44 protein-coding genes and 1 pseudogene (1 of these 45 only partly in view) are annotated in these 57,671 nt (G+C 37.1%); 33 read left to right on the top strand and 12 right to left on the bottom strand.

Features of this window, described 5'->3' with window-relative positions; genetic code table 11:
• Positions 1-76: 76 nt before the first annotated feature.
• The 12 genes from Q4493_RS14605 (at position 77) to Q4493_RS14550 (ending at position 14,468) form a co-directional block, all read left to right on the top strand.
• A complete protein-coding gene (locus tag Q4493_RS14605; protein ID WP_303454082.1) occupies positions 77-2,602 on the top strand; it encodes a DNA translocase FtsK in 2,526 nt (841 codons plus the stop codon).
• A 4-nt stretch (positions 2,603-2,606) separates the two neighbouring features.
• Positions 2,607-3,290, top strand: a complete 684-nt coding sequence (gene lolA, locus Q4493_RS14600; RefSeq protein ID WP_303454079.1) for an outer membrane lipoprotein chaperone LolA — start codon at positions 2,607-2,609, stop codon at positions 3,288-3,290.
• Positions 3,277-4,632, top strand: coding sequence for a replication-associated recombination protein A (locus Q4493_RS14595; protein ID WP_303454076.1), 1,356 nt, complete (start codon positions 3,277-3,279; stop codon positions 4,630-4,632). Before lolA ends, Q4493_RS14595 begins: the two co-directional genes overlap by 14 nt.
• A complete protein-coding gene (crcB, locus tag Q4493_RS14590; protein ID WP_303454073.1) occupies positions 4,625-5,026 on the top strand; it encodes a fluoride efflux transporter CrcB in 402 nt (133 codons plus the stop codon). Before Q4493_RS14595 ends, crcB begins: the two co-directional genes overlap by 8 nt.
• Before the next feature lie 24 nt (positions 5,027-5,050).
• Positions 5,051-6,331, top strand: a complete 1,281-nt coding sequence (serS, locus tag Q4493_RS14585; protein WP_303454070.1) for a serine--tRNA ligase — start codon at positions 5,051-5,053, stop codon at positions 6,329-6,331.
• A gap of 265 nt (positions 6,332-6,596) precedes the next feature.
• Positions 6,597-7,001, top strand: a complete 405-nt coding sequence (locus Q4493_RS14580) for a TlpA disulfide reductase family protein (protein ID WP_303454066.1) — start codon at positions 6,597-6,599, stop codon at positions 6,999-7,001.
• Positions 7,002-7,067: 66 nt separating this feature from the next.
• Positions 7,068-8,195: a M14-type cytosolic carboxypeptidase gene (locus tag Q4493_RS14575; protein WP_303454064.1), complete on the top strand. Its 1,128-nt coding sequence runs from the start codon at positions 7,068-7,070 to the stop codon at positions 8,193-8,195.
• A 55-nt stretch (positions 8,196-8,250) separates the two neighbouring features.
• Positions 8,251-9,747, top strand: a complete 1,497-nt coding sequence (locus Q4493_RS14570; RefSeq protein ID WP_303454063.1) for a sodium:alanine symporter family protein — start codon at positions 8,251-8,253, stop codon at positions 9,745-9,747.
• 91 nt (positions 9,748-9,838) lie between these two features.
• Positions 9,839-10,168 (top strand): hypothetical protein, encoded by a 330-nt coding sequence (locus tag Q4493_RS14565; RefSeq protein WP_303454062.1) that lies wholly within the window; start codon positions 9,839-9,841, stop codon positions 10,166-10,168.
• A 1-nt stretch (position 10,169) separates the two neighbouring features.
• Complete coding sequence (locus tag Q4493_RS14560; protein WP_303454060.1) at positions 10,170-10,496, top strand: YeaC family protein; 327 nt, start codon at positions 10,170-10,172, stop codon at positions 10,494-10,496.
• Positions 10,493-13,297 (top strand): DUF349 domain-containing protein, encoded by a 2,805-nt coding sequence (locus Q4493_RS14555; protein ID WP_303454058.1) that lies wholly within the window; start codon positions 10,493-10,495, stop codon positions 13,295-13,297. Before Q4493_RS14560 ends, Q4493_RS14555 begins: the two co-directional genes overlap by 4 nt.
• 97 nt (positions 13,298-13,394) lie before the next feature.
• Positions 13,395-14,468 carry an ABC transporter substrate-binding protein gene (locus Q4493_RS14550; protein ID WP_303454055.1) on the top strand — a complete coding sequence of 358 codons (1,074 nt, stop codon included), beginning with the start codon at positions 13,395-13,397 and terminating at the stop codon, positions 14,466-14,468.
• A gap of 280 nt (positions 14,469-14,748) precedes the next feature.
• Here Q4493_RS14550 and ansA read toward each other — a convergent pair whose 3' ends face one another.
• Positions 14,749-15,759 (bottom strand): asparaginase, encoded by a 1,011-nt coding sequence (gene ansA / locus Q4493_RS14545; RefSeq protein WP_303454051.1) that lies wholly within the window; start codon positions 15,757-15,759, stop codon positions 14,749-14,751.
• Between the two features lie 82 nt (positions 15,760-15,841).
• Positions 15,842-17,698 carry a signal peptide peptidase SppA gene (sppA, locus tag Q4493_RS14540; RefSeq protein ID WP_303454048.1) on the bottom strand — a complete coding sequence of 619 codons (1,857 nt, stop codon included), beginning with the start codon at positions 17,696-17,698 and terminating at the stop codon, positions 15,842-15,844.
• A 160-nt stretch (positions 17,699-17,858) separates the two neighbouring features.
• On the opposite strand from sppA, the gene Q4493_RS14535 reads away from it, so the two are divergent.
• Together Q4493_RS14535 and Q4493_RS14530 are read left to right on the top strand one after the other, a co-directional pair.
• The gene (locus Q4493_RS14535; RefSeq protein WP_303454045.1) at positions 17,859-18,563 is read left to right on the top strand and encodes a DoxX family protein; all 705 of its coding nucleotides are present in this window, start codon (positions 17,859-17,861) and stop codon (positions 18,561-18,563) included.
• Positions 18,560-19,108 (top strand): NAD(P)H nitroreductase, encoded by a 549-nt coding sequence (locus Q4493_RS14530; protein WP_303454043.1) that lies wholly within the window; start codon positions 18,560-18,562, stop codon positions 19,106-19,108. The genes Q4493_RS14535 and Q4493_RS14530 overlap by 4 nt, the downstream gene beginning before the upstream one ends.
• Positions 19,109-19,264: 156 nt before the next feature.
• Here Q4493_RS14530 and asnS read toward each other — a convergent pair whose 3' ends face one another.
• Positions 19,265-20,665: an asparagine--tRNA ligase gene (asnS, locus tag Q4493_RS14525; RefSeq protein ID WP_303454041.1), complete on the bottom strand. Its 1,401-nt coding sequence runs from the start codon at positions 20,663-20,665 to the stop codon at positions 19,265-19,267.
• Positions 20,666-20,811: 146 nt separating this feature from the next.
• Between asnS and Q4493_RS14520 the strand changes: the two genes are divergently transcribed.
• Complete coding sequence (locus tag Q4493_RS14520) at positions 20,812-21,174, top strand: hypothetical protein (protein WP_303454038.1); 363 nt, start codon at positions 20,812-20,814, stop codon at positions 21,172-21,174.
• Here the strand turns inward: Q4493_RS14520 and bioA are convergent.
• A pseudogene (gene bioA / locus Q4493_RS14515) lies at positions 21,171-22,521 on the bottom strand (adenosylmethionine--8-amino-7-oxononanoate transaminase). The gene Q4493_RS14520 and the pseudogene bioA sit on opposite strands and share 4 nt — an antisense overlap.
• A 55-nt stretch (positions 22,522-22,576) precedes the next feature.
• Between bioA and bioB the strand changes: the two are divergent.
• The 4 genes from bioB to bioD are packed head-to-tail and all read left to right on the top strand — an operon-like array spanning position 22,577 to position 26,287.
• Complete coding sequence (gene bioB / locus Q4493_RS14510) at positions 22,577-23,647, top strand: biotin synthase BioB (protein ID WP_303454036.1); 1,071 nt, start codon at positions 22,577-22,579, stop codon at positions 23,645-23,647.
• A gap of 30 nt (positions 23,648-23,677) precedes the next feature.
• Entirely contained in the window at positions 23,678-24,820 is a 1,143-nt protein-coding gene (locus tag Q4493_RS14505; protein WP_303454034.1) for an 8-amino-7-oxononanoate synthase, read from the top strand.
• On the top strand, positions 24,820-25,605 hold the full coding sequence (bioC, locus tag Q4493_RS14500; RefSeq protein WP_303454032.1) for a malonyl-ACP O-methyltransferase BioC: 786 nt from the start codon (positions 24,820-24,822) through the stop codon (positions 25,603-25,605). Before Q4493_RS14505 ends, bioC begins: the two co-directional genes overlap by 1 nt.
• Positions 25,598-26,287, top strand: coding sequence for a dethiobiotin synthase (gene bioD, locus Q4493_RS14495; RefSeq protein WP_303454030.1), 690 nt, complete (start codon positions 25,598-25,600; stop codon positions 26,285-26,287). The genes bioC and bioD overlap by 8 nt, the downstream gene beginning before the upstream one ends.
• 96 nt (positions 26,288-26,383) lie before the next feature.
• Here the strand turns inward: bioD and Q4493_RS14490 are convergent, their stop codons facing one another.
• Together Q4493_RS14490 and Q4493_RS14485 are read right to left on the bottom strand one after the other, a co-directional pair.
• Entirely contained in the window at positions 26,384-26,782 is a 399-nt protein-coding gene (locus tag Q4493_RS14490; RefSeq protein WP_303454028.1) for a type II toxin-antitoxin system HicB family antitoxin, read from the bottom strand.
• Positions 26,783-27,460: 678 nt separating this feature from the next.
• Positions 27,461-28,366, bottom strand: a complete 906-nt coding sequence (locus Q4493_RS14485) for a helix-turn-helix transcriptional regulator (RefSeq protein ID WP_303454025.1) — start codon at positions 28,364-28,366, stop codon at positions 27,461-27,463.
• A 129-nt stretch (positions 28,367-28,495) separates the two neighbouring features.
• Between Q4493_RS14485 and Q4493_RS14480 the strand changes: the two genes are divergently transcribed.
• Genes Q4493_RS14480 through Q4493_RS14465 form a run of 4 tightly spaced genes read left to right on the top strand, consistent with a single transcriptional unit; the run spans position 28,496 to position 32,863 of the window.
• On the top strand, positions 28,496-29,893 hold the full coding sequence (locus tag Q4493_RS14480; protein ID WP_303454023.1) for a sugar porter family MFS transporter: 1,398 nt from the start codon (positions 28,496-28,498) through the stop codon (positions 29,891-29,893).
• Positions 29,894-29,896: 3 nt separating this feature from the next.
• Positions 29,897-30,775 carry a carbohydrate kinase gene (locus tag Q4493_RS14475; RefSeq protein ID WP_303454020.1) on the top strand — a complete coding sequence of 293 codons (879 nt, stop codon included), beginning with the start codon at positions 29,897-29,899 and terminating at the stop codon, positions 30,773-30,775.
• A 30-nt stretch (positions 30,776-30,805) separates the two neighbouring features.
• The gene (locus Q4493_RS14470) at positions 30,806-31,987 is read left to right on the top strand and encodes an AGE family epimerase/isomerase (protein ID WP_303454018.1); all 1,182 of its coding nucleotides are present in this window, start codon (positions 30,806-30,808) and stop codon (positions 31,985-31,987) included.
• 9 nt (positions 31,988-31,996) lie between these two features.
• Complete coding sequence (locus Q4493_RS14465; RefSeq protein WP_303454016.1) at positions 31,997-32,863, top strand: aldose 1-epimerase family protein; 867 nt, start codon at positions 31,997-31,999, stop codon at positions 32,861-32,863.
• Positions 32,864-32,925: 62 nt separating this feature from the next.
• Here Q4493_RS14465 and Q4493_RS14460 read toward each other — a convergent pair whose 3' ends face one another.
• Together Q4493_RS14460 and Q4493_RS14455 are read right to left on the bottom strand one after the other, a co-directional pair.
• Entirely contained in the window at positions 32,926-33,792 is an 867-nt protein-coding gene (locus Q4493_RS14460) for a hypothetical protein (protein WP_303454014.1), read from the bottom strand.
• A gap of 127 nt (positions 33,793-33,919) precedes the next feature.
• A complete protein-coding gene (locus tag Q4493_RS14455; RefSeq protein ID WP_303454012.1) occupies positions 33,920-35,404 on the bottom strand; it encodes a mannitol dehydrogenase family protein in 1,485 nt (494 codons plus the stop codon).
• Between the two features lie 390 nt (positions 35,405-35,794).
• Here Q4493_RS14455 and uxaC point away from each other — a divergent pair, with 390 nt between their 5' ends.
• The 9 genes from uxaC (at position 35,795) to Q4493_RS14410 (ending at position 51,318) form a co-directional block, all read left to right on the top strand.
• The gene (gene uxaC / locus Q4493_RS14450) at positions 35,795-37,210 is read left to right on the top strand and encodes a glucuronate isomerase (RefSeq protein ID WP_303454010.1); all 1,416 of its coding nucleotides are present in this window, start codon (positions 35,795-35,797) and stop codon (positions 37,208-37,210) included.
• A 77-nt stretch (positions 37,211-37,287) separates the two neighbouring features.
• Positions 37,288-38,475 carry a mannonate dehydratase gene (gene uxuA / locus Q4493_RS14445; RefSeq protein WP_303454009.1) on the top strand — a complete coding sequence of 396 codons (1,188 nt, stop codon included), beginning with the start codon at positions 37,288-37,290 and terminating at the stop codon, positions 38,473-38,475.
• An 86-nt stretch (positions 38,476-38,561) separates the two neighbouring features.
• Complete coding sequence (locus tag Q4493_RS14440; protein WP_303454007.1) at positions 38,562-39,155, top strand: RNA polymerase sigma factor; 594 nt, start codon at positions 38,562-38,564, stop codon at positions 39,153-39,155.
• Positions 39,156-39,194: 39 nt separating this feature from the next.
• Complete coding sequence (locus Q4493_RS14435; RefSeq protein WP_303454005.1) at positions 39,195-40,283, top strand: FecR domain-containing protein; 1,089 nt, start codon at positions 39,195-39,197, stop codon at positions 40,281-40,283.
• 112 nt (positions 40,284-40,395) lie between these two features.
• On the top strand, positions 40,396-43,524 hold the full coding sequence (locus Q4493_RS14430; protein WP_303454002.1) for a TonB-dependent receptor: 3,129 nt from the start codon (positions 40,396-40,398) through the stop codon (positions 43,522-43,524).
• Between the two features lie 112 nt (positions 43,525-43,636).
• Complete coding sequence (locus Q4493_RS14425) at positions 43,637-45,946, top strand: GH92 family glycosyl hydrolase (RefSeq protein ID WP_303453999.1); 2,310 nt, start codon at positions 43,637-43,639, stop codon at positions 45,944-45,946.
• A gap of 338 nt (positions 45,947-46,284) precedes the next feature.
• A complete protein-coding gene (locus Q4493_RS14420; protein WP_303453996.1) occupies positions 46,285-47,700 on the top strand; it encodes a DUF1080 domain-containing protein in 1,416 nt (471 codons plus the stop codon).
• Between the two features lies 1 nt (position 47,701).
• Positions 47,702-49,039: a Gfo/Idh/MocA family protein gene (locus tag Q4493_RS14415; RefSeq protein WP_303453993.1), complete on the top strand. Its 1,338-nt coding sequence runs from the start codon at positions 47,702-47,704 to the stop codon at positions 49,037-49,039.
• A 95-nt stretch (positions 49,040-49,134) separates the two neighbouring features.
• Complete coding sequence (locus Q4493_RS14410; RefSeq protein WP_303453990.1) at positions 49,135-51,318, top strand: alpha-L-rhamnosidase C-terminal domain-containing protein; 2,184 nt, start codon at positions 49,135-49,137, stop codon at positions 51,316-51,318.
• Between the two features lie 135 nt (positions 51,319-51,453).
• Here Q4493_RS14410 and Q4493_RS14405 read toward each other — a convergent pair whose 3' ends face one another.
• The 3 genes from Q4493_RS14405 to Q4493_RS14395 are packed head-to-tail and all read right to left on the bottom strand — an operon-like array spanning position 51,454 to position 54,295.
• Positions 51,454-52,749 (bottom strand): TRAP transporter large permease, encoded by a 1,296-nt coding sequence (locus Q4493_RS14405; protein WP_303453988.1) that lies wholly within the window; start codon positions 52,747-52,749, stop codon positions 51,454-51,456.
• 4 nt (positions 52,750-52,753) lie between these two features.
• A complete protein-coding gene (locus tag Q4493_RS14400; RefSeq protein WP_303453986.1) occupies positions 52,754-53,284 on the bottom strand; it encodes a TRAP transporter small permease in 531 nt (176 codons plus the stop codon).
• 21 nt (positions 53,285-53,305) lie between these two features.
• On the bottom strand, positions 53,306-54,295 hold the full coding sequence (locus Q4493_RS14395; RefSeq protein WP_303453985.1) for a TRAP transporter substrate-binding protein: 990 nt from the start codon (positions 54,293-54,295) through the stop codon (positions 53,306-53,308).
• A 355-nt stretch (positions 54,296-54,650) separates the two neighbouring features.
• Here Q4493_RS14395 and Q4493_RS14390 point away from each other — a divergent pair, with 355 nt between their 5' ends.
• Positions 54,651-55,418: a FadR/GntR family transcriptional regulator gene (locus Q4493_RS14390; protein WP_303453982.1), complete on the top strand. Its 768-nt coding sequence runs from the start codon at positions 54,651-54,653 to the stop codon at positions 55,416-55,418.
• Positions 55,419-55,729: 311 nt separating this feature from the next.
• Here Q4493_RS14390 and Q4493_RS14385 read toward each other — a convergent pair whose 3' ends face one another.
• Positions 55,730-57,671 carry the 3' portion of a TonB-dependent siderophore receptor gene (locus Q4493_RS14385; protein ID WP_303453980.1) on the bottom strand. It continues 5 nt past the right edge of the window, so only the last 1,942 of its 1,947 coding nucleotides appear in the window; the start codon falls outside the window, past its right edge; the stop codon is at positions 55,730-55,732.

Below are 57,671 nucleotides of genomic sequence, written 5' to 3'. Positions count from 1 at the left end.
GATTAAAGCGTTTAACTCATTACAATATTTTGGTACTTTACTGTATATAACAACAATAGAATTTTTGGCGTGTAATTTGTCTGTAGAATCTTCAAAATTAAACGGTGTACAACGGTTATTAGAAGCAGGGCTTTTAGTTTCTTGTGTTTTGGCCATGTATATTATGATGGCTTTATTTAGTTTTGACCCAGCCGATCCCGGTTGGTCTCAAACTGGCTATCAAACCCCTATTCGTAATTTAGGCGGGGCAGTTGGCGCATATCTGTCTGATTTACTCCTCAACTTATTTGGTCTTATCGCTTATAGCCTACCTTTTGTGATTGCCTTAACCGGTTGGGTTTTGTTCCAAAAATATCATCGCTTGATTCAGCTCGATTATTTAACGCTAGGCCTAAAATTTATTGGCTTTATTATGTTCTATATAGGCATCACCGCAATTGCTAGCATGAATTTTGATGACGTGTTTTATTTTTCAGCCGGAGGGATATTAGGCGATATTTTGAGTAATGGTCTTATTCCATACTTTTCCTTTGTCGGAAGCACATTACTATTTTTAATGTTTATAGGGACTGGTTTTGTCTTATTAACCGGTTTGTCGCTATTAAAAATGATCGACTATATTGGCGCTCAAACAATCAAAGCCGCTTTTGTCTTAACAAAGTTACCAACGTTATTAAAAGACAAATTTGGCACTCAGCTAACCACTGAAGATGAAAGCCAATTAAAACAATCTGCGAAAAAAGCTCAGCAAATTTCATCGAAAGAACCTGAAAAAGAAATCCAGCAAGATTCGATAAACCATGACACTTTTCATACTGAACAAGATAATCAACATCAATCCGCCTCTTATCAAACGGACTTAAACACGATAACCGCCGATAATTCAAGTGAAGCCTTTGCCGAAAGTAAAAATGATTTACCGTTTAAACTTGATGATGAGATTGAACACTTTGTTGATATTGATGATTTAATGGGAGAGCCATTAGCTATTAATGTACAAGAACATGTAAGTGAAGATGAAATTAATGCGGCATTTGAAGCTGAAGAGCCAATTATTGTTGACGAACCTGCTGCTAAAGTAAGCAAAGCAAAAAGCGAAATACCTCAAGGATTGCCGTCATTAGAGCTATTAGATCGCCCTAATCGTTCTGATAATCCGATAGATCCGGTTGAACTAGAGCAAATAAGCCGATTAGTCGAAGAAAAACTATTAGAATTTGGCGTGAAAGCTGAAGTCGTCGGTGTTTTCCCAGGCCCTGTAATTACCCGTTTTGAATTAGATTTAGCGCCTGGTATTAAAGCCAGCAAAGTCAGTGGTTTGTCACAAGATATTGCCCGTTCATTATCGGCTAAAAGTGTTCGTGTCGTGGAGGTCATTGAAGGGAAATCGGTTATTGGCATTGAATTACCCAACAAATTCAGGGAAACGGTATTTTTTGCCGATGTTATTTCCGATAAAAAGTTTTCTGATTCTTCTTCAAACCTTGCAATGGCAATAGGTAGTGATATCTCTGGTAAACCTGTCGTTGCCGATTTAGCGAAAATGCCACATTTATTGGTCGCAGGTACTACCGGCTCAGGTAAATCTGTTGCGGTAAATACTATGATAGTGAGTATTTTATATAAGTCGTCGCCAGAAGAAGTGCGCATGATCATGATCGACCCTAAGCAAGTTGAATTGTCTGTTTATAACGGTATTCCGCACTTACTTTCTGAAGTGGTAACAGACATGAAAGAAGCCGCGAATGCACTTCGGTGGTGTGTTGGGGAAATGGAACGTCGTTATAAACTAATGTCTGCATTAGGTGTGAGAAATTTAAAAGGTTTTAATGAGAAAGTAGTAAAAGCTCAAGAAGCCGGTGAGCCGTTAATTGACCCCTTGTGGCAACCAAGTGATGCCTTTAGTCAAACGCCTCCGTTATTAGAAAAACTGCCAGCTATCGTTATTTTAGTGGACGAATTTGCCGATATGATGATGGTAGCAGGAAAAAAAGTTGAAGAGCTCATTGCTCGAATTGCTCAAAAAGCGCGTGCGGCTGGTATGCATCTAATTTTAGCCACTCAACGCCCTTCAGCTGATGTTATTACCGGATTGATAAAAGCTAATATTCCTACGCGTATGGCGTTACGTGTGCAATCAAGAATGGAGTCTCGTATTATTCTTGATCAACAAGGCGCTGAACAATTACTAGGCATGGGGGATATGTTTTATCTACCGCCTGGCGAGGCCGTCTCTGTTCGTGTTCACGGTGCTTTTGTTAATGATGATGAAGTACATGCTGTTGTCAATGACTGGAAGTCTCGTGGTGAACCGGCTTATGTGGAAGACATTCTAACTGGCGATACTGATAACGAGATACTTTTACCTGGTGAGCAGGCGGAAGCAGATGAAAATGCTGAACTTGATGCGCTTTATGATGAAGCGGTAGAGTTTGTGACCACTAGTCGACGTGTCTCTATTTCAAGTGTCCAACGAAAATTTCGTATAGGGTACAACCGCGCCGCTCGAATCGTAGAAGATATGGAATCGCAAGGAGTCGTTAGTACTCCTGGTCATAATGGTGCTCGCGAAGTGTTAGCTCCACCACCAGTGAGAGACTAAATTTATGAAAAACACTATTAAACAACACTTATCGTCTTATTTATTTTGCGCCTCGATAATGCTATTGACTGTAACAAGTTATGCCGATGAACCTACTCAAGAAATGGCAAGCAAAGACACGCAACAATTCTCAGTGACAAAACAAGCGTTAATGGACCGCCTATCAGGATTTAATCATTTTTCCGCAGATTTTTCACAACAAGTGATTGATGAAGAAAATAATATTTTACAAGAAGGCCAAGGCAAACTTGCGGTTAAAAAACCAAATTTACTTTATTGGCAAACCCAACAACCTGAAGAATCAGTGATAGTTTCTGATGGCGACACTTTATGGTTTTTCGACCCTTTTATTGAACAAGCAACGGCCTACCGAGTTGATACATCCGTGGTAAATACCCCGATTTTATTATTAACATCTACGGATGAATCGTTGTGGCAACAATATAGTGTTAGCCAAACTGATAGTGATGATTTTTTAATTCATGCTAATGACCTTAATAGTCGCGTTAAAACACTAGAGCTTAACTTTTTTCCAGATAGTACCATGTTAAAAAGCTTTAGTATTGTTGATTCAACCGGACAACTTAGTATTATTAAGCTCTCTGAGGTGGCGATAAATCAAACCATTGAGCCAAATTTATTTCAATTTAACTTACCTGATGGCGTTTATCTCGATGACCAACGCTAACGGTGAATTATCATTAACTTTTGCTGACAATATCGACTTTCAACCACTTGCTGCAAAGTTAAGACCTAAAACCCTACAAGATTATGTTGGCCAGCAACATATATTAGCTGCGGGTATGCCTTTACAAAAAGCAATTGAGCAAGGAAAGTGTCATTCGGTGATCTTCTGGGGACCACCAGGAACTGGTAAAACAACCCTCGCTGAAATTATTGCTAGCCATGCTGATGCTGAAATTGCTCGGGTTTCTGCGGTAACTTCTGGCATAAAAGACATTAGAGAAGCAATCAGCAGCGCTAAGGAAAGGGCTATTCATCAACAAAAGCGTACTGTTCTTTTTGTTGATGAGGTTCACCGATTTAACAAAAGTCAACAAGATGCATTTTTACCTCATATTGAAGACGGTACGATAATATTTATCGGAGCAACAACTGAAAATCCTGCGTTTGAACTTAACCAAGCGATTCTTTCTAGAACTCGTGTTTATACGCTAAAAAAATTAACTGAATCTGATTTAGAAACTGTGTTAGCTAATGGTCTACATTATTTAACGCAAACGCAACAACTGACTATTACCTTTAAAGATAATGCTGATAAACAACTCATTAAATTAGCAGATGGTGATGCAAGAAGGTTACTTAATTTATTGGAAAATTGTCTTGATTTAGTTGATGTTGTTAATCATGAAATTGTGATAGCTCGAGAACAAATCAAACAAGTCGCGGGTAATAAAATTGCTCTATACGATAAAGGTGGTGATGCTTTTTATGATATGATCAGCGCTTTTCATAAATCAGTGAGAGGCTCAGATCCTGATGCTGCACTTTATTGGTATGCACGAATTTTAACAGGCGGTGGTGATGCGCTATATGTAGCAAGGCGCTTATTGGCGATAGCGAGTGAAGATATTGGTAATGCCGATCCTCGAGCAATGCAATTAGCCATTAATGCATGGGATACTTTTCAACGAGTAGGGCCAAGCGAAGGGGAAAGAGCCATTGCACAAGCTACGGTCTATATGGCATTAGCGCCCAAAAGTAACGCGGTTTATCAAGCATTTAAACAATCGATGGTCTTAGCTAAAGAAACGGCAAATCTTGATGTGCCTTTACATTTAAAAAATGCCACCAGCTCAATTACAGAAGCTTTAGGTCATGGCGCTGAATATCGTTATGCGCATAACGAAGCCAATGCCTATGCAGCAGGTGAAAATTATTTTCCTGAATCACTGGCTCATACAAGTTTTTATCAACCGAGTGATCGAGGTCTTGAAAAACAATTAAAAGAAAAACTGGCCTTTTTAAAACAATTAGATCAACAATCACAAGATAAACGTTATGACTAATTCGGTAAGTAACTTCACTTTATATGCTTTTGTTGCCCTCGGTGGAGCAGGTGGTGCAAGTTTACGTTTCTATATTTCACAATTATTATTAAATTGGCTCGGAAAAGGATTCCCTTTTGCGACGCTGGCGGTTAATATTTCCGGCTCATTAATAATGGGGACGTTATACGGACTCATTGAACAAGGTGTTATTGAAGTTAGCATCTACCGAACATTAATAGGCATTGGTTTTTTAGGGGCATTTACCACCTTTTCAACCTTCTCCCTTGATACATTATTATTAATGCAGCAAGGTGAACTATTTAAAGCCATGATAAATGTGCTACTCAATGTAAGCTTATGTATATTTGCAGCGGGTATTGGCATTTATTTGGTAACTTTTTTTAATAAATAAACTTACATTCAGACGTGACCAATAATGCTAGATCCAAAATTATTTAGAACAGACATCGAAACTACCGCAGCTCAGCTGGCTAAACGTGGTTATACCTTAGATACTGCTTCATTAACGCAATTAGAAGAGCAACGAAAAGCGATTCAAGTAAAGACGCAAGAACTGCAAAGTCAACGAAATACCCGCTCTAAGTCTATCGGTCAAGCAAAAGCACGTGGCGAAGATATTCAGCCGTTACTCGCCGAAGTAAATCAATTAGGTGCAGATTTAGAAGCCGCTAAAGAAGAAGAAAAAGCGGTATTAGGGCAAATTTCTACGATTGTTTCCGCTGTACCAAATTTAATTCATGATTCTGTACCGCAAGGTGAAAGTGAAGATGATAATGTTGAAGTAAGACGTTGGGGCACGCCAAAATCATTTGATTTTGAAGTTAAAGATCATGTTGATCTTGCTGTTGCGTTAGATAAAGGTTTAGATTTTGAAAGTGGTGCAAAATTAGCGGGTACTCGATTTGCTGTAATGCGCGGTAATATTGCAAAACTACATCGTGCGCTTGCCCAATTTATGCTTGATGTGCATAGTGAAGAAAATGGTTATCAAGAAATGTACGTTCCTTATCTTGTTAATCACGATTCACTTTATGGCACGGGTCAATTACCTAAATTTGGTGAAGATTTGTTTCATACCGATTTAGCAAATCGTCAATTTTCATTGATCCCTACGGCTGAAGTACCATTAACTAACTTAGTAAGAGATGAAATTGTTGAAGAAGCAACATTACCCATAAAAATGTGTGCTCATACGCCTTGTTTTAGAAGTGAAGCAGGCTCGTCAGGTCGTGATATTCGTGGCCTCATTCGTCAACATCAATTTGACAAAGTTGAAATGGTGCAAATTGTTAAACCAGAAGATTCTTTTGCTGCTTTAGATGAATTAACGGGCCATGCGGAGAAAATTCTTGAAAAGCTTGAATTACCATATCGTACTGTAGTGTTATGTACGGGCGATATAGGCTTTAGTGCGACGAAAACGTTTGATATTGAAGTCTGGTTACCAGCGCAAAATACATATCGTGAAATTTCTTCTTGTTCTAATATGGGTGATTTCCAAGCAAGACGTATGCAAGCACGTTTTAGAAATTCAGAAACCAATAAACCAGAATTAGTACATACCTTAAATGGTTCAGGTTTAGCGGTAGGTAGAACCTTAGTTGCAGTTTTAGAAAATTATCAACAAGCAGATGGCAGCATTAATATTCCCACTGTTTTACAACCGTACATGAAAGGGTTAACCAATATTAGTTAAGTAAACTGATGGTTCGTTACACTAAAAAATCCGACGTTATGTCGGATTTTTATTTTTTATGTATTTCATTTTCGAAGTTATTTTGTCATTTAAATTCGTTGAGTTAAAAAATTTATCCTATCCACGAATTATTTATCGTCAAGTTAGGTCTTAATGAAGACTAGCTTGTATTTTGAAGAGTTTAATTTTGGTGAAAAATTTAGTTATTCAAATAACAATATTTTTTGTTATTTTTCAATTGCTCACATGGTTCAAAGAATCAAGCATGCTTGATACCCAACAAAACCTTAATGCGTTAAATTTTAATGTCCCAACGATTACGGGAGAGGTTATTTCATTAACGCCTAATAGCAAAACTGTTATCTATTTTTTCGCTCCTTGGTGTAGTATTTGCCATGCCAGTATCGATAACTTGCAAGCACTTTATGAAAAAAATGAAACCATTAATGTCATTGCTGTCGCTTTAGATTATGTTGATGTTAAAGAAATTGAAGCATTTGTCAGCCAACATCAGTTAACCTTTCCAATTGCCATTGGTAATGAAAGTATCAAACAAGCATATAAAGTGCCTGGTTATCCAAGTTATTATGTGATTGATGAAGATAATACAGTTATTTCAAAATCTATCGGATATTCAACGGAGATAGGTCTTTATTTTAGATCATTTTAGTACTTCTGATCTTTTACCTGATTGTGTACACTAGGACTTTCAAATTATAAAAATAGAACTTATCCTATGCAAATTTCTGCTCAATTTGATAGCGGCAACATTAACGTTATAGCAGCTGACACTCCCAATAATATTATTTTAGAAATAAATAAAGACAATCAATCTGACTTTTTCCAATGGTTTCACTTTAAGTTAAATAATAATGTTCGTGCAGAACATATTATGACGATAAGAAATGCCGGTAAATCTGCTTTTGTTGATGGTTGGGAAAATTACCAAGCGCTTGCTTCATACGATAGGGAACACTGGTTTAGAGTTCCAACTGAATTTGATGGTCAAAACCTCACGATTACTTTCACACCTGATCACGACAGTGTCTATTTTGCTTACTTCACCCCTTACAGTTATGAGCGTCATCAAGATTTATTACATCAGGCTCAATTAGATATTGATTGTCAATTACAAGTGTTAGGCCAAACAATTGATGGCCGAGATATCTCTGTCTTAAAAGTGGGTGAAGAAGGCGACAATAAAAAAGTTATTTGGCTAACTGCGCGTCAACATCCTGGTGAGACCATGGCCGAATGGTTTATGGAAGGCTTTATCGACAGGCTACTTGATGAAGATGATGGCGTTGCCCGTGCATTACTAAATAAAGCGGTATTTTATTTAGTACCTAATATGAATCCCGATGGTTCAGTGAGAGGAAACTTAAGAACCAATGCGGCGGGGGCTAATTTAAATCGTGAATGGGCAACCCCTAGTATGGAAAAAAGTCCTGAAGTTTATCTTGTGCGGAATAAAATGCTAGAAACTGGCGTTGATATGTTTCTTGATATCCATGGTGATGAAGCGCTGCCGTATAACTTTGTAGCCGGTTGTGAAGGTATTCCCTCTTATGATGAACGTCATCAATCATTGGAAGAGTCATTTAAAGATATTTTATTAGCGATAACGCCAGAATTTCAAGACGACTTTGGTTATGATAAAGATGAAGCTGGTCAAGCGAATCTAACGCTAGGCGCAACCTGGGTAGGAGAACAGTTTAAATGTTTATCATATACTATCGAAATGCCATTTAAAGACAATGACTTACTGCCTGATCATAGTGTAGGTTGGTCTGATAATCGCAGTAGTTTATTTGGTCGTGATGTTTTAACGGCTATTTATCATATCGTGGATGAGTTACGATAATCCGATAATAAATTAAATAGATATAAAATAATTATAATAATTTCAGGAGTTAATAGTGCAAGATTTAGTTAATACGCTCAATGGTTACATTTGGAGTTCGTATCTTATATACCTTTGTTTAGGTGCAGGGATATTTTTCTCCATTGCGACACGCTTTACGCAAATCCGTCATTTTAGAGAGATGTGGCGCCTGTTAATGTCAGGTAAAAGTTCTGAGAAAGGCATTTCATCTTTCCAAGCACTTGCCGTTTCTCTTTCAGGACGGGTTGGTACAGGTAATATTGCTGGAGTAGCTGCAGCTATTGGTTTTGGTGGTCCAGGTGCGGTATTTTGGATGTGGGTTGTGGCCTTTTTAGGTGCAGCAACGGCTTATATTGAATCTACAAACGCTCAAATTTATAAAGAAGAAGAAGACGGCGTATACCGAGGTGGTCCAGCTTACTATATTGAAAAAGCTATGGGGCAAAAATGGTACGCATGGACGTTCGCTTTGGCCACTATTTTAGCTTGTGGTTTATTACTTCCCGTTGTGCAATCTAATGGGATTGGTGATGCATTAGTGAATGTATTTGGCCAAGGTGGTACGGTCAACTCAGTAATCGGTGAACTGCCATTAACTAAAGTTTATGCGGCTGTTTTTATTGTATTAATGCTTGGTTTTATTATCTTTGGTGGGGTTAAGCGAATTGCTAGCTTTACTCAAGTTGTTGTGCCGTTTATGGCACTTGCCTATATCATTATTGCTTGTGCAATTATTGCGTTAAATATTGATAAGTTACCAGGTATTGTTTCATTGATTTTTACTGATGCATTCACGCCAATGGCTGGCTTTGGTGCTGCTATTGGTTGGGGTGTAAAACGTGGTGTTTATTCTAATGAAGCAGGTCAAGGAACAGGACCACATGCGGCGGCGGCGGCAGAAGTTGAACATCCTGCTCAACAAGGCTTAGTTCAATCCTTTTCTGTTTACATTGATACGTTATTTGTTTGTTCGGCCACTGCATTTATGATTTTAATTACGCAGTCATACAATGTCATGCCTGAAGGCGCAACTGCATTTGTTGTACAAAATGTGGCTGAAAATGTTGTTATCAATGGCCCAGGATTTACACAAATTGCTGTAGATAGTGTGTTAACCGGTGTCGGTAAACCATTTATCGCATTAGCGTTATTCTTTTTCGCATTCACTACGGTTTTAGCTTATTACTTTATCGCTGAAAATAATGTCTCTTATATTAACCGTACGATAAAATTTCCAGTGTTAAGATTTTTATTAAAACTATTAATCATGGGCGCTGTATTTTACGGAACGGTTGCAGAGCCAAGTGCTGCTTGGGGCATGGGTGATGTAGGTGTTGGTATAATGGCGTGGTTAAATATCATTGGTATTATTATCATTTTCTTTATGTCAAAACCTGCGATAAAAGCATTAAAAGATTATGAGCGACAACAAAAAGAAGGTGTGAGTAAGTTCACTTTTGATCCTAAATCGTTAGGGATCAAGAATGCTGATTTTTGGGAAAAAAGATTTGAAAAGCACAGCAAAAAATAATTGCTAATTATTTAATAAAAAACGCCCGATAGGGCGTTTTTTTTTATTTTAATTAGGTAGAATATTGCCACAGAATTTCAGAGAGAAAATTATGGCCGTTATAAATTGTCCAAGTTGTCGAAAAAAAATTTCCGATAAAGCCAAATCATGTTCACATTGTCAAATTGATTTAGTGAACTTAGATGAAGAAAAACTTGCCGCAAAAAGACAAGTTGAACGTATCAATAAATCTCAACGTATCATGACGTGGTCATTTATTGCCATGTTAATGTTTTGTGGTGGCTTCTTATTTTACTACTGGAAAAATGTTCAGCCAGGTACTTGGCAATATTATCTTTCTGTAGGCTCGACGGTTATTGGATTCTTCATCTATATCGCTACGCGAGTACAATTGATCTTATTAAAACGAGAGAATAAATAACATGGATTTACATCACGTCGTAGATAATATGTCGCAAGAAATGTATCAACGATTAAAACATGCTGCAGAAACAGGCAAATGGCCTGAAGGTACTCCCGTTGAACAAGCACAACGAGATTCTGCATTACAACTTTCTATGGCATATCAAGCAAGACATTTAAATTCAGATCAAATGCTAACTATCGGCCCTGACGGGGAATTAGTGACTAAAACAAAGCGTGAATTAAAAAGTCAATTTAGTGCTGAGAATAGAGAGAGTGAAATAACGCCTTGTAACAAAGAAACCACTCAAGCCCACAACGATATAGCTAGGTTTACTGATTTATGATTTTTTCCCGTTTTCGCAATAAAAGCAGCTGGCAAAGTAAAGATAGTAATACCCGTATCAGTGCTGTTAATAATGACTTAGATATAAATAATGCTGAGCAAAAAGCTATTTTACTTTCGTTATTAACCAATGATCCCAGTGAACTTGTACGTCGTGCTATCTTAATAAAATTAAATGATTTTTCACTTTGGCAGGATACGAGCGAAAATAACGATCAGATTAACGTGCGTGATTATGCGAAAAAAGAAGTTGCAGCGATCATGTTAAATCAACGTAGCTTGAAATTAACACTCGATGAAAAGTTAGCTTATATTAACGGCCAGCCAACATTCGCATTTCTAGAAGCATGGTTGAAAGAAGAAACTGAGTCACCACTTGTTATCGCCCTTTATCAAAAATTAGCCAAACCACAACTAGCGTTAAGCGTATTCAAAAGCCATCAAAACATTGATATCCAACGTTTTTTGGTTGAACAAGCATCGACGATTGAGCAGTTAGATAAATTATTGAAAAAAAGCTCGTTTGATGAAATTACCTTATTAATTAACGAGAAAATCACGGCAATAAAAACTGAATTAGAAAAGCCAAGTAAAATAACGAAACAAGCACAATTAACATTGGCCAAGTTGCTCGCATTAAAAGATGTTAGTGATTATCAAACGGTGGTAGATAAGCAAGCAAGCTTAACAAATGAATGGCGTGATATAACAGCTGAATTTGCGTGTTTAGAAGATTCACAACAGTTAACCTTTAATACTAAATACCAAGATATTAGTCAGCAACTTGAAAAGATATTTGCCGTTAAAGCAGAACTTTTTGAACAACAGAAAATTGCTGATGCTTTAGCAAAACAAAAACAACAGCTGGCACAACAGTTTACCGAAGATATTCAACAATATGAGCAGTCTTTAAGCGATGCTATTTTTAATAGTAATCCAATTAACGAAGTCGATTTTATTCAACAACTTTCTTTATGCAAAGCAACGATAGAAACTTCGGTATTAGCGGAAAAAGAACAGCGTACTTTTATCAAAAAAGTGGCAGAGATAAAAAATAAGCTTTCAAAGTTACCTGAAATTGCAGAATCATTAACACAAGCGACGCATTTAATCTCTAAGATGTCGCAAAATTCTGTGCCTGAAAACCTTACACAGTTAATGGAACAAGAAGCTAGCTACCAAGCTTGGTTAGAGCAATGGCACCTTGTTAGTAAAAAATCAAACGGCAGCTTACCTGATTCAATTGTTCAATCTTATCAAGCGATTGTTAAACAATGGGAATTAGCATTAAAACCGCTACATCAACAACAAAAACAACACTTTCATCAGGTACAGCGTAAACTTAGTGACTTTAATCGATTAGTGTCCCAAGGGAAATTTAATTCGTGCTTTGGCATATTTAAAACGATCAAAGCCAATTATGAGTTATTAAGTAATCAACAACAGCAAAGAGTTGAACGTGAGTTTACCGCTGCGCAAGAAAAAATAAAGGAATTGAGTGATTGGGAACATTATGTTTCAACGCCGAAAAAGCAAGCATTGCTTGAGCAAATAAATCAACTGGTGAATGTACCGTTAGATAACCCCAGTGAACAAGCGAGCAAAGTGAAAGCATTTCGAAATCAATGGAATGCTTTAGGACATGCTGAAGATGACGTTGAGCAAGAATTAAACGAAAAATTTAATCAAGCCTGTGAAAAAGCGTTTGCTCCTTGTCGATTATTTTATGCAGAGCAAGATAAAATTCGCGCAAACCATCTTACTAATCGTTTAACAATTATCGAAGAAACAGAAAAGTTTACTGCTGAATTTGATAACGAAAACGCCAATTGGAAATCAATTGATGGCAAATTGAATCAATTAAAACAACAATGGCGTGATGCCGGTGAAGTTGACCGAGAAAAATATAAATCACTCAATGAGCAATTTAATACTTTGCTTAAGCCCATTAAATTAGCGATTCATCAGCATCATCTTAATAATAAGGATGAAAAACTGTCTTTAATTAAACTTGCCGAAAAAGCATTGGCCGATGAAAACATTCAGGCGGCGGTTAATCAGGTGAAAAACCTGCAAGCTAAATGGCGTGATATTGGTTACAGCGGACCAAAAGATGAAAATAAATTATGGCAGCAATTTAGAACGATAAATGATCAAGTGTTTGCTCGTAGAAATGAAGAACAAACCAAACAAAAAGCACAATCAATACAACTGGCTAATGACTATTTACAATCGTTAAGTGAAATTGAACAGAAAATTTCAGTAGATAAAACTAGTCACGCGTTAATTGCTGGACTTGATGAATTAAAACAATTGCAGAAAACAGTATCGCAACAGGCGGTACCATTAAAATCGGTGTTGAGTAAAATTGAGCGTTTGCATCTCAGCTTTCAACAAACACTCACTGAATTAAAACAACAAGAACGTGATCTTGTTTGGCAACAAGTATTTTCAATACTCAATGCTTCTATCGAAGGTACTAAGCTAACAGATAGTAGTGAATTTAAAGCGTTACCGATGAGTTGGCAGAAAAAATTAACCAACTTACCGGATCAAACTTGTGACATTAATGAACGTCTCAATAAAACCATCGCGCTAGAAGTAATGGCGAAAGTTGATTCACCTGATGAAGACAAACAACAACGCCTAGCTATTCAAATAGAATTAATGCAAAGTCATATGTCATCTGGAGAGTCATTTAATTTAGAAGAGCAGTTTATTGCTTGGCTTAATTTAGGCCAACTCAGCGTACAGGATAAACCCTTGTTAGCACGTGTAAAAAGGATCTTTATTCAATATTGATCGACAATTGAGCACTTGATCATTATTAATTGAACAATCATCCTAAAATAATAATGAAACATGGCTATACTAAATAACATACTTTAGGAGAAATTATATGAAGTATGTTTATTTTCTTGTTCTGATCCTTTGTCAAACATACGCTTGTGCTATTGAAGTTACTTTTATTAATCCATCAGTGCCTGGAACTCCGTTTTGGGATAGGGTAACAGCAATAGCTAAAGCCGCTGCAGAAGATCTTGATATCAACTTAACGGTTGTCTATGGCAAAGATAATCGGGTATTTAATTTAGAAGCTATTCAAACGGTAGCTTCAAAAAGTACAAAACCTGATTATCTTATTTTTATGCCTTACGATGGTAATTCTGCACAGTCATTTCTCACTTTAGAACAAGCAAAAATTCACTTTCTTACTCTCGAGCGTACCCTTTTACCAGAAGAACAGAAGCTTATTGAGTTACCGCAAGAAAAGTATCGTTATTGGTTAGGCGAAATATTTCATGATAATACCGCCGCGGGTGAATTATTGGCAGATACGTTAATTGCATCCGCAAGTAAAGATACCAATGGCGTTGTAAGGGTTGCAGGTCTTGCAGGTAGTTTTAGCGGGGAGTCTACCCAAAGAACCTTAGGATTAGAAAATAGTATAAATAAACATGAGAATATCCAATTATTGCAAGTCGCCCCTGCTATTTGGAGTCGTGAAAGAAGTCGATATATTATTCATCAAATGGCCGCCCGATTTGGTAACATTGACATCGCTTGGGCAGCATCGGATGGTATGGCATTAGGGGTGCTTGACTCGGTTAAAAGTGGCTTTGAAGACTTAAATCCTAATATGAAAATTGGTGGCATAGATTGGACGGTGGAAGCAATCGAAAAAGTGAAGTCTAAAGAATTAGTCGCTACTGTAGGTGGACATATCTTTCAAGCAGCTTGGGGATTAATTAAAATTTATGATCACCATCATGGCAAAAGTGTTTTTATTAAAGGTATCGATCAAAAAACCTATGATTTACAAGTCATTGATCAAAGCAATATCAATACCTTTTATCTACTTGCTGAAAAGGTAAATTGGCACAAGGTTGATTTTAACTTATTCACCTTAACTACTACTAAAAATAACCAGTATAATTTTGATATTGCTTTAATCATGGCCATACTCAATTAGGGCGTGTTGATCTTTCGTGGTTAAATTTTGTTGAAAATAAAAGTCATTTATTCATGGCGTGAGTTAAGTAGCATGGCTGTTACCGGTAAATAGCGAACAACGAATAAAAAATGGCTTATAATTGAACCCTTCGGGCAATGTTTGTTTGTCATTTCTACTGCATTTTTGCTCATTGAGGTGGAATAACCACATGTCATTCGCAATGCTTTGTATAAATACCAAACAAACTGTTGTAATAATCATCGCGAAAGATCAACACGCCCTAGTATATATTTAATGCCTAATTTAGCGTTAATTCACCTCGTAAGTTTTCTTGTAATTTCGTGCGGATCTCATCTGCCGTAAAATTTTGACTCAATAAATAATGTAATTTGGTTAACGTAGCTTCTAAGGTCATATCAACACCGCTGATGACACCACATTGACTTAATGAAACGCCAGTTGCATAACCATCCATATTTACTGTGCCTTTTATGCATTGACTACAGTTTACTATAATGATCCCTTGTTGATGTGCTTGTGCTAAACAAGCAAGTAAAGCTTCATCTTGTGGAGCGTTACCTACACCATAACTCCTGATGATAAGTGCTTTAACTGGTTGCTTAATGATGTTTTTAATAAGCTCAGCACTGATACCTGGGTATAAATGTACGACCCCAATAGGTTGAGGAGTAATACTGGAAAGGCTCATTTTTTCATTTGTGCTTTCGTTTATTTTCCCCGCGAGTACTTTTATATTAATACCTGCTTCTAATAGCGGTGACATATTCGGTGAGTCAAAAGCATTAAAGCCGTCAGCGTATGCCTTAATAGAACGATTACCTCGAAATAATCGATTATTAAAAAATAATCCGACTTCATTAATTGGATAATTTGCCGCAATAAATAACGAATTGAGTAAATTAACTTGCCCATCGGAACGTAATTGACTAAAAGGAATTTGCGAACCTGTCACTATGATGGGTTTAGATAAATTTTCAAACATAAACGATAGAGCAGAGCTGGTATAAGCCATTGTATCTGTTCCATGCAGCACGACAAATCCGTCATATGCGTGATAATTTTTGTCAATATCATCAGCAATTCGTTGCCAATCAGCAGGTGTCATATTTGATGAATCAATCAACGGCTGATATTCATGAATAGTAAAGTCAGGCATTTCTTCACGATGAAAATCAGGCATAGCATTAATTGATTCGGTTAAGTGTCCTTTTACCGGTATGTAGCCATTTTTGCTAGCCTTCATACCAATAGTGCCACCAGTGTATGCAATGTATATTCGTTTTTTCATTATTATAATCTGTTAGTGTAGGGCATAAAAAAGCCCCGAAAAGTCGAGGCTATAATAACAAAAAATTGTCCGAGGTAATCAGTTAATTTATTTGACAGGCTAAACAAAATGAATAGATCCCTTGAGGATCATTAAGCTTGCTAAATGCTTGGTATTCATTCTGTAAAGTTAGCAGTAATTTATCAAGAGCACTTGGTGTGCGAATTTGCTGCTCAGGTAAAAACTTTACGGCTTGGCCAAAGAAACTTTCAAAAAAGAGATCTTGTGGTGAACGCTCTTTTTCAATGAGTAACGTTTCAAAGGAATCAAGATGAGCTAGGTTTGCTGCTTCGTTAATTGCATCATTTAAATTACCTAATTCATCTACCAAACCTAATTCTTTAGCGCGCAAACCAGACCATACACGTCCTTGAGCTATCGCATCTACTTCTTTAAGTGACATATTTCGATTGTTCGCTACTAGTTCAATGAAGTCTTGATAACCACGTTCAATGCCTAATTGAAAGATACGCGCCATGCCATCACTAAGAGGGCGCGTTACGCCAAATCCTGCTATATCGGTTGTTCCAACGCCATCCGTATGAATACCTAATTTACTTAGTGAGTTTTCAAAGGTCATGAAAAAACCAAAAATACCTATAGAACCTGTGATGGTTGTTGGTGAAGCAATAATTTTATCTGCTGGGGCAGAAATCCAATAACCACCTGACGCAGCATAAGTCCCCATAGAAGCAATTACCGGTTTACCTGCCGCTTTAATTAATTCGATTTCTTGACGAATGATATCTGAGGCATAGGCACTACCACCGGGACTATCAACACGAAGTACAACCGCTTTCACTTGGTCATTTAAACGAGCTTTTCTTAAATAACGTGCGGTACTATCACCGCCAATGCTGCCAGGGCTTTGTGTTCCATCTAAAATGGTGCCTTTGGCAACAATCACTGCAACTTTATCACCAATATTTTGATAAGGTGGGAAAGGCTGAGAGGTTGCTTTTAAATATTCTTTAAATGAGATTTGATTAAAGTTATTGGATTTATTTTTACCCACAAGCGAAATCATGGTTTGTGTGATTTCTTGTCGTGTTTTTAACGCATCAACCCAATGATTGGTTAAAGCGTATTGTGATATTTTTCCGTCAACACGTTGTAATTTTTCAAATAATACCTCAGTAGTTTCATCAAAATTATCAATGCTAAATTCGCGTTGCGTTGAAACGTCTTGTTTATATTGTTGCCATAAATCTGCTAGCCACTGTTTATTCGCTTCTTTGGCAGCAGGTGACATATCATCACGCATATAGGGTTCAACAGCTGATTTATACGTGCCGACTCTAAAGATATGTTGGCTGATTGATAGTTTTTCTAATGCGGATTTAAAATATAACTGGTAGCGACCATAACCATCTAACATCATCCAGCCATTTGGGTTTAACCAGATTTCATCGGCATAACTCGCTAAATAATATTGGTCTTGTTGAAACTGATCACCGTAGGCGATAACTTTTTTACCTGTTGCTTTAAATGCTTCAATGCTTTGAGCAATATCTTTTAATTTGGTTAAACTAGCGCTTTTTATGCCTTGTAATTGTAAGGCTAATACTTGAATTCTATCATCATTTTTTGCGGTATTTATTACCTTGATGATATCAGCTAATAATACTTCTGGCGTTTCAGTCGGTTGATCAAAAGCTTCACTGATAAAAGCATCCATCGGATTTACTTCACGTTTTTGTTCAACGATGTCGCCTTTTAAATCTAAAACAAGGGCAGCTTGCGTAGGTACTATAATTTCGTCTTCGCCTGCGGTCAAAATAACAAATAACAGTAATAACACTGTAAAAAACACTAAGTTAATGATGATTTTTCGTGAGATATTGAGGAGTTCAAAAATACTTTTTGAGATGCGTTTTATTGCACTTGGATGTTCATTCATAAATAACCATGTTACATACTTAAATTGATACCCTATGCTAATGAAATATCACCTCTTTATGTAGTAATAATTGTAAATAAATACATATTTTGTTGCTTCAATGAAATTATTGTTAGCGAAAAGTGTTCTTATAAGTAACTTTATTTTTAGAAAATCAATTATGTTACTTCTTTCTTCATATCATCAATTTTTGAATAAACTCCATTATGCTAATGGCTTACCGGCATTGTTAATACGCTTATATTTAGCACCCATTTTTATTATGGCAGGTTATAGCAAGTTACAGTTTTCCGATAGTTCCGTGTCAGGAGTCGCGCAATTATTTGCCTCTCCAGAAATTGTTGAATGGTTTGGCAATACTGACTGGGGTCTTGGTTTACCGTTTCCAGAAGTGTTAGCAAATTTAGCCGCTTGGAGTGAGTTTTTAGGGGGCTGGCTAATATTAATAGGCTTATTTACCCGTTTAATTTCAATTCCTTTGATGTTCACTATGATAATCGCTGCTACTTCTGTGCATGGCGAGAATGGCTGGTTTGCTATCACGCCGACAAATCCCGACATTAGTCCCGCAAAAGTTTTTGTTTGGTTAGGCTTTGAACAGGCAGAGCAGAGCTTAGAAAATAGTATTGAAGCGGATAAGCGTTTAGAGGCGATGCGTAGTTTATTAGCAGAAAATGGTCATACCGAATGGTTGTATGAAACAGGCTCTATCGTTGTACTTAATAATGGTATTGAGTTTGCCGCGACTTACTTCTTATTATTATTGGCATTATTTTTTATTGGCGCAGGGAGGTTTACCAGCATGGATTATTACCTATATAATCACTGGCTAAAACCTCGCATAAAGAATAATTACCAAATATGAATGCAATAGACTTGCTAGTTACTCGACAATCTGATCCTCAATTAATCGCGCCGGCACCTGATAAGTCGTGCTTAGAAACTATTTTAACCGCAGGTATGCGTGTGCCTGATCATGCAGGTTTATTGCCTTTTCATTTTACCGTGGTTGAAAATGAAGGCTTAAAAAAACTCAGTGACATTTTCGTCCAAGCGATTACAACGCCAACCACTGAGCAAGCAAAGTTAGATAAAACGGCTAAGATGCCTTTTCGAGCACCGCTGATTGTGGTTGTTTCTACTAAATACCAACATCATGAGAAAGTGCCAAAACATGAACAGCTGATTACGGCAGGCTGTTGCGTACATGCGATGCAAATGGCAAGCGTAGCACTAGGTTTTGGTGCAATGTGGCGAACTGGCGATTTAAGCTTAAACGATAATGTTAAGCAAGGATTATCGATTAACCCTCAAGAAGATATCGTTGGCTTTTTATATATAGGGACTAAAGCTAAGTCTTTACCGTTAAAACCAACAAAGTTATATGATGATCGGGTCAGTTATTTATAATTTTCGCTGTTTTTGTTGAAATATTTCTGGTTCATCAGGCAGCTGTTCATCGAGTATAGTGAGTAAAATTCAAAAAATAGGCATTAAAAAGCCCTAATTAAAGGGCTTTAAATGGTTAAGTATTTTTAATGTGTTTAGTGATAAGTATTAAACAAATTAAAATGCTGCATTATTTGGTGTTCTTGGGAATGGGATCACGTCACGAACATTTTGCATACCCGTTGCATAAGCCACTAAACGTTCAAACCCTAAACCAAAACCAGAATGAGGTACAGTGCCGTATCTACGTAAATCACGATACCAGCTGTAATCTTCTTGATTAAGGTTCATTTCTTCTAAGCGAGCATCTAGTACGTCAAGACGTTCTTCACGTTGGCTACCACCAATAATTTCACCAATACCTGGTGCTAAAATATCCATTGCCGCTACTGTTTTGCCATCGTCATTTAAACGCATATAAAATGATTTAATATCTTTTGGATAGTTCTGTAAAACGACTGGTCCATTAAAGTGTTCTTCAGCTAAATAACGTTCGTGCTCAGAGTTTAAATCAACGCCCCAAGAAACTGGGTTTTCAAATTTCTTATCACAGTTCTCTAAAATGGTAATTGCGTCAGTATAATCAAGACGAACAAAGTCGTTATTGATCACAGAATTTAAACGTTCGATAACTGTTTTATCAACACGTTGTTGGAAAAAAGCCATGTCGTCGGCGCGCTCTTCTAACACCGCGGTGAAAACATATTTCAACATTTCTTCAGCAAGATCAGCGGCATCGGCTAAATCAGCAAAAGCAATTTCAGGTTCGATCATCCAAAACTCTGCTAAGTGACGCGTTGTGTTTGAATTTTCAGCACGGAACGTTGGGCCAAAAGTGTACACTTTAGACAGGGCACAAGCATAAGTTTCAACGTTTAATTGACCTGAAACGGTTAAAAAGGTTTCTTTACCAAAAAAGTCTTTGTTGTAATCAACATCACCTTTGTCGGTTCTTGGTAAGTTTTCCATATCTAACGTACTAACACGGAACATTTCTCCAGCACCTTCACAGTCACTTCCAGTGATTAATGGTGTACTGATCCAAAAATAACCTTTGCTATGTAAAAAGCGGTGAACCGCTTGTGCTAAACTATTGCGAACTCGAGTGACGGCACCGCCAATATTAGTACGAGCGCGTAAGTGTGCTTGTTCACGTAAAAATTCAATACTATGACGTTTAGCTGCCATTGGGTAAGTATCAGGATCATCAACTAAACCATGAACAACAACCTTGGTTGCCTGAATCTCAAATGATTGACCTTTACCTGGCGATTCAACCAAAATACCAGTTACTTTAACAGCAGCACCGGTAGTTAGTTTTAAAACTTCTGATTGATAATTGTCTAGTTCACTAGGCGTAATTGCTTGAATGGCATCAAAACATGAACCGTCATGTATCGCTAAAAATGAAATACCTGCTTTAGAATCACGGCGAGTTCTGATCCAACCGTTGATGGTTATTTCTTCGTTTACAGGGTATTGTCCTGCTAAGACATCAGTAATTGCTATAACTGACATTTATCAACCTCTTTTGCTAGTAAATTTTTGTTCTCGAAATAAGGAGGGATATGTTACCGTGCTTGTACTGTTTAACAAGTAAAAGTTGAGTTTTACGGTCTAATTATTGCTGAATTTTTATAAATTTTTACTTCAAAGGCGTTTTTATGGGCTCAAATAAACCAGAACGAAGACAATCGGAAGATTTTTGGTTAAAAGCCATTCGTATTTCCACGTTGTTAGCGTGGGGATTATTTACTATTGCTTTGATTATTTCTTATTATGCCGCCCCTGAAAATGATTATGGTGTTTTACGTTATCACAACATTTCTATCAGAAAGTTTTGGTTAACGCCTTTAACTGGTTATTTATATATTATGTTGTGGTTAAGTGCTTTATTTAGCTATATCTCAATTTTTGTCCATAAATATCGCAGTAGAAGAAAAACCGACAATAAACAATTTAATGTCTTTTTATTGTTTATTGTCTCAATAGCTTGGGTTGCTTATATAGTAACAAGACTGATTTAATCGATAAAACACGCATCTTCTGAAAGTACGGCTTTAATAGCGCAAACGAGTTGGCTAATTTGTGAGTTGTTTATCACTAACGGCGGCATAATATATATTAACTTACCAAAAGGACGGATCCACACTCCTAACTCAACAAATCGCTTTTGAATGATCGCCACATTAACTGCATGAGTAGTTTCAACTACACCAATACTGCCAAGCACACGCGTATTGGCTACTTTATCAAATTGCTTTAACGGTATTAACTCTTGTTGAAACTGTTGCTCAATCTTTTTAATTTTACCTTGCCAGTCTTGTTTTATTAATAAGTCGATACTGGCATTTGCTACCGCACATGCAAGGGGGTTTGCCATATATGTTGGGCCATGCATAAAACAACTAGCTTCGCCTTCACTAATGGTTTGTGCTATTTCTGCCGTACAAAGAGTGGCTGCCAACGTTAAGTAGCCACCGGTTAATGTTTTTCCTAAACACATGATATCGGGTGAAATATCAGCCCATTCACAGGCAAATAGTTTTCCTGTACGGCCTAAACCTGTGGCAATTTCATCCGCAATAAACAAAACCCGATATTGATCACATAACTGCCTTACGGCTTTTAAGTAATTAGGATGATAAAAACGCATACCGCCGGTGCCTTGAACAATTGGCTCAATAATAAAAGCGGCGGTTTCATGGTGGTGCTTTTTAAATAAGGCTTCAAGTTCGATTAGTTCATCATCATGCCAAGTTTCATTAATGAAAATGCGTGGTGCCGGGGCAAAAATACTTTTCATTAGTACTTTTTCAAAAATTTGATGCATACCAGTAACTGGATCGCACACCGACATCGCTGCAAATGTGTCGCCGTGATAACCATTTTTCACTGTCATAATGCGGTGTTTATCAGCTTGGCCTTTACTTTGCCAGTATTGCAAGGCCATTTTCAGTGCGACTTCTACGGCAACAGAGCCACTATCTGAGAAAAATACTTTATCTAATGTATTAGGAGTTAAATCTATGAGCTTTTTGCCTAAATCGATCGCCGGTTGATGAGTAAGGCCACCAAACATGATATGCGAAAACTCTTGTGCTTGAGTTAATAAAGCTTGGTTTAACACCGGATGATTATAACCATGTAAAACCGACCACCAAGAAGACATACCATCAATTAATGTTTCACCCGAAGCAAGCTTAATTTCTACTCCTTGAGCTGATTCTACAAGATATGAAGGTAGTGGTTTTGCCATTGAAGTATAAGGGTGCCAAAGGTGCTCGCGATCAAAATCAAGTAATTCTGTGTATTTATTGTTCATATGTAAACTTTTTGTGATGGTTTTTGTTGACAACTCGGTAATGCGCCATAGACTACCCGTTAAAATTATATGATGCAATTTCAATTAGAATAGGCTGTAGCGCAATGGTTCAAGATAATCAATTTGGTAGTAATCAACAAAGTCAGATCCGTCATGACTGGAAACATGCTGAAGTAAAAGCATTATTTGATCTTCCTTTTAATGATTTAATGTTTAAAGCACAAACTGTTCATCGTGAAAACTTCAACCCAAATGAAGTGCAGGTAAGTACATTATTATCTATTAAAACAGGTGCTTGTCCTGAAGATTGTAAATACTGTTCGCAAAGTGCGCGCTATAACACTGACATTGAAAAAGAACGGTTAATGGAAGTGGAAAAAGTGCTTGAAGCAGCAAAAATAGCCAAAGAACAAGGTTCAACGCGTTTTTGTATGGGAGCTGGTTGGAGAAACCCTAAAGCGCGTGATATGCCATTTGTTTTAGAAATGGTGAAAGGCGTAAAAGCAATGGGTTTAGAAACTTGTATGACATTAGGCATGATCGATGGCGAACAAGCAGACGAACTACAAGAAGCTGGTTTAGATTATTATAATCATAACCTCGATACTTCTCCTGAGCATTATAATTCAATTATTACCACTCGTAGTTATCAAGACCGATTAGATACCCTGCAAAATGTCAGAGATGCCGGCATGAAAGTGTGCAGTGGTGGTATTATGGGCTTAGGTGAGAAAGCGCAAGATCGTGTGTCGTTTTTAGCTCAACTTGCTAACTTACCTAAGCACCCAGACAGTGTGCCAATTAACATGCTAGTTAAAATTGAGGGTACTCCGTTAGCGGATGTCGACGATTTAGATCCTTTTGATTTTATTCGTTGTATTGCGGTTGCTCGTATTATGATGCCAAAAAGCCACGTTCGTTTATCTGCAGGGCGCGATGCTATGAATGAACAAATGCAATCAATGTGCTTTTTAGCTGGTGCTAATTCTATATTTTATGGTTGTAAGTTATTGACTACAGGTAATCCTGAAGCAAATAAAGATATGCAACTTTTCGCTAAATTAGGCATTAATACTGAAACGGTTGATAGTGCTGATCAAACGGATGAAAAAGCTATTCAAACTGCGGTTATCAATCAGCAGAACAGTGATTTGTTTTATGATGCAACTACGTAAGTACTGCTCGTTGTTAACTGATTAAACATTATGGCTTTTGAATATCTTGCTGAGCAACTCGCTCAGCAAAAACTTACTCATCGTTTTAGGCAACGTAACTGTATTGCAGAGCAACAAGGGGCAAAATTATTCTTTAATGATAAAGAATATCTTAATTTTTCTTCTAACGATTATTTAGGGTTAAATCAACATCCCGACATTAATCATGCATTTCAAACAGGTGTCTCAAAATTTGGTGCATCGTCATGCTCTTCCAGTTTAGTAACGGGCTATAGCTATGCACATGAGGTGTTAGAAAATACTTTATGTGAATGGCTAAACAAACCCAGATGTTTACTGTTTAACAGTGGTTTTTCAGCCAACCATGGTGTTTTGAGTGCATTAGCTTCAGAGCAAACACAGTTTTGGTTAGATAAACTTTCACATGCATCATTAATTGATGGGGCATTTTCTGGCAAAGCAACAGTTAAACGTTTTTTACATAATAATTATCAGCAGCTTGAACAGTTGTTAACAAAGAAAACCTTAGCAAATAACCTGATTGTTTCAGAAGGGGTTTTCAGCATGGACGGTGATCAAGCCGATATCAATGAACTGCAAAAGATTGCGCAAAAAAATAATGCTTGGCTATATTTAGACGATGCTCATAGCCTTGGGGTTGTTGGTGAAAAGGGGCAAGGCAGTGCCAGTATAAATGCTGATGTTGATATTATTATGGGAACTTTTGGTAAAGCGCTTGCTACATCAGGAGCGTTTATTGCCTGTGACGAAACATTACATGACTATTTAATTAACTTTTCGCGTCATTATATTTACTCAACCGCTATGTCACCAGCTTTAGCTTGGGCAACAAATAAAAGTATTGAAATTGTTCAAAACGAACATTGGCGACGTGAAAAAATTGCTGAGTTGAGTGCACTTTTTGCGAAAAGTTTAGATGATAAAATCGACATTATTCCTACGTCTTCTTCCATTCATGCCATTGTCGTGGGAGATGAAAAAAAGGCGTTAGATATTGCCGAAAAATTAAAAGCTAAAGGTATTTGGTTAACGGCAATTAGGCCTCCGACTGTTCCAAAGGGTACGTCAAGGTTACGTGTTACTGTTTGTGCTAGCCATAACCAACAAGATATCAAATACTTAGCTGAAAATATTAATAAGGCCATCAATTGATGCCACAAAGTAAAAATTTATTTAAAATTGCACGATCGTTTGGCTCTGCCAGTGAATCGTATGATATTTCTGCTCGCTTACAGCGTTATAGTGGAAAAAATTTGATGCCATGGTTACCAAATCGTAATGATTTAACCGTGGTAGATTTAGGTAGTGGAACGGGTTTTTTTACCGATATTTTAGCATCACGATATCATCACGTCATTGGCTTAGATATTTCGACACAGATGTTGAAATTTGCCAAACAAAATCGCGATGAGTCAATTAGCTGGATAGGAGCTGATGCTTATAAGTTACCTTTTGCAAGCGGCAGTATTGATCTAATTTATTCCAACTTAATGATCCAATGGTGTGAAGCTTTACCCGTTTTAAAAGCCGAGATCATTCGTGTCTTAAAACCTGGCGGTTTATTTATTTTTTCTACGTTAGTTAATGGTACGTTATTCGAGCTAAAATCGTCATGGGCGCAAGTTGATGATGATAAACATGTTATCGATTTTAAAACGGAACAAGAGCTTACGGCAATTTTCAATGCAGAAGATGCAAAATTGATTGAATATTCAAACAAAGATATTGTTTTAGAATATGAGAACGTCCTTCATCTAGCGAAAGAGCTTAAAGGCTTAGGAGCTAATCATGTACCAACAAAACAAGCGAAAGGACTGGCAGGTAAAGATAAATGGCAAAAAATGATGCTTTCCTATCAAGATTTCTTAGAGCCGAGTGGTATTTACCCTGCTACTTATAAAGTTTTTTCTGGCTTAATGGTAAAACTCAATGATTAAACTTTTTATTACAGCAACAGACACGGATGCAGGTAAAACTTATGTCGCACAGTCGCTTATTACCGCACTTGTTGAAAAACAATTAAGGGTAGCCGTTTATAAGCCGATATCGGCAGGGTGTGAGAAAGTAGTCACGAGTCAAGGCACACAACTTGTTAATGAAGATGCGTTGTTATTGGCTAACGCTGCAAATTGCCAACAAACATTGGCTAATGTAAACCCAATTGCGTTTGAAGAGCCAATTGCCCCCCATATTGCTGCGAAGAAACATAACAAGCCGATAGATTTAACTTTTTTAGAAAAGCACTATCAGAGTATTACTACAAACCCATGTGATGTATTGATCACCGAGGGAGCAGGTGGTTGGCGATTGCCGTTAGGTAATGGACAGTTTTTATCTGAATTAGTACAAAGCACCGAACAAGATGTTATTTTAGTGGTTAATATGAAACTTGGCTGCTTAAATCATGCGATTTTAACTTATCAATCAATTATTTCTGACGGCTTAACCTGTGTAGGCTGGGTGGCAAATTGTCTCGATAACATGCCATATCTTGAAGAAAATATTGCCGAACTTGAACAATTCTTCCCAATGCCGTTAATAGCAAAACTTGCTAAACAAACAGATATAAAACAAGCGGCGGCCAAATTTAATTTACAACCACTACTTGCTCAGTGCTAACAACCTTGTTATTTAATTGTCGTTAAGAATTAAGTTAACGTTAACGTTAACCTTAATCTTAATCTTAACCTTAACCTTAGTGCAAAGGTGGATAGATTAACTTTTCAATGCTTTTAAACACGCACTGGCAATAAAACCAGAGCGTGTTTTATGCGTCTCAGATTTACTCACATACTCATCCATTTGCTTAATCAATAATTCTGGCAGCGTCACATTTATCTTATGGCTTTTACCTAAATAAGGGGTAATGTCGATATCTACTAAGCACCAAATTACCTGACTAATATTTTCTTGATGCTTTTCAATAGTAGAGGCATGAGGAATAGTTTCACCGTATTCTGCCAAGATGGAAAAGTGTGATGCCATGCTTTTTTCTATTTCTATTAAGGCTTCATCAATTGTTGTGGCATTACACTCACACCCCGGTAAATCTGGAACGCTAACTTTATAGTGCTCACTGCCAATTATCTTTTTTAATGCAATAGGGTATTTCATAAATAGTTACCTTTTGATTGATTATTTTTATAGTAACCCTGATAACTCCTCGCTGTCAATGATTGATAACTCTAATAACTCTGTAGTTTTATTTGGTATAACCCCGCTAACCCTGATTTTAGCTACTCCAATAACTCTGCTAACTCTAAAATGTACTGGTGTGAATGTTCACTTTCGTTTGAAGTTATATTAAAAGGCGTTGATATTTTAATCATGAGAACAATGATGTACTTGAATTGAAAGTAACTCATAAAGAGTTGTTAGGGTTATAATCTATGATGTGTGCACGACGTTTGTACGATATATATAGGCGGTAAAACCTTTGTCTTATAGGAATACACTTGGTTAAATAATTGATTTAATTCACCATGGGATTGGTCAAATAACTATTGAATTTTCAAAAAAGAATTATTGAAAAAAAATTAAAGAATAAAGATTGAAACTGTTAACTCGTTTTAGAAAATTTGATGAGGCGACTGGATATGGTAATACTGAGAGTTAGCGATATTTAACGCTAACGTTAAATCTAAAGCACAATAGGACGAAGGTTATTTTTTGAGTGTGAATTTTCACTAGCGAAAAAAATTTAAAGACAAGTAGTAACGAGTTTTATGTGCCATTTATTTGTTTGATCTTTGCCACAATTTTAAGGGTTTAAGGATTTACAAGTTAACTGATTTATTCAAACGATTGGGAATGTACTAATTGTTTTTTACGATACTGGCTAGGTGAAACGGCAAACGTTTTTTTAAATTGTTTAGAAAACTGATATATATCAGCATAACCTACTTGATTGGCGATTGTACTCAGCTTTATATCGACATCAAATAATAGTCTCTGTGCGGTTGCCATACGTTTACGAATAACATAGTGACTAATACTCGTATCAAAATGCTGTCGAAATTGATGACAAAGATGACTGCGGGAAACACGCGCTAAACTCGCTAAATCATCCAATACAATTGCTTGATTGAAATGTTTATCAAGGTAGCGTTTTACGATAAGTACATAGCTTGGCATATTATTATTTGAACTTTTTACGCCAATTTGCCGTGCAATGGCGCGAGCCCAATTTTGAAAGAGGTTTTGAATAATAATTGGATCAAATGAAATAGGATGTAGCATTTCAGCCATTATACTTTGTAAATGATCTGTCATTACAGACTCATCCGTTAAGGTAATTGGTGTTGCTATGGGTAATAAATTGTTTTCAATTTGTGTTTTTACCCAAGAGCCTTCAACATGCATCCAAGAATGCAATTCAACTCCTGCTTTAGTTGCCCAACTAAAAAATTGTTTTTCACCTGGCGGCCAAATAAGTAAAGTCTTAGCTGGAGTGGAAGGTGTTTTTTGTTTTTTAATTAATCTTGCCGGTTGATGAAATAACATGATTAACCAATCACCTGTGCCAATAGGCCTATCAACATTGGCATTCACCATAGGTTCTTTAATGCCAATACCGCGAACGGTCATTAATGATTCAGGTTGTAATTCATCACCAAACCAATGTCGAATAACCTTATCTTGATCGTCAGATAAGGCGTTATCCCAGCGTAAATAATCAGGAGGATTTCTATTCGACACACGATATTCCGTTCATTGATAAATCATCATCAAATCACAATCTATCACAAGAAAATAGCAATAAGAACCATTTTAAATAATATTTTAATGGATAGAATCGTAATACAAAACAAATGAAAGGGTGTTTTAATGATCCTCAATAATAAAACAAATAATAAAAATAAATTATTTTTATGGGCGCTCACATCATCTTTAGCGGGCTTTCTATTTGGTTTTGACACTGTGGTTATTTCAGGTGCCGAGAAAACCATCCAATCTTTATGGGGCTTATCGTCAACCCTTCATGGTTTAGCGTTAAGTGCGGCGTTATGGGGAACAGTATTAGGAGCACTATTTGGTGGTTGGCCTACTGATCGTTTTGGTCGCGTTAAAACATTGGTCGGTATTGGAATACTTTATTTAGTTTCGGCGATGTGGTCAGCATTAGCGACAGATCCTTATTCTTTTATGGTCGCTCGCTTTATTGGTGGATTAGGGGTGGGGGTTTCAACTATTGTCGCACCTTTATATATTTCTGAAATTTCACCTGCGGATAAACGAGGGCGTTTAACGGGCTTGTTCCAGTTTAATATTGTCTTTGGTATTCTTGTGGCATTTATTTCTAATGCGATGTTGGGCGGTATTGGTGAAAATGCGTGGCGTTGGATGCTTGGCGTTGAAGCTATTCCTGCTGTTATTTATTGTGTCTTTTGTTTTTTCTTGCCGGAAAGTCCACGATGGTTAATTGGAAAATGTAAAAATATTGCTTCGGGTAAGCAAGTGTTAGCTCAAGTGAATCCAAACATGTCTGCCACGGAAATTGATGACTTAACTCAATCAATTGTCAATTCAGCTAACACGGTTGGTGTTAAAACACCGTTTTGGAGTCAGCGATTAAAGTATCCTATTATTTTGGCGTTTTTAATTGCTTTTTTTAATCAGTTATCTGGTATTAACGCTATCCTTTATTTTGCTCCTCGAATTTTTGAAATGACCGGGTTAGGGCAAGAAGCTGCACTATTGCAATCTGCGGGTATAGGTATTACTAATCTTATCGCGACATTAGTTGGATTATGGCTAATAGACCGTATTGGCCGAAGAACGTTACTCTATATTGGCTCTGTCGGTTATATATTAGCGTTAGGAACATGTGCGTGGGCGTTTTCTAATGAAGTATATGCCATTGTTCCCTTTTGTATTTTCTTCTTTATTGCAGCACACGCGGTTGGACAAGGAGCCGTAATTTGGGTGTTTATTGCAGAAATTTTTCCAACTGAGCATCGAACTACAGGGCAATCTCTTGGCTGTTCAACCCATTGGGTTTTTGCTGCTATGATGACCTTGTTTTTTCCAACGGTTGTGGCGGCATTCTCGGCACAATATGTTTTTGGTTTTTTCTGTTTGATGATGATAGGCCAACTTATTTGGGTATTTATTATGGTGCCAGAAACGAAAGGTGTGCCTCTAGAAGAGTTACAGAAAAAACTCGGTATCTCTTCGCATAATGAAAATGATATTGAACCAAATACAAAAATAGTAGGACACTAGTTCATGAATAACGCTTTTAATATTGTTGGTATTGGCGAAGTTTTGTGGGATGTATTTCCTGATGGCGCTCGCTTTGGAGGTGCACCTGCTAATATGATTTGTGCCATCAATGATTTATCGGGTGCAAAGGCCAAAGTTAGTATGGTAAGTGCGGTGGGTGATGATAAGTTAGGTCAAGAGGCGATTACTTACCTAGCCAAACGACAAATAAACGTAGAATTACTCGAGAAAGTAACCTACCCAACAGGCACAGTAACGGTCATGTTAGATGCCTCTAATCAAGCCAGTTACCATTTTGCTGATAATTGTGCTTGGGATAACTTGGTTTGGTCAGAACAGCTCGCACAAACCGCATGTTCGGTTGATGCCGTTTGTTTTGGCAGTTTGGCGCAACGCAATGCCTGCTCTCGCGATACTATTCAACGCTTTATTAGCTCAGTACCACATGAGGCGTTAAAAGTGTTTGATGTAAATTTAAGAGCCCCATTTTATTCTAACGAAGTGATCCTTGAATCACTTCAATTAGCCAACGTTTTAAAACTTAATGAAGAAGAATTACCTTTTATAGCCAACCTCGTTGGGATTTCAGGTGATAATCGAGATGTACTCAAACAGCTAAAACAACTTTTTGATTTAACTACTATTGCCTTTACTCAAGGAGCACAAGGCGCGGTGTTATTGCACCTTGATGAAACGATAGAAGTACCAATTGTACCGACAACTGTCGTTGATACAGTAGGGGCAGGCGATTCATTTACCGCTGCGTTAACCTTAGGTTTACTGCAAAACAAACCGCTTAGTGAAATCGCTGATTTTGCCAGTCTTGTTTCATCTTATGTATGTTCACAGCGCGGAGCAACTCCTTCATTAACGCATTTATAGATAATATTTGATTGTAAATAGGATTAGAAAATGAATTATTTAAGTGATCAATTTTTGTTACAGCATTGCCAAGAAATATTAGATTTTTACACGCCTCGCGTTGTGGATGAACAAGGGGGATATTTTCAAAATTATTATGATGATGGGGAAACTTTCAACGAACAACATAAACAGTTGGTCAGTAGCACTCGCATTATTGTAAATTACGCTTTAGCGTCACAAGTTTTTGACAAGCACGAATATGTTGAGATCTCGAAACACGGGTTAGCCTTTTTAGAGACAGTGCATTGGCAAACCAGCTCTCAAAGTTATGCTTGGACATTAACTGATAATAAACCTAACGATATGACGCAACAAGCCTATGGCTATGCCTTTGTCTTGTTAGCTTATGCAGCAGTAAGAAAGGTAGGTATTATTGAAAGTGATGAAAAGCTGTTAGCTACTTATGACTTGTTAGAACAACGGTTTTGGCAAAATGATTATGGATTATATGCCGATGAAATTAGCCCTGAAGGCGTGTTGAGTGATTACCGTGGTCAAAATGCTAACATGCATTTATGTGAGGCAATGTTAGCGGCTTATGAAGCAACCAATAATCAAAAATTCTTAACTCGCGCTAAGTTATTAGCTGAAAACATTGCGGTAAAACAAGCCGCTCTCACAGAGGGCCTCGTATGGGAGCATTTTACCCCCAGTTTTGCACCTGATTGGGATTACAATAAAAATGATCCTAAAAACTTATATCGACCTTGGGGTTTTCAACCCGGTCATCAAACAGAATGGGCTAAATTATTACTGATCTTAAATCGTCACGCACCCGACACTTGGTTAGTAGAACGTGCTATTGATCTCTATGAACGAGCCTTTAGTTTAGCATGGGATAATCAATATGGCGGCTTGATTTATGGTTTTGATCGTCAAGGAAATTGGTGTGATGATGATAAATACTTTTGGGTACAAGCTGAAAGTTTTGCAACAGCAGCGCTATTGTATAAAGAAACCAATGAAGAAAAATACGTAGAGCAATATACAAAGCTTTGGCAATACTGTGATGAACATTTTGTCGATCATCAACACGGAGCGTGGTTTAGGCTGTTAAATCGTGATAATAGTATAGTTTCAAATGAAAAAAGTAGTGCTGGCGCTAAATGTGATTACCATACGTTAGGGGCTTGTTTTGAAGTGCTAAGAGCGTTTGGTCAAAGTAGCTAAGTAATGACTATGGCTGTTCACACCATTTCAAATCAATTGCTAAGATGTAAAGTTAGTGAACAAGGTGCCGAGCTTAAAAGTTTGGCATCTACCATCAATCATGAAGAATACATTTGGCAAGCAGATCCCGCTATTTGGGCTGGCTCTGCTCCTATTTTATTTCCAGTTGTTGGTCGATTAAACGGTGGGAAATATCGTTATCAAGGAAAAGACTATTCACTACCGATACATGGATTTGCTCGCGAACAATGCTTTAATTTACACCGAAAAACAGCTTCATCGCTTACCTTGAGGTTACGAGATAATCAGCAAACCTTGTTATTATATCCATTTAAGTTTCAGCTTGATGTTACTTTTACTCTGAACAAAAATAGTTTATCTGTTACGTATCTAGTGAAAAATCTAGGTAAAACTGATATGTACTTTAGTTTAGGATCGCATCCTGCTTTTACACTACCGCTTTCGGCATTTAAAGAGGAAAAGTGCAGTGTACTATTTTCTGAAACTGAAGATTGTTTTTGTCATTTAATTAAGCAAAATTTGTTATCAAATACCGTTTACCCTGTTGATATTAAAGCGCGAAAGTTAATAATAAAATCAAACTTATTTGCTCAAGACGCGTTAATTTTTAGCGATGTTAACTCGTCACATGTCACTTTATTAGTCGATGAAAAGCCCAGATTGTCATTAGATATCGGCTCCAATAAACACCTAGGGTTATGGGCAAAACCTAATTCACCTTATGTGTGTATTGAGCCTTGGCTGACAACTGATGAACAGCAAAATTCGCCAAAAGCGCTTGAAGAAAAGCCTGATTTTATTTGCCTTGCCCCAGAAAAAGATTTTTCGAATAACTATCAAATTAATATTCATTAATTTGGACGAGGGGTTAGGTTTACTTGTGTTTCGGTATACTCATATATTGGCTTGCTCGTGTATTAAGGTTTTTCAATGGGCAAAAGCGGAGAGGTTAACAATGTTCCTTTTGCCATGTATAAATCATCATAATAAAGCCCGCCGTTTCCATAGGGTTGCTTTGCGGGCCCTGTATTACAGTTCATCATAAAGTAAATTAATGGCATTTCTCGTTTCATACGAAAGGCAGCATTTTTATACACCAATGTTTGTTGGGTGAATTCGCCTCCTTTTAAATATACATCATAATGTTGCCCACCTTGCTTTTTCAAAGCATTGTTAACAACAAACCAAATTTCATACCAGGTATTTTCTTGTGCTGGTTTAGCTGAGCGCTTATTTTCATAATTTTGAATATTACTATAGCCATTATCAGTTTTTACCATAATGGTGCCGTCATTCTTAAAGCCATTCGATTCATATTTATCGGTGATACGAATACTTGACTCAAGGGCATTGTAATCGTGTTGAGCGATCCCTTGCGCATCTAAATTACTCAAACCAAACACATGATTATTAGGAAAGTATTCTACTTTTATACGTAGGTAAAATGTAGATATCTCGCCCACAGAAACTGCGTTTGGTAACGGTCGAAAGGTTAATGCTTTACGATTCCCTAACACGCCTTCAGCCGCTGGCTTTTTTAATAGCACAGTGTTACTAATTTCTTTTTGTAGCTCTGTTACTTGAGGATTTTCAATAAAAGGAGACGTGTCATTGCGCGTGTCTTTTTTGTACCAATGTTCATGCTTTTTTTCATTTAACCGATTATTTAATTGTTCGCGTTCGAAATTATCAATGAGGATCCAAGCAGATTTATCAGAATTTTGGGGTGATACAGCTTTACTGACAAATGAGATCACAACAAAAATACTTATGGCTATGATCATTAATATACATTTATACATGGATTAATCCCGAATATTTACTATAAGCAATGACGGTTAATTGAAATATTACATTATTCTTTATTAGTCATAAGTCAAAGGATAATGGTTCAAGGTCAAATAATAAAAATTAAAGTTTTGCTATTACAGCGCCTAGTTGAGTTGATGGTGTTTGTCGTATCAAGGTTAAACTTGCTTCAATTTGCTCGCTTATTTGGCTGTTTAGCAGTAAATCATGGGCATTTATCGCATCAATTGATAAAAAGCTTTTAACGACTGTAGCAATATCTTCACTGAGGAGGCCTGTGGTTTGATAAAATGTGCTAGCCATTGGATCTGATAATTCCTCTTTGTTTTTAACGGTTTTACAAATAAATTCAAACCAACAAGCTAAAGCAAAACAAAGCATTTTAGTCGAACGGCCTTGCTCAAGGTTATCGCGAATAATTGGCAATAAACGTATTTGAATTTTTTGTGAGCCATCACAGGCAATTTGTGCTAATAAATGTCGAATGGCAGGGTTTAAAAATCGTTGAATGATATCATTGCTATATTTTTCAATATTTAATTCAGTTGGAGGGGTAAATGAACCGATAATTTCTTGTTGCGCTAGCTTAGTTATAAATTGTTTAAAATTTACATCACTCGTAACATCAAAAACCGTTTCGTAACCTGCCAACGATCCTAAATAAGCTAAAGTAGAATGCAAACAATTGAGTAGCTTGAGCTTTGCTTTTTCAAAACCTTCCACATCTTGGGTAAAAATAACGCCAACTTTCTCCCATTCAGGTCGTTCGCCCTGCCAATCGTTGGAAATAACCCATTGGGTAAATGCTTCTCGTTGAATTGGCCAGTTATCTTGGCAGCCGATTGCTTTTGAAACAGACTCAACCGTATAAGCTTCTGTTTTAGGTGTAATGCTATCAACCATGGAGTTTGGAAAGGCAACGTGCTTTTCTATCCACAGTTGTAATTGTGGATCTAATTTACCGGCGTAATCTAATACCGCACGACGAAGTTTGTCACCGTTACCCGAAACGTTATCACAACTTAATACATTGAAAGCAGGGATGTTATCTTGTTTTCTTATTTTAAGTGATTCAACAATAAAGCCAATGGCACTAACGGGAGATGAAGCGTTAGCAATATCATGTTTGATATCATCATGGTTGAAATCTAATGAGCCATCGGCAGCTAAACAGTAGCCTTTTTCTGTGATCGTTAAGGTAATTAATTTTGTCGTTTCAGCTGACATACGTTGTAGTACTAGGTCACGCTGCTCGCTAGCAATTAAAATTTCTTTAATAGCGCCTACTATTTGATAACGAATGTCTTTATCTAAAATAGAGACAGTATAAAGGTTGTCTTGTTTACTTAAAATATCTTGCGCGGTTGCACTGCGTAAAGAAACGCCACAGATCGCCCAATTGCCACCAAATTGGTTCATTAAATTTTCGGTATAAACGGCTTGATGCGCTCGATGAAATGCGCCAGGACCTATATGAACTATACCAATCTGAGTATTTTCACGATTATATCGTGGTAGCTCTATTGGGTAAGGAGACGTGTTAGCGGTTTTCATTATGTCGGTTAAATTCATCAGTGGAAATTCCATTAATCGATTACTTTTATCGCAGCAATAGCTAGTCTTTAAAAGCGAAACAAACTCTATTTACTGTACAAGTGTGATATCCATAATAAACAAACAATAGTGGCCTTACCATTTATTTTTTAGGTTTTTATTTTTTATATATAAGGTAAATGAATGAGGCTTTATTGTATCTATCTGTATTTTCTTGGTATTTAAACGTTTTTCTTATTTTTCAGTTTGATTTTATTCATGCCTACTAAAAAAATAGCGAATAATTATTGGACTTACCAATAATTGGTTTGCTATATTTGTTCCAGCTAACAAAACGCAATAAAAAATAGCATCTAACGAAACTAATTGGTAAGGCCTGATCTATTTATCTGCATAGTACGTTAAAACAGAGACCCATTAAAAATGGCAAAAAAGTTACAATTACACGCTGATAGGTTATTTTCTTCAAATGAAGAAATACGCAATATTGCACGTACTTTATATCGAAGCGTAAAAGATTTACCTATTATAAGTCCTCATGGTCATACCGATCCTGCATGGTTTGCTCACGATCAAAACTTTGACAATGCTACTGATTTATTAATCAAACCAGATCACTATGTCTTTCGTATGCTATATAGCCAAGGGATCACCTTAGCGGAACTTGGTATAGAAACCATTGCAGGCGAATCGACTGAAACCGACAACCGTAAGATATGGCAGTTGTTTGCTAAGCATTACTATTTGTTTCGTGGTACCCCTTCAAAAGTATGGTTAGATACTGTTTTTGCTGAAATTTTTAATATTGATGTCGTGTTATGTGAAGAAACGGCTGATTATTATTACGATACAATTAACGCGTTATTAAAAACAGATGCTTTCAAACCAAGAGCTTTATTTGAACGCTTTAATATTGAAATAATTTCTACTACAGAATCACCGTTAAATGATTTAGCACATCATAAAACAATCAATGCGAGCGACTGGCAAGGTAAAGTGATTTCTGCTTATCGACCAGATCCTGTTATTGATCCTGAGTTTGAAGGCTTTGTTTCAGCAATTAAATACTTTGGTGAAATCACCGGTGAAGATACCTCAACGTTTTCAGGCTATTTATTAGCACATAAAAAACGACGCGCTTATTTTAAAGCAACAGGGGTTACCTCAACGGATCATGGTCATCCAACCGCAAAAACAGCTTATCTGGAACGAAGTGATATCGAAGCTTTGTATCAAGTTGTCATTTCTGGTCAAGCAAATGCTGAGCAAGCGGAATTATTTCGGGCACATATGTTAACTGAAATGGCCGGCATGAGTGTTGAAGATGGTTTAGTGATGCAGTTACATCCTGGAGTTTCACGAAATCATAACCAAGATGTTTTTACTCGTTTTGGTCGTGATAAAGGAGCTGATATACCTGTGCAATGTAGTTACACCGAGCAATTAAAACCATTGTTAGATAAGTATGGCACTCAGCCAAACTTTACCTTTATTTTATTCACTTTAGATGAAACAGCCTATTCACGTGAGCTTGCTCCTTTAGCAGGGCATTATCCTTGTTTACGTTTAGGACCACCTTGGTGGTTTCATGATAGTCCTGAAGGAATGAGACGTTTTCGCCAGCAAATGACAGAAACAGCAGGATTTTATAATACGGTTGGCTTTAATGACGATACTCGCGCATTTCTCTCTATTCCTGCTCGCCATGATGTTGCAAGAAGAATGGACTGTAATTGGCTGGCAGAATTAGTTTCTGATCATCGACTAACACTTGATGAAGCTCAAGAATTAGCGGTGGATTTAGCTTATAACTTAGCGAAGAAAGCGTACAAATTATGATCACAGCTAATCGTGTTTAATTACAAATATTTAATAAAAAACATAGACAAAAAATAATAAAGGATAGGAATTTTATCATGCGTGAAGCTTGGAGATGGTTTGGGTCAAATGATCCTGTTTCAATTAATGATATTCGTCAAACCGGTGCTACCGATATTGTTAGTGCTTTACACGCCATTCCAACCGGAGAAGTTTGGCCGTTAGCCGATATACAAGCGCATAAAGCATTAGTTGAAAAAGATAATACTGAAAACTCTTCCTTAGTGTGGTCAGTAGTAGAAAGTATTCCTGTTCATGAAGACATTAAATTAGGCCGAGATAATTGTCAGCCTTATATCGATGCTTGGATAGGGTCGATGGAAAACTTAGCAAAGTGCGGCATTAAAACCATTTGTTATAACTTCATGCCTGTTATCGACTGGACACGTACTGATTTAAAGTATCAATTACCAAATGGTGGTTACGCGTTACGATTTGACCAAGATAAATTTGCAGCTTTCGATTTGTTTATCTTACAACGAGAACATGCTGAAGCGGACTATAGTGCCGATGAGCTTGCTAAAGCAAAGGCTGTCTTTTCAACAATGACTGAAGATGACAAAGCCTTGCTGACTAAAAATATTATTGCAGGCTTACCGGGTAAAATGACCGACGCTTATAATATTAGCGATTTTCGTGCGGCATTATCGCAATACCAAAATATCAGCAAAGATATTTTAAGAAAAAATCTTTTCAACTTTTTATCACAAATATTACCAAAAGCCGAACAATTAGGCATGAAGCTAGCTATTCATCCTGATGATCCACCAAGAGATATGTTTGGTTTACCACGAATTATTTGTACGGCTGAAGATTTAGAGATTCTATTTGCTGCCCAACCCAATCCAGCTAACGGTATTACTTTATGTGCGGGGACTTACGGCAGTCGTCCGGATAACGATTTACCTCAAATGGCGAAAGATTTTGGTGCTCGCATTCATTTTGCTCATCTTCGTGGTGTTACCCGAGATAAAGATGAACAACGCTCTTTCTATGAAGCTGAGCATCTAGAAAGTGATGTAGATATGGTTGGTGTGATTGCCGCTTTGTTAAAAGAAGAAAAATCTCGAAAAGGCGCAGGTGAAATTTTTATTCGTCCTGATCATGGCCACCAAATTCTGGATGATATTAATAAAAAAGGTAATCCAGGGTATTCATGTATCGGTCGCTTAAAAGGGTTAGCAGAAATTAGAGGCGTAATAAAAGCGTTGAAAGCAGTGGGTTAAAAGATTCAAAAATTGATGTGATCATTTTATTGAAATCGCAATAAATGGTGATGGATTCTTTACTAATAAAAATTGGAATGTGTACTATGTTCAGTGCTAAAGTTCAAAATAAAATAAATAAAGATCAACCGAGTCTAGTAAAAACTTTTTTAAAAAATGAATCAATATTAAAAAAATTTTTACGCCGTTTTACCTCATGTAGCCATGAAATTAACGATATTACTCAAGAAACAATATTACGTGCACTTCAAGTAGAGAAAAATCGCACGATAGAAGAGCCTAAAGCGTTCTTATTTGGTATTGCTAAAAACGTGGTGCGTAAAAACTTAGATAAAAAATCAAGATCTTTGATAGATTTTATAGAGGGTTTCTCTTTAGAGAAGTACGTATATAATGAACCCACTATCGATGATTGTATTGATAGCAAAAAACGAATGTATATTTTTTGGGAAGCTGTTTCTACATTACCTTTACAATGCCAACGTGTTTTTGTACTTAAAAAAGTTCATGGTTATTCTCATCAAGCCATCGCTAATGAGCTAGATATTTCAATAAGTACAACAGAAAAACATGTGGCTGCAGGCTTATTACGCTGTAATGATTATATGGAAGCATACCTTAATAATGACGCTCAAAATGAGCTTAAATTTATGAAGGTTAGCAGCAACTCTAGCTATTAGCTCTAAAAATATCACCCTTTATATTTGAGCATTGATGTTATGGCGATTAAACCGCATAAATTTAGAACACAAAATATCACCACCGAAGCTTGTGAATGGATTGCCAAACTTGAAACGGGCGATTTATCACCACAAGATCGCGCAGCCTATAAAGAATGGATGAGTAGAAGCCCAGCGCATTGTCAAGCAATCAAAAAAATGGCTCAACTTTCTAGCGACATCAATATTATTGCCAATATGGCTGATTCATTAGAAGAATCAGTTTTATCGATTAAACCACAGAAGATGCTGGTTAAAAGCACACCATTCTTTACTTATCCTTCTTTTGCCGTAGTAGCTTTTGCGATGATAGTTTCGTTTAGCTATTTATATGATTTCTATAAAGACGTCACTAAATATCCTTATCTGATCACAACCAATGTCGGTGGCTTTAAAGAAACCATGTTGTCAGATGGCTCGAAAATTAAACTTAACACTAACAGCCAAGTAGAAGTTGATTATAATGCTGATAAAAGAAAGATCCGCCTGATTAAAGGCGAAGCATTTTTTGATGTTAGCCATAACCCAAAGCGGCCTTTTATAGTCATGGCAAAAAATAAAATTGTTCGTGCGGTTGGCACTGCATTTGGTGTACGTCTTAAAGAAAAAAGTCTAGAAGTTTTAGTTTCTGATGGTCGAGTAGAATTAAAAGAGGTTGCTCGTTTAGCACAAGAGTTAACTTCATCGCAGATCAAAGATGCAGACAATACAAAACTACCAGATTTAACACCCATTGATGCATCTTCATTGGTATTTCTTGATGCGGGCCAAAGTATTTCTCTATCTGAAGAAAACAATAAGGCAAATATCAATTTAAAAACAGAACGAGAAATTGTCAGAGAGCTTTCTTGGCATGAAGGTTTGCTAGATTTTTCTAATACTCCTTTACCAGAAGTAATTGCTGAAGTTACTCGATACACTCCTTTAAAAATTGAGATAGTTGATGCTGAATTAAATGAACTTGCTTTTGGCGGCATCATACCTACAGGCAGAACTGAAGCACTTTTTGAAGCATTGTCATTTTCATTTAATATTGAAATTGAGTATGTAAACAATACCCTAGTGCGACTACATAATAAAAAAAGTTAATTAAATTCAATTAATTAAAATTTTTTTAAAAAACTTATCAATTCAACTAGCGGTTTTTTAAGGTTCATGGAACTTACCTTATAAGACCGTAAAATAGTATTACGGAATTGCAATGATAAAAACAATAAAGGTTATTTGGGGAGTGATAGGCTTTACGTTTTGTATGGTTTTATCGGTAAGCGTTAATCAGGCGCTCGCAGAAGATAAGTTTGACCTGCAAATCGACGCTTTGCCTGTGGCAGATGCGTTAAAAAGTTTATCTTATCAAACAAAGTATCCGGTTTTATTTCAAACCAATGATGTTAATGCAATTACCACTAATGCTATTTCAGGAAGTTTTACCTTACAGCAAGCATTAGCAGCTCAGTTAAAAGGCACATCTCTTTCAGGCGGTCTGACGAAAAGCGGCGTTATTACTATTTCGCAACATTCGTCAATTAAAACAACAAATAATGAAGGAATAAATGTGAAAACTATAACTAAAAATAAACGTTTCAAAAATTCTACTATTGCAACCGCCATCGCGAGTAGTCTTATGTTGTCAGCTGGGGGACATGCAGAGGAAACAACCACTCAAGATCAAATAGAAGTCATTGAAGTTATTGGTTCGTTTAGAGGAAGTCTAAATGATGCTTTAATGTCTAAACGAGAATCAACAACAACCAAAGATGAAATCTTTTCAGAAGACATGGGGAAATTCCCAGATTTGAACTTAGCTGAAGCCATTCAACGAGTGTCAGGGGTAGCTATTCGACGTGATAATGGTGAAGGGGTCTCTATAGAATTACGGGGATTAGGTTCAAACTTTACTAATACGCTTTTACATGGAATGCCGATAGCAACGGCCGCTAATGAAGACCGTGGCGCTTCTTTAGATATATTCCCATCTGAGTTGTTTACTCGAATCAGTATTGAAAAATCAGCGTTAGCTAGCCAATCTGAAGGTGGGATCGCAGGAGTCATCGATATGCGCAATGCCAGACCTTTTGATTTTGATGGCGAGTTTAATATTTCTACCTCATTACAAGGTGGTTATAACGATTTATCAAAAGAATTGGATCCGCGTGGTCATTTAATGGCTAGCAAAACGTGGGAAGTTGATGGTAACCGTTTCGGTTTTCTTGCTGGGGCTGCGTATTCTAAACGTTATGTTCGCGTTGATGGCTGGGAATCACAAGATTATGGCTCTCGTGCATCAGGCACAGTTAGAGGTTTTCAATTTGCTAATGGCAACCGTTCAGGCATGCAAAGTAGTACTTGGGATACGGTTACCAACGATCCAAATGATCTGATAGAAGATGATTTTACTAGCGGTGAATTGGAACAAGTAATGTTTCCTCGTTTACAACGAACCGATCTGATTTATGGTGATCGTAAACGATTAGGAACTGTTGTCGCCTTTCAATGGGAGCCTGCTGATAGCGGCTTTAACTTAAGCCTAGATTGGCTACATTCAGAATTAGATGATTTGACTTACCGTGAAAATTTTGACGTTGAATTAAGAAACTCAACACAAACTGATCCTGTTAATATTACGGCTGATGCGAATGGTTATTTGTTAACCGGTACCATGGAAAATGTTAACCGTCGTTCAGAAAGTCGCCAATTTTTTGATTATCAAGAGTTTGATCAGTTCGTGCTAGAAGCATCATGGCAAGCTACTGATCTTTTTACCATAAGTGCTAAAGCTGGTTATAACGAATCGGCTTATGATGAACGAGGTATAACGTATCTTCATGCGATTCAAGGGACAACTGCGACCATTGATTACACGCAAAACACTGATATCCCGAGTGTTATCTCAAATGTAGATATCTCAAACCCAGATAATTATGTGTTAAATAGTATTCGAGTTGAACCGGAAGACCGTGATACCGCCAATACTAATTTCAACTTAGATTTCGAATACGGACATTCCATGAATAACATCAAATTTGGTATCGCATATACCAAATATGAATACACGAATTACCGTAATCGAGCGAATCATAGTGCAGAATGGTTTGCCGACCAGTTTGCTTCTGGCTCAGTTCCTATAGCTGGAGAAGCTAGTAAAAATCAACCCTTTGACGATTTTTCTGCCAATTTAGGCCGACCTAACGGCGCCGTTTTAAATTGGCAAGTCACTGATTGGGATAAAATGAATGATTTATTAGTAGGTGGTAGCCAAGGGTTAATGGAATTGGCGATGGCTCAAGAAATTTACATCCCTTCATTAGAAGAAGTAAATATTGCATACTATCTTGAAGTCAATAATGCCTTTGATTTTCTTGATAGAGAAATGCGTACCAATGCAGGGGTACGTTATATAGAAACCTCTCAAGAAACACGTAATTTCTCTAATGGATCTGAAATATTTATCGATAGAGAATATGAAGATATTTTACCTTCTTTCAACTTGGCTTGGGATGCTACGGATGAAGTTGTATTACGTTTTTCAGCTGGTAGAACGTTGACACGTCCACCTCTAAGTGAATTAGAAGGTTCGCTTAATTTTTATAGTGATTATACGGTTTCTGGTAATAACCCTTATCTAAAACCTTATTATTCTAATCAGTTTGATACCGGTGTTGAGTGGTATTTTGCTGATGAATCTATTTTAGCATTTAATTTCTTTTATAAGAATATTACCGGCTTCTTAGAAACAAGAATTACTGAAGGTGTATTCTCAGAAGTAGGTGTTGATTTAGATTCATTAGATCCGGATATCTTTGCTGGAACAACACCTGACACAGCGGTAACCTTTGAAGTAGATGAAAACTCTACTGAGCCGAGAATCCTTAAAGGGTATGAAATCGCGTTTCAAATGCCGTTCGATGATTATTTACCTATCGATGGCGTAGGTATGATGGCCAACTACACTTTTGTTGATTCATCAGATGTTACATACAACACATCTGTTGGGCCACTTATCGATTCTGTGGTTGGACAGTCAGAGAACACGTTCAATTTAGTCGCGTATTATGAAACCAATGATTATTCAGTTCGCGCTTCTTATAATTATCGTTCAGATTTCACTGAAAATGGATGTTGCCGAAATGGCCAACCATTATTAAGAGTGAGAGATGCTCGAGGTCAATTAGATTTCTCAGGCTCATATGCTGTATCAGATAATGTAGATTTGAACATTGAAGTTATTAATGCGACTAATGAAGAACAATATACTTCGTTTGGTCAAAGATTAAATCGTGTTATTGATACTGGACGTCAGCTATTAGTAGGGGTTCGTGCAAATTTCTAGACGTTGAATTTAGCGTAGACTCATTATCATGACTATTTATGATAATGAGTCTATATTGCTTCTAAATATATTTAGATAATGTAAACATTCACAATGACTTAGCTTATTAAATATGAAAAATATTCTTATTATTCTTTCGATAACAACCTTACTTGGTTGTTCTACAGAACAAGCAACGAAAGAAACGAAAGTAACTTATCAACCTGAACTTATTGCCAATGCACAATCGCCAGTCGATTATGTTTGGCCATGGCTTGATAGTGCAAATTCACGTTGGTTTTATTTTAACAGCGCTTCACGACCTTTTGGTATGGTGAATTTAAGTCCTGATACAGAAGTAGAAGGTGCATGGGGCAGTGGTTATCGGTATAACACCTTAGAAATTAAAGGGTTTAATCATGTACATGCTTGGCAACTATCAGCATTATCAGTGATGCCCGTGAGTTCAGATAAATCACTATCTACGATTGAAAATGACTATTTCTCTGCTTTTTCTCATGACAATGAAATAGTTAAACCCGGTTATCATAAAGTAACACTAGACCGATATGGGATTGATGTTGAATTAACCTCGACAAAACGCGTAGGTTTTCATCGATATCAATTTGAGCAATCAACAAATCGAAAAGTTATATTAGATCTTGCCGGTAAATTTGGCCCTACAGACGTCAGTTTTGGCGATTTTAAACAAATTAATAACCGTACTTTTTCTGGTTTTATTATCAATGAACCAACCATGAGAAGACCAAGATCAACTCCCGTTTACTTTTACATTGAACTTGACCAAGCAATCGCGAGTATCGAGCAATCTGAAGGTGCGGTGTTATTGAACTTACCTGACAACGAAAAATCAGTACAAATGAAAGTGGCAATTTCATATGTTGATGAACAAGGGGCAAAAAATAATCTAACCCATGAACTAGCTCATTGGAATTTCGACCAGGTTGTTAGTGACTCAAAAAATGAGTGGAACGACTGGCTAAGTAAAATTCAAGTTACGACTAATAATCAACAAGATAAAGTTCGTTTTTATACTGACTTATTTCATGCCTTGCAAGGTCGTCGTACGATTTCAGATGTTGATGGTCGCTATTCAGATCAAACTTCAGATAAGCGTGTAGTAAAAACAATTCCGTTAGATCAACATGATCAACCTAAATTTAATCATCATAATTCAGACTCTTTTTGGGGAGCACAGTGGACAATACAGACACTTTGGCCACTAGCTTACCCGAAAGTGGCTTCTGATTTTGGCCATTCGATGTTAATGATGTATCAGGACGGTGGTTTTATTCCTCGAGGACCTTCTGGCGGCAATTATACCCATGTAATGACAGGAGCTTCATCAACACCATTTTTCGTCAGTAACTATATGAAAGGCTTAAGAGATGTTGATATTGAACTTGCCTACCAAGGATTGAAGAAAAACCATATGCCAGGTGGAACCATGGGACGAGCAGGGTATGAACATAACTCAGTTTATTCTGGTGGTTTAGCGTATTACCTTGAGAATGGTTACGTTCCTTACCCCTTACCTAAAAAGAATAAAGCCCTTCATCAAGATGGTGCCGGACAAACGTTAGAATATGCATATCAAGACTGGACTTTAGCGCAATTAGCCGCGGCTTTAGGCAAAGACGAAGATCGCGATTATTTTACATTACGAAGTCAAAATTATCGTCATGTTTTCGACACTGAAACTGGATATATGCGACCTAAAGACCGTAACGGAAATTGGTTAAAAAACTTTGATCCATTTGAATATCGTCATGGTTTTGTTGAATCAAATGCCTCACAGATGACTTGGTTTGTACCACACGATATAGCAGGGTTAGCTGAGCTTATGGGGGGTAAGGAAAAGGCCATCACAAAATTAAACCAAGCGTTCGAAATCGCCAGTTTGCAGGGATTTACCTCGAGCAAGTCACATGACAAAGAAACTGATGAAATAGGTAAACGTGTGCCTATTAATTATGGCAATCAACCATCTATTCAAACCGCATTTATTTTTAATGAATTAGGGGCGCCTCATCTAACACAAAAATGGTCAAGAGAAGTAATTAAAGCCGTTTATAGTGAAGTATCAGAAAAGTCGGGTTTTAATGGTGATGAAGATCAAGGGTTGATGGGCTCGTTATCGGTGTTGATGAAAATTGGTTTATTTCAAGTAGACGGTGGTACAAGTGAACGACCTAAGTATCAAATAGGCAGTCCAATCTTTGACAAAGTAACCATTAGCTTAGATGAAAACTATTACTCGGGCAAAACGTTTACCATTGAAACACGTAACAACAGTAAAGATAACGTTTATATTCAAACGATTACCCTCAATGATAAACCACTGAATCGTCACTTTTTATACCATGATGAGATCGTTAAAGGTGGTCACCTGGTATTAGATATGTCTGCTACTCCACAGTGATAGCTCAGAAAAAGTTGAGGTAAAAACAGCCTGTAATTATCAGGCTGTTTTTTTAGTTAACCAACTTTTGTGATGTAAGCGATCACAGGTTAATTTCAAAGATATTGACAATAAAACAGCTAATCATTCACTCATTAAGTCATTAAAGTTCATGACTAGCGTGATGTTTTAATAAGCTTATCAATCAACTGCAGGTAATTTATGTATCAATTCAAAATTAATTCACCTGTTTTGCCAATATTTGCTTTCGGTATGACCAATTTTTTGGTATAAAATTGGTAGGGTCAATTTTCTTTAAAACACAAAATTTATTTTGTATAAAAATTAGGATAAAAATAATGAAGAAACTCATTGGGGTATTGACGTTGTGTTTAACAACGGTAATAAGTGGTTGTTCGCACAGTGAAATAAAAGAGTCTAGTGATTGGCAAAGCCTGTTTGATGGTAAAACACTTAATGGCTGGAAACAAATTAATGGCAGTGCGACTTATGAAGTGATTGACGGCGCCATTGTTGGGACATCGGTTAAAAATTCTAGAAATAGCTTTTTGGTGACAGAAGCCACTTATAGTGACTTTATTATGGAATTTGAAGCCAAAGTTGATAGTCCGTTAAATTCTGGTGTGCAATTTCGCAGTTTAAGTAAAGCAGACCACATGAATGGTCGTGTTCATGGTTACCAACTAGAAATTGACCCAAGTAAACGTGCCTGGACAGGTGGTATTTATGATGAAGCGCGTTTAGGTTGGATTTATCCGTTATCTACAAATCCTAAGGGCCGTGCTGCTTATCAAGCAGATCAATGGAATAAATTTCGTATAGAAGCAATCGGCGATAGTATTCGAACTTATGTGAATGGTGTTCCTACCGCTAACTTAATTGACAACACAACGGCAGCCGGTTTTTTCGGTTTACAAGTGCATGATATTGGCAATGATATGTCAAAACTTGGTAAAAAAGTACGTTGGAAAAACTTGCGTATTAAAACAACGAATCTAGAACAAGATCGTTGGGACAGTGCTAACAGTATCGATGAAATCAACTATATTCCAAATATGTTAACTAAACGCCAAAAAGCAGATGGTTGGAAATTATTATGGGATGGTAAAACGACAAAAGGTTGGAAAGGCGCGAAAATTGATACTTTCCCCACTAAAGGATGGGAGATAAATGACGGCGTGCTAAGTGTTTTATCTTCTGGTGGTGGAGAAGCTAGAAATGGCGGCGATATTATTACCTTGGAAGAGTTTAGCGATTTTGAACTAGAAGTAGATTTTAAAATTACTAAAGGGGCTAACTCAGGCATTAAATACTTTGTTGATCCTAACTTGTTAAAAGGAAAAGGCTCAGCAATCGGTTTAGAATTTCAAATTTTAGATGACGTGAATCATAAAGATGCTAAAAAAGGTACTGCAGGCAATCGTACCATTGGTTCTCTTTATGACCTGATCACCGCGGGTAACCTAACAGAGCCTGAACGTGATAAGAAACGCTTCAATGGCATTGGTAATTGGAACCGTGCTCGTATTGTTGTTAAAAGTGGTGATGTCCAACATTGGTTAAACGGCGTACAAACGGTTGAATACAATCGTCATAGCCAAATTTTTGGTGCGTTAGTCGCTTACAGTAAATATGCTAAATGGCCAAATTTTGGACGTTGGGAAAAAGGCCCTATTTTATTACAAGACCATGGTGATTTGGTACATTTTAGAACGATAAAAATTAAGCCAACTTCTGAAGTTAAGGGGAAATAACATGACTATGACACGTAGAAAATTCCTAGAAACCAGTGCCGTAGCCGCAGGAGTAGCCGTTGCAAGCGCCGCGACTTTTTCAGCAAGTAGTTATGCGCGTATCTTAGGTGCCAATGACAGAGTTAATATGGGTTTTATGGGCGTAAGAAGCCGAGGTGAAGCTTTACTTGGTTCATTTATCAATGCCGGTAATATTAATATCACTAATATTTGTGATGTTGATAGCCGTGTGATCACAAAATCATCGGCGTTAATCAAAGCCGCTGGTTTTAATACGCCGAAAGCGACAGATGATGTTCGTGTAATGCTTGAAGATAAAAACATGGATGCTATTTGTATTGCCGCGCCTGATCATTGGCATGCTCCGGCAGGTGTCATGGCTTTACAAGCTGGCAAACATGTTTATGTTGAAAAACCTTTAAGCCATAATCCACACGAAGGCGAGATTTTTATTGAAGCTCAACAAAAGTATGGAAAAATCGTTCAAATGGGTAATCAGCAACGTTCTTCAGAAGAAACAGCTGAGCTTATTAAATATATTCGTGATGGTAAATTAGGTCACTGTTATCGTGCCGAAACTTGGTATGGTAATAACCGTGGTTCTATCGGTAATGGTAAAGTTGTTACTGCACCTGATTGGTTAAACTGGGATTTATGGCAAGGACCTGCGCCACGTACTGAATTTAAAGATAATTACGTACACTATAATTGGCATTGGTTCTGGAATTGGGGCACAGGTGAACTTTGTAATAATGCCGCTCACGAACTTGATATTGCGCGATGGGCATTAGATGTTGAGTTCCCAGAACAAGTTTCTGTAACGGGTGGCCGTCATTTTTATACGGATGATGATTGGGAAATGTATGATTCAATTGAAGCACGTTATGACTTTAAAGGCGGAAAATCAATCGAATGGACAGGCAATAGTTGTAATAAAGTTCTACGTTATGGCCGAGGACGTGGGATCTTAATTTTTGGCACCAAAGGTCATGTGATTGTTGACCGTGGTGGTTATGAAATTTATGACATCAACGACAAGTTGATCAAAGAACGTAAAGTGCCTAACCGTGCAGTGAATACATCAGACCTTAAAGGCGGCGGTATGTTAACTGACATACATACGGCAAACTTCCTTGATAACATTCGCGGTACTGCCGCACACCAATCTTCACCGATTAAAGAAGGGCATACCAGTACAATGTTATGTCACTTAGGTAATATTGCTTATCGAACGGGTGAAACATTAGAATGTGACGCAGTTAAAGGCAAAGTAAAAGGTGCTAAAGCGAATGCGCTTTGGGGACGTGATTTCCAAAGTGGCTGGGATATGAAAGCTTAATTAGCTTTTAATATTCGTTAGCCTATTATGTAAAAGCCGAGTTAATTTAACACTCGGCTTTTTTGTTCTTACAACGTTAAGTCTTTGAGATTAATATGATTACTCTTATAAAACAGCTGGTATCAACAAAACCATTATTGTTACTTATGTTAGCCCTAGTCAGTCCAACCAATTATGCGCACAAGGTAACAGTTAATATTAAACCCGTTGAATTACGTTGCGAATTACTTAAAGGTTATTGGGTTAAAAATATCCGCGATGCTTTGCCAGAATTTTCTTGGGAGATTGCCAGTGAAGGTGGCATGATTGAACAACAAGCCTATCAATTACAAGTATGGCCATTGACGGCTAAAAAACCACAATTGTTATGGGATTCAGAAAAACAAGTTTCCAATCAATCGTTCGCTGTTTCATTTCAAGGTCAGCCTTTAAAACCGAATATTGATTATCAATGGCGAGTAAAAGTGTGGGGAAAACTAGCCAATAACACTATCATTGAAAGTGACTGGTCAGGGCCGCAAACAATTTCTATGGCTCAAGAGTTAGACAATAATGCCAGTTATCATGATCTTATTACCAGTGACGTGTCACCTAAATATATTAAAAAAATGCCATCGGGGCGTTATTTGATTGATTTTGGAAAAGTGTCTTTTGGTTATCTTGAACTTGCCATAACGAGCAACAAATCAGGGCGTGCTAAAGTGTTTTTTGGTGAACGAGGCAGTGACCTAGGTATTATGCGCGACTTAGCTAAAAAATCCAGTGTTCGATTTTACACTGTGCCTTTAAATATAAACGCTAAATCAGATGTTTATCGAGTACAGCCACCTAAAAACAAACTAAATACTAAATCAAATAAAGCGATAGCTATTCCGGGTCGTTTTGGCCGCATAGCGCCGTTTAGGTATATTGAAATTGAAGCGAAAGGCTTAACATTAAGTGATATCAGCGCCATACAAATTGCCGTGCATTATCCCTTTAATGATTATGCGTCGTTTTTTCATTCCAGTGATGAAACCTTAAATGCTATTTGGGCATTGTCGAAATACAGTATGAAAGCTACAAGCTTTGCCGGAGTGTATGTCGATGGAGATAGAGAACGAATCCCCTATGAAGCCGATGCCTATATAAATCAGTTATCACATTACTTAGTAGATGATGAATATTCTATAGCTCGTCACTCGCATGAATATTTATTAACAAATCCAACTTGGCCTACCGAATGGAAACAACATTCTATTATGATGGCATGGACAGACTGGATGTATACTGGTGATCTTGAATCAATTCGTGAGCATTATGATACATTAGTAGATAAAAAATCTTTTATAAACCGAGTAAATTCAAGGGGATTATTAGAATCTTTCCCTAGCCAAAAGCCATCAAAAAACAGAGACATTGTTGATTGGCCGCCGAGTGAAAGAGACAATTTTGATTTTCAGAAAATCAATACAGTGGTTAATGCTTTTCATTATTTAAATCTTAAACAATTAGCTGAAATGGCTAATGCCATTGGTAAAAATGAAGATGGGGTGGATTTTCAGCAACGGGCAGAAAAACTTTATAACGCCTTTAATGAGCAATTGTTTAACGAAAACACTGATTTATACGTGGATGGTGAAGGTTCAAGTCATAGCTCAGCGCATGGGAATATTTTACCTTTAGCGGTAGGTTTAGTACCACTTGATAAGCGTCAAAAGATCTTTGATTTTTTGAAAAGCAAGAAAATGGCGGTAAGCGTTTATTTTGCTCAATATTTATTAGAAGCGCTTTATCTACACAAACAAACTGATGAAGCGTTAAATTTATTAACATCAAAAGGAAAGCGTAGTTGGTTTAACATGTTAAGAGTAGGTTCAACTATCACCTTAGAGGCTTGGGATGATGAATTTAAACCTAATCAAGACTGGAATCATGCGTGGGGTGCTGTACCCGGTAATATTGTTGGTCGATATATCTTAGGCATTAAACCTATCAAACCAGGTTTCAAACAGTTTGTCATTGCGCCTCAGCTCGGGAGTTTAACGTTTGTCGAAGGTAAAGTACCGAGTATTGTTGGTGATATTTGGCTGAGAGCCGAACAAATTATTGATAAGCAACTAAGCCTAACTGTTGAAATTCCTAACAATAGTGCGGCTAAGATCATACTACCGAATGCACAATCACTTAAAGCTGTAACAATGGATAAAAAATTAGTGGCGTTTGACCCGTTAACAGGGCTTGTAACGAATGACTTGTTTCACTCGGGCACTTATAAAATTGTCGCTCAATATCAATAAATATAAATTTAGTTGAACGAGTAAACCAGTAAAATCTAAATCAAAAAGCCACGATTAATTAAGGTTAATCGTGGCTTTTTATTCGTTATTTGTTGTTGATTTGTCTCGCGTTTAGTTATCTAGTCCATAGTTGTTTTACAAACCAAATACGCTCGGTAACCATTCACTGATAGCAGGAACACCAGCTACTAATGCAAGTACCGCGATCATGGCTGCATACATAGGAATTACAGGTTTCACTATTTGCTGAATAGAATTTTTTGCAATGCCACAGGCGACAAATAATACACTGCCCACCGGTGGTGTGCATAATCCTATACATAAATTTAAAATCATCATAATGCCAAACTGTAATGGTGATATACCGATACTTTCAGCAATAGGTAAGAAAATAGGTGTAAAAATTAATACCGCAGGCGTAATGTCCATGAACGTACCAACTAATAACAAAATGATGTTGATCATTAATAAAATCATTAGAGGGTTATCAGAAAGCGATAAAATAAGTGCTGATAAATCTTGTGGAATATCGGTATAACTTAAAATCCAAGACATGGCACTTGATGCTGCAATTAACAACATTACTACCGCAGTAGTTTCAGCGGATTTTATCAAAATACTCATCAGTTGATTTACTTTCACTTCACGATAAATGCCTACCGAGAGTAACAACGAATAGAGCACGGCTATCACACCAGCTTCTGTTGCGGTAAAAACTCCAGTTAGAATACCACCAATGACAATAAAGATTAAAAAGAGTGCTGGCAGGGCGTCAAAACCTGTTCGGATGATATTACCAATAGAAGATCTTTCGCCAATAGGATAATTATTTATTTTTGCGTAAATGGCACAAACAATCATTAAAGATAAAGCAACAAGTAAACCAGGGATATAACCGGCAATAAATAAAGAAGCGATTGATACACCACCACTGGCTAAGCTATAAACTATAAGAATGTTACTTGGTGGGATCAGTAATCCTGTTGTCGACGCTGTAGCGCTAACGGCAGCACTAAAGGCTGAATCATAGCCTTCTTTTTTCATTGCTGGGATCATAAAACCACCAATAGCACTTGTTGCCGCCACAGCAGAGCCTGAAATAGCACCAAAGAGTGTACTAGAGATGATATTTACTAACGCTAAGCCGCCAGGCAAACTTCCTAATAATGATTTGGCAAATTCTATCAAGCGCTTAGCGATACCGCCTTGGCCCATTAATATGCCGGATAAAATGAAAAAAGGGATCGCTAATAATGCAAAGCCATTAATTCCGCCCGCCATACGCTGCGCCATAGTTGTCATGGATGGAATAGAATCGATTGATACTAACATGGTTGCTAAAGTGGCTAGAGCAATACTGATTGAGATAGGCACATTGGTAAATAACAAAACTATAAAAGTAATGATTAAAATAAAAATTGAAATATCCAAGGTATTACTCTCCGGTTACGTTTGCTTGATGAGTTGGCGGTTTGTCAATATCTTGATACAAGTGTGCATCAAGTTCACCGGCTAAAGTTGCTCGTATAAAATCAAGCGCATATATAGTGATTAACACACCAGATATTGGAATGATCATATAAACATAACCAATTTTAACCCCTAACGAAGCGGAGAATTGGTTTAGGTTTAAGGTTAAAAGAACTAATTGAGAGCCGCCAAATATCATCACTGATATTGCAAATACAATCGCGGCAAGGTAAGAAAAAATAGCGAGCTTCTTTTGCATAGCGGGAGATTGCTTTTCCACCAAATAACTTAAGCCTAAATGTGAACGTGTGCGGTAAGCCCAAGCGGCACCTAGCAAGCCAATCCAAATTAATAAAAAGCGAGCTAACTCTTCCGTCCAACTACTGGGTGAATCAGTGGCAAAGCGAGTAAATATTTGCCAAGTTACGTCCAATACCATCAGGCCCATTAATATGGCTAACGTAAAGGATAACAGTGTGTCGATTGTTTTAATCATTATATAAACCATATTTGTGCCTTATTTGATATCAGCAATTTCTTGCATTAATGAATAAACGGGAGTGTCTTTATAACTATCATGCATGTCTTTTACTGCATCTTGGAATTTAGACTTGTCAGGTTTAATAATGGTGACACCCGCCGCTTCTACTGCTTTTAAGGCTTCATCAGAAGATTTTTTCCATAAAGTGCGTTGATAGGGCACCGATAAGCTGGCTGCCTGTTGTACCCAATTTTGTTGAGTGATAGTTAATTTGTTCCAAGTATGACCTGAAATAAGTAGCATATCTGGTACGCTAGTATGCATATCTAGGGTGTAAAATCTGGCCACGTCAAAATGTTTGGAAAGATAGAAGCTAGGCGGGTTGTTTTCTGCACCATCGACAACGCCTTGCTGCAATGCCGTATATAATTCGCCAAAAGAAATGGGCGTAGCTGCTCCGCCTAATGATTCCACCATACGTACCGACGTTTTACTTTTTTGTACTCGAATTTTTAAACCTTCAAGATCTTTCGGGGTATAAATAGGTTTGTCTCGAGTATAAAAGCTGCGTGCCCCTGAATCGTAATAAGCTAAACCGCGTAATTTTACTGATTCACCTTCAATCAATAGTGATTTGCCAATATCGCCATTTAACACGGTCCAAAAATGATCATGATCACGAAAAACATAGGGAATAGAAAATATCTTCATTTTTGGAACAAAGTTTTCCATCGGGCTGGCAGAAACTTTAGTTATATCGAGGGAACCAATTTGTAGAAGTTCGATGGTATCTCGCTCAGAGCCTAATTGACCGTTCGGATATATCTTAATATCCATAGTGCCATTAGAAAGCTCCTTCAAACGTTCATTCATAAAAATCATGCCTTGATGAACTGAATGACTCGTATCTAAATTATGAGCTAATTTTAGGGTGACATGTTTATCATCCGAACCACAACCTATTAAACTTAAGTTTAAAAGACTGATACCAACAATCCCCAGCAATGGTTTTAGTGTTAATTTCATTATCGATAGCTCCTCCAAAGAGCGGCTTGATATGACAGACCACTTTTTAATATTTATTATAATTGGCCTGTCCAGTTTTGAGACAATAACATTCAGTTATCTAATCATCAAGACGCTAAAGGGTTATTTTTAAATTTTCAATGATAAAAATACACGCATTTAACGCAAAGACATGGTTATAAAGGCAAAGATATTTTTATTATTATCTGTAAACTGGTCATTCCAATTGCTAGGTGGGTTATGGTACTATTATGTTAATAAATAGTTGCTTGCTTTTATAAAGTATATGATTAGCCTCATATTAATGACGTTTATTCTGTACTTTTTTGCTTAATATTTGATTGAAGAGATATCTATGGAATCAGTCCCTCAAAAGTTGCCTCGTTTATACCAACAGGTTGCTGAGAAGTTAGTTACGTTAATTGAATCTGGTGAATACACCATAGGTATGCGTTTACCTGCTGAAAGAGATTTAGCAGCAATGTTTAAAGTGAGCAGACCTACTATTCGAGAAGCGGTAATCGCATTAGAGCTCGAAAGTTATGTTGAAGTACGTATGGGATCGGGTGTTTATGTTATTGAACATTCAAAAGGTAAAAGTCGGTTTTCAGATAAAGATGTTGGCCCTTTTGAATTAACTGAAGCTCGTGCATTATTTGAAGGCGAAGCTGCAGCGCTTGCAGCAACAATGATCACTGAAGCTGAGCTTGAAGAATTAGCTGAAACTTTGGATGAAATGGCCTGTGAAAATAATGTTGATACTGAAACGCACGAAGCAGCAGATAAAAAGTTTCATATGATCATTGCTAGAGCTACTAACAATAGTGCTATTTCTTCCGTTATTGAAGAGCTTTGGGATGAACGTGAAAGTTCTGAGCTGACTCATCGAATGTATGAAAAAGTTCGCAATAGTGGCGTAAAACCTTCGGTTGAAGAGCATAGAGAAGTTTATGAAGCGTTAAAAGCTAGAGATCCGCAAGCGGCACGTGAATTAATGCGAGCTCATTTAATGCGTGTTATCGATAGTATCTTAGAAGCAACAGAAGTTGAAGCAGTTGAAGCCGCACGTCATCAAGTTACTAAAAATCGTGAGCGTTTTAGCAAAACTCGCACTATTTCATAATGTAAGAACATTAGCTTATAGCACTAACATTCTTGGTGAAGGACAGCGCTAGGTTCATCCTAGCTAAACTTGGAAAGCTATTAATCAGCGGCCAGAATTCGAAATAGGATTAGTCAATAAAGCAAAGCGGTTAATTGATGTAGGTTAATGGTTTTTATTTAGTGCTTAATGTTTACTGGTAATGTTTAGCAGTAAATAGCTAATGCATAGTGTTAAAGCTTTATTAGTCATCACGGCAAAAACAATCTCGAAAGTTCAACAGCCCCAACTCTTTATCCTCAAGTAAATAATTGGATGAGTTAAAAGCAGAGTTAGAACGCTTTTGCAATACTAACAGTATAGTCTGCGCCAACATTACTAAAACCAACCGCTTCTTCGTAAGAGTTATTTAATACGTTATTCGCGTTAGCTCTTAACGTGAGATCGTTATTGAAAGACCATACTGCTGATAAATCTAAACGATTAAAAGCTTCTACGTCAATCATGCCAGTGGGAATTGAACTGTCATAATAATTATCATTAAAGACCGCACGCGCATTGATTGACAATGATTCATTTACTTTAATATTCATCGATAGGGCACTTTTAAACAATGGCCTGCGACGAAGTTTCACTGCTTCATCAAACGTATTCATTTTGTTATAGGTTAAGTTGCCTGCTAAATCAAAGCGCTCATTCAATTGATAATTAAAGGAAAATTCAACACCTTTAGCTTGTACCTTAGCCCGGTTTATATTGATAAATGCGATGGGATCAAAATCAATTAAATTTTTGTAAGTCGTTTTATATAAACTAGTATTTGTTGTTAACGAATGAGCAAATAAATAATGCGTTAAACTCATTTCATAATTTTCACTTAATTCAGGTTTCAATGCTGCATTGCCAACAAAAGGGTGTCCAACGGCAAAAAAGCTCGGTAGTTTAAAGCCCTCACTGTATTGCATTGTCAATTTTGTCGCGCTTGAAATTTGGTAGTTTGCTATCATTCGATGGGTGTTTACTGTTAGTGTTTGAGCACTGTTTTCGTTATTTGCCTTATCTTGTCGAATACCTAGCATAAGGTTAAAGTTATCAAAGGCTTTATACGCAGCTTCGGCAAAAACTGAATTAATCGTTCTAGTTAACGTATAATCAGCAGGTACTGGCATACCAAAATCAATGACGCTATCCATACCACCATCTTCAGAAGCATAAGCAAAACCAAGAGCAATAGTCGTATCATGATTAGCGAGATAATTAGCCGTACTTGATATATCTACACGATTATAATCAGTCTTAGTATCAATGGCTGGCACGCCATCTATTACACCTGATGCAATGCCAGGGCTTGTGATGTTTTCTTCTCTTTCAGACCAAGCGCTGTTTATCGCAAAAGTTAAATTATTATTGATGTGTTGTTGTATATTGGCTGTTACATTGGTTTGTTGAAAATCACGTTCTTCAGGTGTTTTAATGATAGTTAATTTATCTCCGCCACTATCTTCTGGAAAATTTGCTGATTTACCATCACTATAAAAAGCACCTAACCGCCAGTTTGTGTTAGAAGACTGAGTTGATTTGATCGTACCAATATAAGATTGGCGATTAAATTTTTCACCAAAATGGCTGTTATCACCGTCTTGGAAAGAGCCTGACAAACTTAACTGTGCATAATCGGTAACGGGTGTTGCTAATTGAATAGCACCGCCATAAGCGTTATTACTGCCCGTTTTAAAGCTGATGCTGTTTTTTGCATCAGTAAAGCTTTTGGTTTTAATACTGATCACGCCCGATAATGAATCACTGCCAAAGACTGTTGAATAACTTCCGTAAAAAACTTCAATACTAGCGATCAAACTAGGATCTATCGTACTTAAATCAAATGCACCACCACGGCTATTCGTTGGATCATTAACCTTGACACCATCAATTAAAATAGTAACAAAGTTTGGATCGCCACCTCGTACAGATAAATAGGTGAGGTTGCCTTGTTCGAAAACATCGATGCCCGCGATACCTCTTAACGCATCGGAAATATTATTGGCGGCAATGGCAGCTATTTGTTTGGCATTAATATGTACTTTCGCTAATTGGCCTTGTTTTGTTCGAACAATTACATGTTTACCCGTAACCGTAATCACTTCTGTGGTTTGAGCGACTTTTTCAATATTATTGTTGGCATATAATGTCGGTGTTGCTAACACCATGATAAAGCCTATAAATTTAGGTGATGTGCGCGAAATGCGCACTGATTTTCTTTGATAGATAGTTGAA

The organism is Colwellia sp. 1_MG-2023 (assembly GCF_030546755.1).
Taxonomy (GTDB): Bacteria; Pseudomonadota; Gammaproteobacteria; order Enterobacterales; family Alteromonadaceae; genus Thalassotalea_H.
Note: the sequence above shows the minus strand (reverse complement) of the source record. Positions and strands in the feature narration are given on the sequence as shown.

Bases quoted from the DNA above. Each gene is read 5' to 3' on its own strand.
- lolA (WP_303454079.1), top strand. From the start codon at position 2,607: ATGAAAAACACTATTAAACAACACTTATCGTCTTATTTATTTTGCGCC.
- Q4493_RS14595 (WP_303454076.1), top strand. From the start codon at position 3,277: ATGACCAACGCTAACGGTGAATTATCATTAACTTTTGCTGACAATATC.
- crcB (WP_303454073.1), top strand. From the start codon at position 4,625: ATGACTAATTCGGTAAGTAACTTCACTTTATATGCTTTTGTTGCCCTC.
- serS (WP_303454070.1), top strand. From the start codon at position 5,051: ATGCTAGATCCAAAATTATTTAGAACAGACATCGAAACTACCGCAGCT.
- Q4493_RS14580 (WP_303454066.1), top strand. From the start codon at position 6,597: ATGCTTGATACCCAACAAAACCTTAATGCGTTAAATTTTAATGTCCCA.
- Q4493_RS14575 (WP_303454064.1), top strand. From the start codon at position 7,068: ATGCAAATTTCTGCTCAATTTGATAGCGGCAACATTAACGTTATAGCA.
- Q4493_RS14565 (WP_303454062.1), top strand. From the start codon at position 9,839: ATGGCCGTTATAAATTGTCCAAGTTGTCGAAAAAAAATTTCCGATAAA.
- Q4493_RS14560 (WP_303454060.1), top strand. From the start codon at position 10,170: ATGGATTTACATCACGTCGTAGATAATATGTCGCAAGAAATGTATCAA.
- Q4493_RS14555 (WP_303454058.1), top strand. From the start codon at position 10,493: ATGATTTTTTCCCGTTTTCGCAATAAAAGCAGCTGGCAAAGTAAAGAT.
- Q4493_RS14550 (WP_303454055.1), top strand. From the start codon at position 13,395: ATGAAGTATGTTTATTTTCTTGTTCTGATCCTTTGTCAAACATACGCT.
- ansA (WP_303454051.1), bottom strand. From the start codon at position 15,759: ATGAAAAAACGAATATACATTGCATACACTGGTGGCACTATTGGTATG.
- sppA (WP_303454048.1), bottom strand. From the start codon at position 17,698: ATGAATGAACATCCAAGTGCAATAAAACGCATCTCAAAAAGTATTTTT.
- Q4493_RS14535 (WP_303454045.1), top strand. From the start codon at position 17,859: ATGTTACTTCTTTCTTCATATCATCAATTTTTGAATAAACTCCATTAT.
- Q4493_RS14530 (WP_303454043.1), top strand. From the start codon at position 18,560: ATGAATGCAATAGACTTGCTAGTTACTCGACAATCTGATCCTCAATTA.
- asnS (WP_303454041.1), bottom strand. From the start codon at position 20,665: ATGTCAGTTATAGCAATTACTGATGTCTTAGCAGGACAATACCCTGTA.
- Q4493_RS14520 (WP_303454038.1), top strand. From the start codon at position 20,812: ATGGGCTCAAATAAACCAGAACGAAGACAATCGGAAGATTTTTGGTTA.
- bioB (WP_303454036.1), top strand. From the start codon at position 22,577: ATGGTTCAAGATAATCAATTTGGTAGTAATCAACAAAGTCAGATCCGT.
- Q4493_RS14505 (WP_303454034.1), top strand. From the start codon at position 23,678: ATGGCTTTTGAATATCTTGCTGAGCAACTCGCTCAGCAAAAACTTACT.
- bioC (WP_303454032.1), top strand. From the start codon at position 24,820: ATGCCACAAAGTAAAAATTTATTTAAAATTGCACGATCGTTTGGCTCT.
- bioD (WP_303454030.1), top strand. From the start codon at position 25,598: ATGATTAAACTTTTTATTACAGCAACAGACACGGATGCAGGTAAAACT.
- Q4493_RS14490 (WP_303454028.1), bottom strand. From the start codon at position 26,782: ATGAAATACCCTATTGCATTAAAAAAGATAATTGGCAGTGAGCACTAT.
- Q4493_RS14480 (WP_303454023.1), top strand. From the start codon at position 28,496: ATGATCCTCAATAATAAAACAAATAATAAAAATAAATTATTTTTATGG.
- Q4493_RS14475 (WP_303454020.1), top strand. From the start codon at position 29,897: ATGAATAACGCTTTTAATATTGTTGGTATTGGCGAAGTTTTGTGGGAT.
- Q4493_RS14470 (WP_303454018.1), top strand. From the start codon at position 30,806: ATGAATTATTTAAGTGATCAATTTTTGTTACAGCATTGCCAAGAAATA.
- Q4493_RS14465 (WP_303454016.1), top strand. From the start codon at position 31,997: ATGGCTGTTCACACCATTTCAAATCAATTGCTAAGATGTAAAGTTAGT.
- Q4493_RS14460 (WP_303454014.1), bottom strand. From the start codon at position 33,792: ATGATCATAGCCATAAGTATTTTTGTTGTGATCTCATTTGTCAGTAAA.
- Q4493_RS14455 (WP_303454012.1), bottom strand. From the start codon at position 35,404: ATGGAATTTCCACTGATGAATTTAACCGACATAATGAAAACCGCTAAC.
- uxaC (WP_303454010.1), top strand. From the start codon at position 35,795: ATGGCAAAAAAGTTACAATTACACGCTGATAGGTTATTTTCTTCAAAT.
- uxuA (WP_303454009.1), top strand. From the start codon at position 37,288: ATGCGTGAAGCTTGGAGATGGTTTGGGTCAAATGATCCTGTTTCAATT.
- Q4493_RS14440 (WP_303454007.1), top strand. From the start codon at position 38,562: ATGTTCAGTGCTAAAGTTCAAAATAAAATAAATAAAGATCAACCGAGT.
- Q4493_RS14435 (WP_303454005.1), top strand. From the start codon at position 39,195: ATGGCGATTAAACCGCATAAATTTAGAACACAAAATATCACCACCGAA.
- Q4493_RS14430 (WP_303454002.1), top strand. From the start codon at position 40,396: ATGATAAAAACAATAAAGGTTATTTGGGGAGTGATAGGCTTTACGTTT.
- Q4493_RS14425 (WP_303453999.1), top strand. From the start codon at position 43,637: ATGAAAAATATTCTTATTATTCTTTCGATAACAACCTTACTTGGTTGT.
- Q4493_RS14420 (WP_303453996.1), top strand. From the start codon at position 46,285: ATGAAGAAACTCATTGGGGTATTGACGTTGTGTTTAACAACGGTAATA.
- Q4493_RS14415 (WP_303453993.1), top strand. From the start codon at position 47,702: ATGACTATGACACGTAGAAAATTCCTAGAAACCAGTGCCGTAGCCGCA.
- Q4493_RS14410 (WP_303453990.1), top strand. From the start codon at position 49,135: ATGATTACTCTTATAAAACAGCTGGTATCAACAAAACCATTATTGTTA.
- Q4493_RS14400 (WP_303453986.1), bottom strand. From the start codon at position 53,284: ATGATTAAAACAATCGACACACTGTTATCCTTTACGTTAGCCATATTA.
- Q4493_RS14395 (WP_303453985.1), bottom strand. From the start codon at position 54,295: ATGAAATTAACACTAAAACCATTGCTGGGGATTGTTGGTATCAGTCTT.
- Q4493_RS14390 (WP_303453982.1), top strand. From the start codon at position 54,651: ATGGAATCAGTCCCTCAAAAGTTGCCTCGTTTATACCAACAGGTTGCT.